This is a genomic window from Pseudomonas sp. BN505, assembly GCF_029873175.1.
Taxonomy (GTDB): domain Bacteria; phylum Pseudomonadota; class Gammaproteobacteria; order Pseudomonadales; family Pseudomonadaceae; genus Aquipseudomonas; species Aquipseudomonas putida.
This window is the reverse complement of record NZ_SSOI01000029.1, coordinates 1-57671: the sequence shown is the minus strand read 5'-3', so window position 1 is coordinate 57671 and position 57671 is coordinate 1. Positions and strand designations below refer to the sequence as shown.

At 61.4% G+C, this 57671-nt stretch carries 50 protein-coding genes and 2 pseudogenes (1 of these 52 running past the window's edge); 33 read left to right on the top strand and 19 right to left on the bottom strand.

The features are described 5' to 3' along the window. Positions 1–817 carry the 5' portion of an RHS repeat-associated core domain-containing protein gene (locus tag E8E78_RS07370; protein ID WP_084738481.1) on the bottom strand. It extends 158 nt beyond the left edge of the window, so 817 of the gene's 975 nt are visible here — the first part of the coding sequence; it begins with the start codon at positions 815–817; its stop codon lies beyond the left edge, outside the window. A 585-nt stretch (positions 818–1402) separates the two neighbouring features. Between E8E78_RS07370 and mexE the strand changes: the two genes are divergently transcribed. From mexE to E8E78_RS07345, 5 genes are all read left to right on the top strand, one after another. After that, positions 1403–2644 carry a multidrug efflux RND transporter periplasmic adaptor subunit MexE gene (gene mexE / locus E8E78_RS07365; RefSeq protein ID WP_280311649.1) on the top strand — a complete coding sequence of 414 codons (1242 nt, stop codon included), beginning with the start codon at positions 1403–1405 and terminating at the stop codon, positions 2642–2644. Positions 2645–2656: 12 nt separating this feature from the next. Then, a complete protein-coding gene (locus E8E78_RS07360; protein WP_049274507.1) occupies positions 2657–5836 on the top strand; it encodes an efflux RND transporter permease subunit in 3180 nt (1059 codons plus the stop codon). Then, positions 5833–7248 (top strand): TolC family protein, encoded by a 1416-nt coding sequence (locus E8E78_RS07355; RefSeq protein ID WP_061203885.1) that lies wholly within the window; start codon positions 5833–5835, stop codon positions 7246–7248. Before E8E78_RS07360 ends, E8E78_RS07355 begins: the two co-directional genes overlap by 4 nt. Before the next feature lie 276 nt (positions 7249–7524). Next, positions 7525–8580, top strand: coding sequence for a HEAT repeat domain-containing protein (locus E8E78_RS07350; RefSeq protein ID WP_049276408.1), 1056 nt, complete (start codon positions 7525–7527; stop codon positions 8578–8580). A 79-nt stretch (positions 8581–8659) separates the two neighbouring features. After that, positions 8660–10273 (top strand): response regulator, encoded by a 1614-nt coding sequence (locus E8E78_RS07345; RefSeq protein WP_049276409.1) that lies wholly within the window; start codon positions 8660–8662, stop codon positions 10271–10273. Between the two features lie 3 nt (positions 10274–10276). On the opposite strand, the gene E8E78_RS07340 is transcribed toward E8E78_RS07345, so the two are convergent. After that, entirely contained in the window at positions 10277–12346 is a 2070-nt protein-coding gene (locus tag E8E78_RS07340) for an ATP-binding protein (protein WP_114942390.1), read from the bottom strand. A 181-nt stretch (positions 12347–12527) separates the two neighbouring features. Here E8E78_RS07340 and E8E78_RS07335 point away from each other — a divergent pair, with 181 nt between their 5' ends. Continuing rightward, positions 12528–13214: a type 1 glutamine amidotransferase domain-containing protein gene (locus E8E78_RS07335; RefSeq protein WP_049276412.1), complete on the top strand. Its 687-nt coding sequence runs from the start codon at positions 12528–12530 to the stop codon at positions 13212–13214. 133 nt (positions 13215–13347) lie between these two features. After that, positions 13348–14154, top strand: coding sequence for a CSS-motif domain-containing protein (locus E8E78_RS07330; protein WP_280311648.1), 807 nt, complete (start codon positions 13348–13350; stop codon positions 14152–14154). 22 nt (positions 14155–14176) lie between these two features. On the opposite strand, the gene hppD is transcribed toward E8E78_RS07330, so the two are convergent. Continuing rightward, the gene (gene hppD / locus E8E78_RS07325; protein WP_059395990.1) at positions 14177–15253 is read right to left on the bottom strand and encodes a 4-hydroxyphenylpyruvate dioxygenase; all 1077 of its coding nucleotides are present in this window, start codon (positions 15251–15253) and stop codon (positions 14177–14179) included. Between the two features lie 299 nt (positions 15254–15552). On the opposite strand from hppD, the gene E8E78_RS07320 reads away from it, so the two are divergent. Then, entirely contained in the window at positions 15553–17139 is a 1587-nt protein-coding gene (locus E8E78_RS07320; protein WP_059395991.1) for an EAL domain-containing protein, read from the top strand. 32 nt (positions 17140–17171) lie between these two features. Beyond that, positions 17172–18059 carry an EamA family transporter RarD gene (gene rarD / locus E8E78_RS07315; RefSeq protein ID WP_024717647.1) on the top strand — a complete coding sequence of 296 codons (888 nt, stop codon included), beginning with the start codon at positions 17172–17174 and terminating at the stop codon, positions 18057–18059. Here the strand turns inward: rarD and E8E78_RS07310 are convergent. After that, the gene (locus E8E78_RS07310; RefSeq protein ID WP_049276416.1) at positions 18022–19593 is read right to left on the bottom strand and encodes a TerC family protein; all 1572 of its coding nucleotides are present in this window, start codon (positions 19591–19593) and stop codon (positions 18022–18024) included. The two genes, rarD and E8E78_RS07310, sit on opposite strands and share 38 nt — an antisense overlap. Positions 19594–19862: 269 nt before the next feature. On the opposite strand from E8E78_RS07310, the gene E8E78_RS07305 reads away from it, so the two are divergent. Next, complete coding sequence (locus E8E78_RS07305; protein ID WP_049276417.1) at positions 19863–20444, top strand: LysE family translocator; 582 nt, start codon at positions 19863–19865, stop codon at positions 20442–20444. On the opposite strand, the gene E8E78_RS07300 is transcribed toward E8E78_RS07305, so the two are convergent. From E8E78_RS07300 to E8E78_RS07290, 3 genes are all read right to left on the bottom strand, one after another. Then, positions 20437–21225 carry an AraC family transcriptional regulator gene (locus E8E78_RS07300; RefSeq protein ID WP_049276419.1) on the bottom strand — a complete coding sequence of 263 codons (789 nt, stop codon included), beginning with the start codon at positions 21223–21225 and terminating at the stop codon, positions 20437–20439. The two genes, E8E78_RS07305 and E8E78_RS07300, sit on opposite strands and share 8 nt — an antisense overlap. Positions 21226–21259: 34 nt before the next feature. After that, on the bottom strand, positions 21260–22387 hold the full coding sequence (locus E8E78_RS07295) for a glycosyltransferase 61 family protein (protein ID WP_280311647.1): 1128 nt from the start codon (positions 22385–22387) through the stop codon (positions 21260–21262). Between the two features lie 73 nt (positions 22388–22460). After that, positions 22461–23615: a hypothetical protein gene (locus E8E78_RS07290; RefSeq protein WP_049276422.1), complete on the bottom strand. Its 1155-nt coding sequence runs from the start codon at positions 23613–23615 to the stop codon at positions 22461–22463. A 479-nt stretch (positions 23616–24094) separates the two neighbouring features. On the opposite strand from E8E78_RS07290, the gene E8E78_RS07285 reads away from it, so the two are divergent. The 3 genes from E8E78_RS07285 to E8E78_RS07275 all read left to right on the top strand — a co-directional run bounded on the left by E8E78_RS07285 (position 24095) and on the right by E8E78_RS07275 (position 27537). After that, positions 24095–25714 carry an NADP-dependent glyceraldehyde-3-phosphate dehydrogenase gene (locus tag E8E78_RS07285; RefSeq protein WP_049276423.1) on the top strand — a complete coding sequence of 540 codons (1620 nt, stop codon included), beginning with the start codon at positions 24095–24097 and terminating at the stop codon, positions 25712–25714. A gap of 110 nt (positions 25715–25824) precedes the next feature. Continuing rightward, a complete protein-coding gene (locus E8E78_RS07280) occupies positions 25825–26304 on the top strand; it encodes a VOC family protein (RefSeq protein ID WP_197864633.1) in 480 nt (159 codons plus the stop codon). Between the two features lie 51 nt (positions 26305–26355). Further along, positions 26356–27537, top strand: coding sequence for a hypothetical protein (locus tag E8E78_RS07275; RefSeq protein WP_059395995.1), 1182 nt, complete (start codon positions 26356–26358; stop codon positions 27535–27537). Positions 27538–27622: 85 nt separating this feature from the next. Here the strand turns inward: E8E78_RS07275 and E8E78_RS07270 are convergent, their stop codons facing one another. Continuing rightward, complete coding sequence (locus E8E78_RS07270) at positions 27623–27982, bottom strand: hypothetical protein (RefSeq protein WP_049276425.1); 360 nt, start codon at positions 27980–27982, stop codon at positions 27623–27625. Between the two features lie 226 nt (positions 27983–28208). On the opposite strand from E8E78_RS07270, the gene E8E78_RS07265 reads away from it, so the two are divergent. The 3 genes from E8E78_RS07265 (at position 28209) to E8E78_RS07255 (ending at position 29198) form a co-directional block, all read left to right on the top strand. Further along, complete coding sequence (locus E8E78_RS07265) at positions 28209–28523, top strand: hypothetical protein (protein WP_049276426.1); 315 nt, start codon at positions 28209–28211, stop codon at positions 28521–28523. A gap of 115 nt (positions 28524–28638) precedes the next feature. Continuing rightward, complete coding sequence (locus tag E8E78_RS07260) at positions 28639–28839, top strand: hypothetical protein (protein ID WP_049276427.1); 201 nt, start codon at positions 28639–28641, stop codon at positions 28837–28839. Positions 28840–28985: 146 nt separating this feature from the next. After that, a complete protein-coding gene (locus E8E78_RS07255; RefSeq protein WP_049276428.1) occupies positions 28986–29198 on the top strand; it encodes a hypothetical protein in 213 nt (70 codons plus the stop codon). A 49-nt stretch (positions 29199–29247) separates the two neighbouring features. On the opposite strand, the gene E8E78_RS07250 is transcribed toward E8E78_RS07255, so the two are convergent. The 5 genes and pseudogenes from E8E78_RS07250 to E8E78_RS07230 all read right to left on the bottom strand — a co-directional run bounded on the left by E8E78_RS07250 (position 29248) and on the right by E8E78_RS07230 (position 32992). Beyond that, positions 29248–29556, bottom strand: a complete 309-nt coding sequence (locus tag E8E78_RS07250; RefSeq protein ID WP_041167748.1) for a hypothetical protein — start codon at positions 29554–29556, stop codon at positions 29248–29250. A gap of 219 nt (positions 29557–29775) precedes the next feature. Beyond that, a complete protein-coding gene (locus E8E78_RS07245; protein ID WP_049276429.1) occupies positions 29776–30144 on the bottom strand; it encodes a hypothetical protein in 369 nt (122 codons plus the stop codon). Positions 30145–30650: 506 nt separating this feature from the next. Then, a complete protein-coding gene (locus E8E78_RS07240) occupies positions 30651–30941 on the bottom strand; it encodes a hypothetical protein (RefSeq protein WP_016499933.1) in 291 nt (96 codons plus the stop codon). A 266-nt stretch (positions 30942–31207) separates the two neighbouring features. Further along, positions 31208–31897 carry a hypothetical protein gene (locus tag E8E78_RS07235; protein WP_280311646.1) on the bottom strand — a complete coding sequence of 230 codons (690 nt, stop codon included), beginning with the start codon at positions 31895–31897 and terminating at the stop codon, positions 31208–31210. 241 nt (positions 31898–32138) lie between these two features. After that, positions 32139–32992 (bottom strand): annotated as a pseudogene (locus tag E8E78_RS07230) (SDR family oxidoreductase). Between the two features lie 73 nt (positions 32993–33065). Between E8E78_RS07230 and E8E78_RS07225 the strand changes: the two are divergent. Beyond that, positions 33066–33470 (top strand): MerR family transcriptional regulator, encoded by a 405-nt coding sequence (locus E8E78_RS07225; protein ID WP_280311645.1) that lies wholly within the window; start codon positions 33066–33068, stop codon positions 33468–33470. Between the two features lie 50 nt (positions 33471–33520). On the opposite strand, the gene E8E78_RS07220 is transcribed toward E8E78_RS07225, so the two are convergent. Both E8E78_RS07220 and umuD read right to left on the bottom strand, forming a co-directional pair. Then, a complete protein-coding gene (locus E8E78_RS07220) occupies positions 33521–34795 on the bottom strand; it encodes a Y-family DNA polymerase (protein WP_016499937.1) in 1275 nt (424 codons plus the stop codon). After that, a complete protein-coding gene (gene umuD / locus E8E78_RS07215; protein ID WP_059396000.1) occupies positions 34785–35213 on the bottom strand; it encodes a translesion error-prone DNA polymerase V autoproteolytic subunit in 429 nt (142 codons plus the stop codon). Before umuD ends, E8E78_RS07220 begins: the two co-directional genes overlap by 11 nt. A 101-nt stretch (positions 35214–35314) precedes the next feature. On the opposite strand from umuD, the pseudogene E8E78_RS07210 reads away from it, so the two are divergent. The 3 genes and pseudogenes from E8E78_RS07210 to E8E78_RS07200 all read left to right on the top strand — a co-directional run. After that, positions 35315–35747: pseudogene (locus E8E78_RS07210) on the top strand (site-specific integrase); the annotation flags it as partial. Between the two features lie 20 nt (positions 35748–35767). Further along, positions 35768–37354, top strand: a complete 1587-nt coding sequence (locus E8E78_RS07205) for an ABC-F family ATPase (RefSeq protein WP_012272468.1) — start codon at positions 35768–35770, stop codon at positions 37352–37354. A 112-nt stretch (positions 37355–37466) separates the two neighbouring features. Further along, positions 37467–38729, top strand: a complete 1263-nt coding sequence (locus tag E8E78_RS07200) for an MFS transporter (protein ID WP_301178433.1) — start codon at positions 37467–37469, stop codon at positions 38727–38729. Here the strand turns inward: E8E78_RS07200 and E8E78_RS07195 are convergent. Next, on the bottom strand, positions 38691–39737 hold the full coding sequence (locus tag E8E78_RS07195; protein ID WP_059396001.1) for a dienelactone hydrolase: 1047 nt from the start codon (positions 39735–39737) through the stop codon (positions 38691–38693). The genes E8E78_RS07200 and E8E78_RS07195 overlap by 39 nt on opposite strands. A gap of 200 nt (positions 39738–39937) precedes the next feature. Between E8E78_RS07195 and yghU the strand changes: the two genes are divergently transcribed. From yghU to E8E78_RS07165, 6 genes are all read left to right on the top strand, one after another. Next, complete coding sequence (yghU, locus tag E8E78_RS07190; protein ID WP_049275128.1) at positions 39938–40777, top strand: glutathione-dependent disulfide-bond oxidoreductase; 840 nt, start codon at positions 39938–39940, stop codon at positions 40775–40777. Positions 40778–40918: 141 nt separating this feature from the next. After that, positions 40919–42622 carry an amidase gene (locus E8E78_RS07185; protein WP_049275129.1) on the top strand — a complete coding sequence of 568 codons (1704 nt, stop codon included), beginning with the start codon at positions 40919–40921 and terminating at the stop codon, positions 42620–42622. A gap of 187 nt (positions 42623–42809) precedes the next feature. Then, complete coding sequence (locus E8E78_RS07180; RefSeq protein ID WP_061203893.1) at positions 42810–43484, top strand: PAS domain-containing protein; 675 nt, start codon at positions 42810–42812, stop codon at positions 43482–43484. Beyond that, positions 43481–44398 carry a pyridoxal-phosphate dependent enzyme gene (locus E8E78_RS07175; RefSeq protein WP_061203894.1) on the top strand — a complete coding sequence of 306 codons (918 nt, stop codon included), beginning with the start codon at positions 43481–43483 and terminating at the stop codon, positions 44396–44398. Before E8E78_RS07180 ends, E8E78_RS07175 begins: the two co-directional genes overlap by 4 nt. A gap of 187 nt (positions 44399–44585) precedes the next feature. Beyond that, positions 44586–45683 carry a carboxynorspermidine decarboxylase gene (nspC, locus tag E8E78_RS07170; RefSeq protein WP_003248125.1) on the top strand — a complete coding sequence of 366 codons (1098 nt, stop codon included), beginning with the start codon at positions 44586–44588 and terminating at the stop codon, positions 45681–45683. 33 nt (positions 45684–45716) lie between these two features. Further along, positions 45717–46961: a saccharopine dehydrogenase family protein gene (locus E8E78_RS07165; protein WP_049275132.1), complete on the top strand. Its 1245-nt coding sequence runs from the start codon at positions 45717–45719 to the stop codon at positions 46959–46961. Between the two features lie 156 nt (positions 46962–47117). On the opposite strand, the gene E8E78_RS07160 is transcribed toward E8E78_RS07165, so the two are convergent. Next, a complete protein-coding gene (locus E8E78_RS07160; protein ID WP_049275133.1) occupies positions 47118–48164 on the bottom strand; it encodes a class I SAM-dependent methyltransferase in 1047 nt (348 codons plus the stop codon). A gap of 244 nt (positions 48165–48408) precedes the next feature. On the opposite strand from E8E78_RS07160, the gene E8E78_RS07155 reads away from it, so the two are divergent. The 5 genes from E8E78_RS07155 to E8E78_RS07135 are packed head-to-tail and all read left to right on the top strand — an operon-like array spanning position 48409 to position 53288. Continuing rightward, positions 48409–49746 (top strand): UDP-glucose/GDP-mannose dehydrogenase family protein, encoded by a 1338-nt coding sequence (locus tag E8E78_RS07155; protein ID WP_049275134.1) that lies wholly within the window; start codon positions 48409–48411, stop codon positions 49744–49746. Continuing rightward, a complete protein-coding gene (locus E8E78_RS07150; RefSeq protein ID WP_114942388.1) occupies positions 49734–50708 on the top strand; it encodes an NAD-dependent epimerase/dehydratase family protein in 975 nt (324 codons plus the stop codon). The genes E8E78_RS07155 and E8E78_RS07150 overlap by 13 nt, the downstream gene beginning before the upstream one ends. A 34-nt stretch (positions 50709–50742) precedes the next feature. Beyond that, positions 50743–51486, top strand: coding sequence for a glycosyltransferase family 2 protein (locus E8E78_RS07145; RefSeq protein ID WP_114942387.1), 744 nt, complete (start codon positions 50743–50745; stop codon positions 51484–51486). Continuing rightward, entirely contained in the window at positions 51483–51755 is a 273-nt protein-coding gene (locus E8E78_RS07140) for a lipid-A-disaccharide synthase N-terminal domain-containing protein (RefSeq protein ID WP_016499952.1), read from the top strand. Before E8E78_RS07145 ends, E8E78_RS07140 begins: the two co-directional genes overlap by 4 nt. A 3-nt stretch (positions 51756–51758) precedes the next feature. Further along, positions 51759–53288, top strand: coding sequence for a glycosyltransferase family 39 protein (locus E8E78_RS07135; protein WP_280311644.1), 1530 nt, complete (start codon positions 51759–51761; stop codon positions 53286–53288). A 19-nt stretch (positions 53289–53307) separates the two neighbouring features. Here the strand turns inward: E8E78_RS07135 and mqo are convergent, their stop codons facing one another. Further along, positions 53308–54885 (bottom strand): malate dehydrogenase (quinone), encoded by a 1578-nt coding sequence (gene mqo / locus E8E78_RS07130; RefSeq protein WP_049276631.1) that lies wholly within the window; start codon positions 54883–54885, stop codon positions 53308–53310. Between the two features lie 145 nt (positions 54886–55030). Here mqo and E8E78_RS07125 point away from each other — a divergent pair, with 145 nt between their 5' ends. Further along, entirely contained in the window at positions 55031–56251 is a 1221-nt protein-coding gene (locus tag E8E78_RS07125) for a putative DNA modification/repair radical SAM protein (RefSeq protein WP_016499955.1), read from the top strand. Further along, positions 56242–57087 carry a TIGR03915 family putative DNA repair protein gene (locus E8E78_RS07120; RefSeq protein ID WP_049276630.1) on the top strand — a complete coding sequence of 282 codons (846 nt, stop codon included), beginning with the start codon at positions 56242–56244 and terminating at the stop codon, positions 57085–57087. Before E8E78_RS07125 ends, E8E78_RS07120 begins: the two co-directional genes overlap by 10 nt. 198 nt (positions 57088–57285) lie before the next feature. On the opposite strand, the gene E8E78_RS07115 is transcribed toward E8E78_RS07120, so the two are convergent. Further along, positions 57286–57540, bottom strand: coding sequence for a PAAR domain-containing protein (locus E8E78_RS07115; protein ID WP_280337099.1), 255 nt, complete (start codon positions 57538–57540; stop codon positions 57286–57288). Positions 57541–57671 lie beyond the last annotated feature (131 nt).

Here is a 57671-nt window from a genome sequence, read left to right as displayed (position 1 = left end):
CGACTAGGTACGGTTGCTCACCTCGGTAAGCGTTGTCAAGTGCTTGCTGCAATGTTTGGTCGGCATAGGCCGGGTCCATCATCCATTTATCCCACTGAATTTCACCGTTTGTTGCTGCCTCAAAGCCTTCTTGGTGCCCCTCTATACGCCCCTCGCTTACCCCTTCAGTCCTACCCGCCGCATATCCGTCGATATAACCCTGTGCATGGCCCTCGGTATGGCCCTCGGTATGCCCCTTGGTATGCCCCTCAGAAAAACCCTTGGCAAGACCATTTGCCTGCCCATCCGCCTTCCCTTTATCGTATGTTTTGACCTTACTGGAAAGACCGGTGAGGCGTGTTAGTTGTTTCTTGAATGATCGCCACAATTTGGCCCTGCCCGATGGATCACTATAATTAACAGGATCGTTCTCACAGTATACGTAAGCGTTAATCCCGCCCTTACCAAACGGACTAAGTCCATCAGCACTGCAAAACCTCATCAGCATCGGACTGTATGTACGGTGCCCGCCCCCCAACAAATAGAGGCCATTGAGTTGACAATGTTGGCCGGTAAAACCTAACAACCTACTGGGCGGGGCTGCCCCGTGTAAAAATCCAAACGCCGTATAACTTATCGAACTCCCTCGTCGCTCTGACTGAATGGTACTGAGGGAATCAACACCATAGAGATTAGCAGCGACAGCGCTACCTTTCAGATCAACCTCTGCCAGCGGCATACACCTACCAGACAGTAACGAAATACTCTCCGCAGCCTTTCTACTCGTGGCAAGTTGCTTGCCACGATAAAAGTACAACTGAGTATTTAATTTATTCATCGTATACCTAGCCTAAGTCGTAACCTAGCTCCAACCCTGACCGATGGAGCGGTAGGCACTAGCGTCGACGAGTACGAAATCGAACACAACTGTTAAAAATGCTAGTTTTCTATTCCAGGGTATCCCGTTTATCCGTGACGCAGTAGGTAGGCGCCAGCTGGAACATGCTTTTGCAGCTGCTTGCATTTACGGGACGGGGTTGCTGCCCCGGTGGGCGATCGGGGTACCAGATTCGGCATTTGCCCACTCGCTGCTGACCGGCACCACCCTGGAGTTGCTCGGCAGCAGCCAGGGAGACTGAGCGCGGGCTCCGGGCTGGCCTCTGTTGGTATTACTTGAACGGCCGCCCCCTTCCAGCACCTGCCGATCCCGGCTTGGTTCGCCGCCTGAATCACTTGCAGTATGACCTGTGGGAGCAGGCTTGCCCCGCGAAAGGGCCGGCAAGGGCACCCTACCATGCCCACCATCGATGAAATATCTCGACATATCATTCAGCGTGATATTAACCTTCGTCCCGTTCGATTCGTGCCTCACGCGCAACACACTCACACTCCGCCCACTACTAATACATTGGCGGAGTTCTCCATGGAACAATCTCTCAAACCCTTGCGCTTCCCTCTCGCTGCCTTGGCAGTGGTGGTGATCAGCGCTTGCGGTCGAACCCCAGACGCCGTGCAGGCTCCCCCCGCGCCGAAGGTCACTGTGGCCAAAGTGATCGAGCAACCGATCAACGAATGGGACGAATTCACCGGCCGCCTTGAAGCCCCGGAAACTGTTGAAGTTCGCCCGCGGGTAGCCGGCCAGATCGACCAGGTCGCCTTCACCGAAGGCGCCCAGGTCAAAAAAGGCGACCTGCTGTTCCAGATCGACCCACGCCCGTTCCAGGCTGAAGTCCGCCGCCTTGAAGCACAACTGCAACAGGCCAAGGCCACCGCCATTCGCAGCGCCAACGAAGCGCGCCGTGGCGAACGCCTGCGCGACAGCAACGCCATCTCCGCCGAACTTGCAGAATCGCGTAGCAGCGCTGCCGCCGAAGCCCGCGCCGGGGTCGACGCGATCCAGGCACAGCTCGACCTGGCGCGCCTGAACCTCAGCTTCACCCGCGTCACCGCGCCCATCAGTGGCCGCGTCAGCCGTGCCCAGTTCACTGCCGGCAACATCGTCACGGCCGATGTCACCCCGCTGACCAGCGTGGTGTCCACCGACAAGGTCTACGCCTACTTCGACGCCGACGAGCGCGTGTACCTCAAGTACACCCAGCTGGCGCGCGAAGGCCAGCGTGGCCAGACCACCCCGGTGTACCTGGGCCTCACCAATGAAACCGGCAACCCGCACCAGGGCCAGATGAACTTCGTCGACAACCAGGTCAACCCGCGCACCGGCACCATCCGCGGCCGTGCGGTGTTCGACAACCGCGACGGCCAGTTCACCCCGGGCCTGTACGCACGCCTGAAGCTGGTCGGCAGCGCCCAGTACGACGCCATGCTGATCAACGACGAAGCCGTGGGCACCGACCTGGGCAAGAAGTTCGTGCTGGTCATGGACAAGGACAACAAGGCCACCTACCGCGCCGTGGAACTGGGGCCGAAGCTGGAAGGCCTGCGCATCGTGCGTAGCGGCCTGGCCAAGGATGACCGCATCGTGGTCAAGGGCCTGCAGCGCGTGCGCCCAGGCTCGCCGGTCACCCCGGAAGAAACCCCGATGGCCAGCGAACAGACCCTCGCCGCCCTCGCCCAGCAGCGCCAGGCACTGGAGGCCAGCAACCCGGCGCCGAAAGTGGCGGGCAACAACGTGAAAGTCGCCAGCGCCCAGGCGCCACGCGGTTAAGGGAACATACCGATGAACTTCTCGAAATTCTTCATTACCCGGCCGATTTTCGCCGCGGTGCTGTCGCTGGTGCTGCTGATTGCGGGTTCGATCTCGCTGTTCCAGCTGCCGATCAGCGAATACCCCGAAGTGGTGCCACCCACCGTGGTGGTACGTGCCAACTTCCCCGGCGCCAACCCCAAGGTCATCGGCGAAACCGTCGCCGCGCCGCTGGAGCAGGCAATTACCGGTGTGGAAAACATGCTGTACATGTCTTCCCAGTCCACCGCTGATGGCAAGCTGACGCTGACCATCACGTTCGCCCTGGGCACCGACCTGGACAACGCCCAGGTGCAGGTGCAGAACCGCGTCACCCGTACCCAGCCCAAGCTGCCCGAGGAAGTGACGCGTATCGGTATCACCGTCGACAAGGCCTCGCCCGACCTGACCATGGTCGTGCACCTGACGTCGCCGGACAACCGCTACGACATGCTCTACCTGTCCAACTACGCCATCCTCAACATCAAGGACGAGCTGGCGCGTCTGGGCGGCGTAGGCGACGTGCAACTGTTCGGCATGGGCGACTACTCGCTGCGCGTGTGGCTCGACCCGAACAAGACCGCTTCGCGCAACCTGACGGCCAGTGATGTGGTCGCGGCAATCCGCGAGCAGAACCGCCAGGTGGCCGCCGGCCAGCTGGGCGCGCCGCCTGCCCCAGGCTCGACCAGCTTCCAACTGTCGATCAATACCCAAGGCCGTCTGGTCAACGAGGAAGAATTCGAGAACATCATCATCCGCGCCGGTGCCGATGGCGAGATCACCCGCCTGAAAGACATCGCCCGGGTTGAACTCGGCTCCAGCCAGTACGCCCTGCGCTCGCTGCTGAACAACCAGCCGGCGGTGGCCATCCCGATTTTCCAGCGCCCAGGCTCCAACGCCATCGAGATCTCGGACGAAGTGCGGGCGAAAATGGCCGAGCTGAAAAAGGACTTCCCGGAAGGGATGGACTACAGCATCGTCTATGACCCGACCATCTTCGTGCGCGGCTCCATCGAAGCAGTGGTGCACACCCTGTTCGAAGCCCTGGTGCTGGTGGTGCTGGTGGTGATCCTGTTCCTGCAGACCTGGCGCGCCTCGATCATCCCGCTGCTGGCGGTGCCGGTCTCGCTGATCGGTACCTTCGCGGTCATGCACCTGTTCGGTTTTTCACTCAACGCGCTGTCGTTATTCGGGCTGGTGCTCGCCATCGGTATCGTGGTGGACGATGCCATCGTCGTGGTGGAGAACGTCGAACGTAACATCGGGCTGGGCCTGAAGCCGCTGGAAGCCACGCAAAAAGCCATGAGCGAAGTGACCGGGCCGATCATCGCCACCGCCCTGGTGCTGTGCGCGGTGTTCGTACCTGCAGCGTTCATTTCCGGCCTGACCGGGCAGTTCTACAAGCAGTTCGCCTTGACCATCGCCATCTCGACCGTCATTTCGGCGTTCAACTCGCTGACCCTGTCGCCAGCCTTGGCCGCGGTGCTGCTCAAGGACCATCACGCACCCAAGGACCGTTTCTCGCGGTTCCTCGACAAGCTGCTGGGCAGCTGGCTGTTCTCCCCTTTCAACCGGTTCTTCGACCGGGCCAGCCACAGCTACGTCGGTGGCGTGCGCCGGGTCATCCGCTCCAGCGGCATCGCCCTGTTCGTGTATGCCGGCCTGATGGGCCTGACCTACCTCGGCTTCTCGTCCACGCCGACCGGTTTCGTGCCGGCCCAGGACAAGCAGTACCTGGTGGCCTTCGCCCAACTGCCGGACGCGGCCAGCCTCGACCGTACCGAAGCGGTGATCAAGCGCATGAGCGAAATCGCCCTCAAGCAGCCTGGCGTGGCCGACTCGGTAGCCTTCCCGGGCCTGTCGATCAACGGTTTCACCAACAGCCCTAACAGCGGCATCGTGTTCACCCCACTCAAGCCATTCGATGAGCGCAAGGACCCGAGCCAGTCGGCGGCAGCCATCGCAGCCGCGCTGAATGCCCAGTTCGCCGACATCCAGGACGCTTACATCGCCATCTTCCCACCGCCGCCGGTACAGGGCCTGGGCACGATTGGCGGCTTCCGCCTGCAAATCGAAGACCGTGGCAACCTGGGTTACGAAGCGCTGTACAAGGAAACCCAGAACATCATCGCCAAGAGCCACAACGTCCCAGAGCTGGCAGGCCTGTTCACCAGCTACCAGGTCAACGTGCCACAAGTCGATGCCGCCATCGACCGGGAAAAGGCCAAGACCCACGGTGTGGCGATTACCGACATCTTCGACACCCTGCAGGTTTACCTGGGCTCGCTGTACACCAACGACTTCAACCGCTTTGGCCGCACTTACCAGGTCAACGTCCAGGCCGAGCAGCAGTTCCGCCTTGATGCCGAGCAGATCGGCCAACTGAAAGTGCGCAACAACCTTGGCGAGATGATCCCGCTGGCGACCTTCCTCAAGGTCAGCGACACCTCCGGGCCGGACCGGGTCATGCACTACAACGGCTTCATCACTGCCGAGATCAACGGCGCTGCTGCCCCGGGCTACAGCTCTGGTCAGGCGGAAGCTGCGATCGAGAAGCTGCTGAAAGAGGAACTGCCCAACGGCATGACCTTCGAGTGGACCGACCTGACCTACCAGCAGATCCTCTCGGGCAATACCGCACTGCTAGTCTTCCCGCTGTGCGTACTGCTGGCGTTCCTGGTGCTGGCTGCCCAGTACGAAAGCTGGAGCCTGCCGCTGGCGGTGATCCTGATTGTACCGATGACCCTGCTGTCGGCCATCACCGGTGTGATCGTGTCGGGTGGCGACAACAACATCTTCACCCAGATCGGCCTGATCGTACTGGTGGGCCTGGCGTGCAAGAACGCGATCCTGATCGTCGAGTTCGCCAAGGATGAACAGGCCAAAGGCCTGGATCCACTGGCTGCGGTGCTGGAAGCCTGCCGCCTGCGCCTGCGGCCGATCCTGATGACTTCGATTGCCTTCATCATGGGTGTGGTTCCGCTGGTGTTCAGCTCGGGTGCAGGTTCGGAAATGCGCCATGCCATGGGTGTGGCGGTGTTCTCGGGGATGATCGGCGTGACCGTGTTCGGCCTGTTCCTGACCCCGGTGTTCTTCTTCCTGATTCGCCGTTTCGTCGAGCGTCGCCAGGCCCGCAAGGCCGAGCGCGTTCAAGTGCTGGAGAACCATGCATGAACCTGCTCAAACCCCTGACCCCAAGCCTGCTGGCACTGGCCCTGGCAGCCTGTGCGGTAGGCCCGGACTACCAAGCCCCGGCAACCGAACCTGCACAAATGAGCAGCGATGTGCAGGCCAAGGCCTACGACCGTAGCCGCTTCGAAAGCCTGTGGTGGAAGCAGTTCGACGACCCGGTGCTGAACCAGCTGGTGCAGGCTTCGCTGGACGGCAACCGTGACTTGCGCGTGGCCTTCGCCCGCCTGAAATCCGCCCGTTCGATCCGCGAAGACGCCGAGAACGACCAGTTCCCGGTGGTCACCAGCCGCGCCAGCAGCGACATCGGCAAGGGCCAGATCCCCGGCCAGACCACGCAGCGGGTGAACAGCGAGCGCTATGACCTGGGCCTGGACATGGCCTGGGAGCTTGACCTGTTCGGGCGCATCCAGCGCCAGATCGAGGCCAGCGAAGCCCAGGAAGCGGTAGCCGCCGCCGACCTGCAACAGTTGCAGGTCAGCCTGATCGCCGAACTGGTCGATGCCTATGGGCAACTGCGCGGTGCGCAATTGCGCGAGAAGATCGCCTTTGCCAACCTCAAGACCCAGCAGGAATCGCGGACCATTACCGAAACCCTGCGCGATGCCGGCGTGGGCAACGACCTCGACGTGGTACGTGCCGATGCACGCCTGGCCGGGGTCGAAGCCACCGTGCCGCAACTGCAGGCCGAACAGGCACGGGCGCGGCACCGCATCGCCACCCTGCTCGGCCAGCGCCCCGACGCGCTCAGCGTAGACCTGTCACCCAAGGACCTGCCGGCCATCGCCAAGGCGTTGCCGGTGGGTGACCCGGGTGAACTGCTGCGCCGTCGCCCGGACATCCGCAGTGCCGAGCGCCAGCTGGCTGCCGCCACCGCCAACGTCGGCGTGGCCACGGCAGACCTGTTCCCCCGTGTCAGCCTCAGCGGCTTCCTTGGCTTTACTGCCGCACGCGGCTCGCAGATCGGCTCCTCGGCAGCCAATGCCTGGGCGCTGGGCCCAACCATTACCTGGGCAGCCTTCGACCTGGGCAGCGTGCGGGCCCGCCTGCGTGGCGCCAAGGCCGATGCCGAAGGGGCGCTGGCTAACTACGAGCAGCAGGTATTGCTGGCCCTGGAAGAATCGGCCAATGCCTTCAGCGATTACGACAAGACCCAGCAGCGGCTGCTGTCGCTGATGCGTCAGAGCGACGCCAGCCGCAAGGCAGCGGAGCTGGCCTCGATTCGATATCGCGAAGGTACGGTGGACTACCTGGTACTGCTCGACGCCGAGCGCGAGCGGCTGAGCGCCGAGGATGCGCAGGCCCAGGGTGAGGTCGATCTGTACCGCGGTATCGTTTCCATCTACAAGGCCCTGGGCGGCGGCTGGCAACCGGAGACCGTAGCCAGCACACGCTGACACACCCGTTTCAACGACTCCTTTGGTTGGCTCCTCCCCCAACCGTTTGCCCCGCTGGCCTTGGTCCGCGGGGCTTTTTTATGTCGTTTAATCTTCAGCGCCTGCGAGAACGAGCGCCGCCCGCGCGGCGCATCGCGAGCTGCGCTCGCTCCTACGCTTGTTTCGGGCCAATCGAACCTGCGAGATACGCGCGCGACCGCCTTGGCGCCTGCACTCGGTTGCATTTACCCCCCGGCTGGCCCAAGCTCTGCCCTTCCCGCCGCCACGGACCGTCCGATGCACAGACGCAACCGCTACCTGATCGCCCTGCTGCTGTTGATCCTGGTATCGGCCCTGTTCGGTTACCTGTGGCGCGATGAGCAGCCAGCCCCGCCGACCTTGCCCGCACACAGCTATGCCAAGGCGCTGCGCCAGGCCCATGACGGCCAACCCGGCGCTGCGCGCGTGCTGTACCAGCAATTGCAACGCGACGACCTGCCCCCTATCCGCCGCGCTGCACTGTATGCCGAGTTACCCAACTACCCCTCCCCCCAGGCTTTGAAACTCGCCCGCCAGGACCTGGAGCATGCCGACCCGCTGGTGCGCCGTGCGGCCATTGCCGGTATCCGCCGCCTGCTGCCGGCGGCCCAGCGCAGCCTGGTGCTCGGCCCATTGCTGGACGACGACGAACAAAGCGTGCGCTTTGCTGCCGTGGATGCCCTACTGGGCCTCGATCCCGATGCCATCGGCCTGTATTTCGGCCCGTTGCAGGCAGCCCTGGAACAATACCAGCAGGCGCTCGAGCAACAGCCCGAGGATGCCGACGCCCAGGTACACCTGGCGCGCCTGTACCTGCACGAAAACGACTACACCCAGGCAGCCACGGCCTTGCAGCGGGCGCTGGAGGTTGCACCCGGCAACCTCGACGCCCTGGCCACCCAGGTGCGCCTGCTGGAGCGTCAGGGCCACCACGATGCCTCGCGCCAGGTCTTGGGCAAAGCCTTGGCGCTAAGCCCCGACTCAGCCTTCCTGCAGTACGAGCTGGGGCTCTGGCTGAACCGCCACGAGCAGCGCGAGTACGCCTTGCTGGCTTTGTCCCGCGCCGTCGAACTGGACCCGGACAACGCCGACTACCGTTATACGCTGGCAGTCACGCTGCACGAGCTGGAACAACTCGACGCCGCGCAAAAGCAGCTGGAAACCGTGCTCAGCCGGCAACCGGCCAACCGCCGAGCGCGGGTGCTGCTGATCCAGTACTCGAAAGAGACCGGGCAACTGCAGAACGTACAAGTGCTGCTGGCCGAGCTGGAGCGTCAGAACCCGGACGACCCCGTATTACAACAGGGCCTGTAGGCAACACCTGAATATTGTTGAACCCTGAGTGTGTGCCCAGGGTCCAGTGGGTATCAGGCCACCCTACAGGAGAGTCGTTTTGGCCCATTCACTGGCGCTGGATGAACGTGCCTTGATTCTGGCACCTCCGCCATTAGCGGCGGATACCTCGCGCCTGCTCGCCTCCGCCGGCATCGATAGCCTGTGCACCGTCGACCTGGCCAACCTGCACAGCTGCCTGGCTGAAGGCGCAGGCCTGGCAATCATTGCCGAGCAAGTGTTCAGCCAGGGCCCAAGCGCGTTGCTGCAAGCATTCCTCGACCAGCAACAAAGCTGGTCGGACCTGCCCATCGTGCTGCTGATCCAGGGTGCTTGGTCGGCCACGGGCGCGAGTAACCACCCGGTAGGCAATCTTCTGCTGATGGTCGCCCCGTTCGACAATGCCCAACTGCTGCACATGACCCGATCCGCCCTGCGCAACCGGCGCCGGCAATACCTGACACGCGACCAGTTGCAGGACCTGCAGCAGCGTCTGAACACCCCGGTCGCATCGTCAGACCAGGAGCAGGAACGCAACGAGTTCGCCCACTACCAGGCACGCAAGATGGAAGCCATTGGCCAATTGGCCGGAGGGGTTGCTCATGACTTCAACAACCTGCTCACCAGTATTGGCGGCAGCTTCGAGCTGATTGAACGGCGACTGCATCAAGGCCGCTGCGATGGCCTGGACAGCGTGCTGCGCATGGGCCGTGAGGCAGTTGCACGCGCTGCCCGCCTGACCCACCGCTTGCTCGCGTTTTCCTCCCGCCAATCGCTGCACAGCCAGCGCGTCGACCTGCACAGCCTGCTTGAGGTGGAACGACTGAAGGCCTGCCTGAACCCTGCCGTAACCCTGCACGTGCACATCGCCAAAGGGCTGTGGCCCGTAGAAGCTGATAACAAGCAGTTGCAGGAAGCCCTGGACAACCTGCTGCTCAATGCCAGCGAAGCCATGCCCAATGGCGGCCAGTTACGAATTGAGGCGAGCAACCAGCACATCGAGAGCACACAATTCACCGGCGCAACCCTGTGCGCCGGTGACTATCTGCGCCTGAGCATCAAAGATGACGGCCAGGGCATGGCGCAAAGTACGATGGAGCACGCTTTCGAGCCGTTTTTCAGCACCAAGGCGATCGGCCAGGGCATTGGCCTGGGCCTGTCGATGGTGTACGGCTTCAGCAAGCAGTCCCGCGGGCATGTCACGCTGCACAGCCAGATCGGCCAAGGCACCCAGGTAGACCTGTACCTGCCGCGCCATATCGGCCAGGCCCGGGAACCGAGCAAGCCGATACCTGTGCAAGTTCCCCGAGGCCGTCATGTGCTGGTCGTCGAGGACGACCCCCATGTACGTCAATTGTTGTGTCAGGCGCTGCGCGAGAGCGGCTTCCCCTGCCACAGCGCGTCCGACGCCACCCAAGGCCTTAAAATCCTGCGCTCGGCACAACCCGTGGATCTACTGGTCAGCGATATCGGCTTGCCCGGCATGAATGGCCGGCAACTGGCCGAAATTGCCCGCAGCCTGCATCCGCATTTGCCGGTGCTGTTCATCACCGGCTACGCGGAAACGGCCATGGCCCGCGAAGGGTTTCTTGACGCGGGCATGCACCTGATCTGCAAACCGTTTGAACTGAAAGAAATAAAGGCGCAGGTGACGCGGATTCTTGCCGAGTCCTGAAACCTATTGTTGGTCGAGCATGGTGAGCGCCTGATCGGCAAGGTCTGCCAGCAAAAACGGCTTGTTCATCAATGCCGTTCCCGGCTGATCGAGCAACTGCGCTTCAACAGCATGGTCAGCATAGCCGGTGATGAACAGAATCTTCTGAGCAGGCACCTGCATGCGCATGGCCTTGGCCACTTGCCGGCCACTGAAGCCGCCCGGTAAACCGATATCGGTAATTACCAGGTCAAAGGGATCATCGAGGCGAAAGCGCTCCAGCGCAGTATTGGCGTCACCCGCATCGGTGACCACAAAACCGCGTTCTGTCAGGTACTCGCGCATCACGGTACGCAAGTTGAGCTCGTCATCCACCAGCAGTAAACGCGCGCCCTGGGCCATACGTTGGGAGCGTTCCCGGGGTTTGGGCTCTTCGGGTGCCGGCTCATGGCATCTTGGGAACAGCATGGAAACCTTGGTGCCTTGGGTCGGGGCCGATTCGATCCACGCATACCCCCCCGATTGACCGACAAAGCCATACACCATCGATAGCCCTAGCCCGGAACCACGTCCGATGGCCTTGGTGGTGAAGAATGGCTCAAAGGCCCTGGAAATTTCCTCTGCCGACATGCCATGGCCGTCATCCTCGACATGCAAGGCCACATAGTCGCCTGGCGGCAAGCCACCCTCATCGGGAAAACTGGCCGTTAACCGCTCGTTGACGCTGCGAACAGTGACATTGCCACGCTCCAGGCAAGCCTCCCGGGCATTGGCGCATAAGTTGACCAAGGCATTTTCAAGTTGAGGAATGTCCAGGCATACCGCCCACGGCGCGACATCCAGTTGCCAGTGCAAGCGCATCTCTGCGCCCAGCGCCTTGAGCAGCAACGGCTCGCTTTGCCGTAACTGCCGATTGAAGTCCAGGGTCTTGGGTGCAAGTGGGTGATGCCGAGAGAATGCCAGCAGGCGATGAGTCAGCTCCATGGCGCGCAGCACGGAGTCGCGAGCGACCTCCACATAGGTTTCAATCCGCTCCATGCGCCCCTCCTGCAAGCGCCGCTGCAACAGTTCGAGGCTACCACCGATACCAGACAGCAGGTTGTTCATTTCGTGGCCCATGCCCCCGGCCAACTGCCCCACAACCTCCATGCGTTCACTGTTGCGCATCAGCGCTTCAGACTGACGCGCGGCCTCTTCGCGGTCTTCGGTGATATCCCGACCGACTGCCGTCAGCAGGCTGCCGTCGAACCGGGCACTCCAGCTAAACCAGTGATAATGGCCATCGCGGTGGCGCAAGCGAGTCTGCACCTGCTCGGCATCGTGGTACTGCAGGAGCCCGGAGACCGCCACCTGGACCTCGGTGCGATCCGCCGGATGCACCAGCTCCAGTAACGGCAGATCATGAACCTGCTCTTGGGTCCAGCCCAGAATGCGGTACCAGGCCGGGTTGGCGGCATGCACCTTCAGCTCAGGGGTTATCGTCATCATTGCATCACGCGACAACTGCCAGATCTGCTCGCGCTCGGCCACATGCCGCTCTATCTGCCGTTCAAAGCCTTGCGCCTGCTCACGCCAATGATGATGCGCCTCAACGCTGGCCGTGGTCTCGATCACCGTGTGCAGAAAACCCGCCACGTTGCCAAGTTCATCGTGCAGTGGTGCATAACCGAACGCGCACCACAGCGGCTCGCTGCCTTTGCCGCAGACGATACGCTGGGGCGGGTCCTCGACAAAGTTCGAACGCCCTTCAAGCGCCTTGAACACCCAGGGCCCCATTGCCGGCCAGAGATCACGCCACAGCGCATCGAACCCATTGCCCAATGCATCTGGTCGGGCGGCCCGCAGCGCCCGATAGCCATCGTTGTGCACCACGCAGAGGTCTGTCCCCCAGACCACTGCGCAGGGAAACGGTGACAAAAGCATCATGTCAACGGCAATGCGCAAAGATGCCGGCCATCGCGGCAACGGCCCAAGAGTTGTACGCCCCCAGTCAAATTGCGCAATTCTATCGCTCATCAGGTCGACCGACGGCGATACGGGCGTTTTCAAGGTGAGCTGCCGCGCAGGTTTGCGCGGCGTACCGTGTACGGCCAATAGCGTTACTCCAGCAATGCAAGGATTCACCCGAGTGCCGAGGCTACCCCGAGGGTTTCGTTCAAATTAGCACAGCATAAGCTGCGCACTATGGCGTACGTGCACCTGGGAGCTATGCTGATTAGGTTTTCTCCGGGCCAGGGAGCAACGGCCCATCCAGGTTGCCGACAGGAGCGTGGTCATGAGCAAGAAAATGCTGGTAGTGCTGACCAACACAGCCAAGTATCCGACCTTGAAGCGTGCCACGGGCCTGTGGCTGGGTGAAGCGGTGCACTTTGTCGAGAAAGTCGAAAAGGCCGGCTACATGGTCGATTATGTCAGCCCAGAGGGGGGCTACGTCCCTGTCGACCCACACAGCCTGCAGATGGCCCCCGACCTGGACTGGCAATGGTATGACGACAAGCGCTTCATGACCCGCCTGGGCACCAGCTTGAGCCCTGGCCAGGTAAAGGCCGACGAATATAGCGTCATCTATTACACCGGTGGGCATGGGGTGATGTATGACTTTGCCGATAACAAGCCGCTGCAGGTGCTGGCGCGCAAGGTCTACGAAAAAGGCGGCATTGTTGCAGCGGTCTGCCATGGCGTGGCCGGCCTGCTTAACATCAAGCTCAGCGACAACAGCCTTTTACTGAAGGGGCGCAAAGTGACCGGCTTTTCCGACATTGAGGAACAACTGGTGGAGCTGGACAAGGTGGTGCCTTTCTCGACGGAAAAAGAGCTAGGTGGCCGGGGCGGCGAGTACAGCAAACATGATGACCCGTGGAAGCCATACGTCGTCGAGGATGGTCTGCTGATCACCGGTCAGAACCCTGATTCCACTGCCCTGCTCGCAGAGAAAGTACTGGAGAAACTCAACGCTAAGTAAAGCCTTACATCAGCCTTCTGGTTTTCCTGTCGCGCAGACTGCACGCGGACTACAGCCGGCATGTCATCGAATGCATAGGCTCTGGGCTCAGCTGTACACCACGAACAGCTTCTGCCCGGAGAACTAATGCACCATGTTGAAAATCATGCACGCCGGGCGCCGCCTGCGGGAGCTCCTGCTGCTCACCACCGTAGGCTTGGTGCCTGTGATTTCCGGTTTGTTGGTGATGATTGTTCAACTGGAAATGAAGCTTGAGGAAAACGCGGCCATTTCCGTTCAGGAAGCGGTTTTCAGCATTGACCAGGCACTGAATCGACTGCAAGAGGCTGCCCAGCGCACCCTGCCACTGGCAGGCAAGCCCTGCCAAAGCGTTAACAGCGCTTTACAGGAGCAGGTCGTGAGCCGTTCCGTGCTCAGGTCGTTGACCCTGGTAAAGGGCAATGAAGCCTACTGCAGCAGCGCTTCAGACTCACTTGACCACTTATCTGCCTTCGCCTCATCTGGCCAACAGGTCGAACTGTCCTATGGCCAACCTGACAGGCGCCGCAAACTGCTGGTCAACTTTTACCTGCAAGGCAACGAAAGCGGCGTAATCGTGACCGCTTATGCCTCACAGCTGCGCAATGAACTGGATGCCTTTCAGGACGGACTGACACTGCTGGTGGAGTTTGGCAACCGCTGGATCTGGAGCGAAGGCGATAGCCGTGACGCACAGCGCCCTTCGCAGTCCGAGTTTTTCGCCACCGCGTTGTCGGCCAAATATGGGTACAGGGTAAAAGGCGGCTACGCACAGGGTTACACCGCCCAGGAAATCCGCCAGTCCATGCTGCAGATCCTGCCCTCGTTGGTGCTGGTGGGGACCGTGACCGGCCTGATCGTCTATCTGGGCCTGTTCAGGGCACGCTCCAGCAGGCGAGATAGGGCCGCCAAAGCTACATGAAGGCGGCGCTACCCAGAGGGTATCAGTCGGTGCTCAGCACACCGCGGCGTACCTGGTCACGTTCGATGGATTCGAACAACGCCTTGAAGTTGCCTTCACCAAAGCCATCGTCACCTTTGCGCTGGATGAACTCGAAGAACACCGGGCCGAGCAGGGTTTCCGAGAAAATCTGCAACAACAGGCGTTTGTCTTCGGGCTGCGAGGCACCATCGAGGAGGATGCCGCGTGCTTGCAACTGGTCGACCGGCTCGCCGTGACCAGGCAGCCGCTCCTCGAGCATTTCGTAGTAGGTTTGCGGCGGCGCAGTCATGAAGCGCATGCCATAGCCCTTCAGGGCATCCCAGGTCTTGAGCAGGTCGTCGGTCAGGAAGGCCACGTGCTGGATACCTTCGCCGTTGAACTGCATCAGGAACTCTTCAATCTGGCCTGCACCCTTGGACGACTCTTCGTTGAGCGGAATGCGGATCATGCCATCGGGAGCGGTCATGGCCTTGGACGTCAGGCCGGTGTACTCACCCTTGATATCGAAGTAGCGGATTTCGCGGAAGTTGAACAGCTTCTCGTAGAAGCCAGCCCAGTAGGCCATGCGCCCGCGATAAACGTTGTGGGTGAGGTGGTCGATGATTTTCAGGCCGGCACCCACCGGGTTGCGATCAACACCTTCGATGAAGTTGAAGTCGATGTCGTAGATCGAGCTGCCTTCGTCGAAGCGGTCGATCAGGTACAGCGGCGCACCACCGATGCCTTTGATTGCCGGCAGGCGCAGCTCCATCGGCCCGGTTTCGATTTCAACCGGCTGGGCGCCCAGTTCCAGGGCACGGGCATATGCCTCATGGGCATTGCGCACACGGAACGCCATGCCGCACACCGACGGGCCGTGTTCGGCCGCGAAGTACGAGGCGATGCTCTTGGGTTCGTTGTTCAGGATCAGGTTGATGCCACCCTGGCGGTACAGGTGCACATCCTTGGAACGGTGGCTGGCCACCTTGGTGAAGCCCAGAATCTGGAAGACTGGCTCAAGTATGCCTGGGGTCGGCGAAGCCAGTTCGATGAATTCGAAGCCCATCAGGCCCATTGGATTGTCGAAGATATCAGCCATGTTCGTGTCCTCATCTGCAGCGAAATATTATTGATTGCGTACGATGTGGGACAGAAACGGCGGTGCGCAGGGGATGCCTCGCACGCTGCGGGCGAGGAAGTCACCTATGATCAGCTTGAACCCATGGTATGTCATATGGACCCATTCTCGGCGGGCTTGATCCTTCGGTATTGAAGGACCTTATTGTTGTATTCGTAAATGGATTCTACATTGCGTAAAAACGTTTGTCGCGTTTTAGTTGGCCGCGTGTCCCGACAAGCGGCTATCCTCTCGTTACCCTTCCCATAGATCATTCCCGCATGCCTCTTACCGCCAAACGCCGCGCCAGCCTGAGCTGGCGCAACCTGCTGCCCTGGGTCGTCGGCGTGCTGCCGGTATTGTGCGGCCTTGCCGTGATGAACTGGCAGGTAGAGCGCGAGATGCAGGCCAGCAGCCAGGCCACCACCCGCCAGGCGGTGGAGCACGTCGAACGCATCCTCGACAACCTGTCCCGTGCTGCCAATGCACTACTCCCCCTGACTGCCAGCCCTTGCGACCAGGTTCAGCTTACGCTGCGTGCCCAGGTGACCCGCAATGCCTTCGTGCGCTCGACCAACTTGTTCAGGCACAACAACCTTTATTGCACCTCGCTGTTCGGCGAATTCGACGAGCCGGTCAACGCCAGCGACTACACCGATGGCAAGCTTTGGCTGATGGACGGCAACTCTGTCACCCCGGGGCATCCACTGTTGGTGTACCGCGCCAGCGACGGCGACAACGGCGCAATCACCACGGTGGATGGCGACCATTTGTTGACCGCATTGCGCCTGATCGGCCCGGATGAAGAGCTGCAAATACGCGTGGGCAACGCCTGGATGGGCAAGGACGGCGTTGTACACATAGGCGCACCACCTGCCGCAGCCAGTGCCAACGTGTTGCTGGGCTCGACGCGTTACCCGTTCAGCGTGCAGGGCGGCTACAGCGCCGACAAGCAAGGCCAGTTGCTGCGCAGCCACTACCCTGCCCTGCTCAGCCTGCTGCTGGTACTGGGGGCCGTGGCCGCGCTGGTCTGCCGCTGGCAGATTCGCCGCGCCACATCGCCCCGCGCCGAGCTGGATCGGGCCCTGCAGGCTGACGAATTCCTGCCGTACTTCCAGCCGGTGGTGCGCAAGGGCGATTACCGCTGGGCTGGTGCTGAAGTGCTGATGCGCTGGAACCACCCGCGAGAAGGCCTGGTTCGCCCTGACCTGTTCATCCCCTATGCCGAGCACAGCGGGCAGATCGTCGCCATGACCCGGGCGCTGATGATGCACACTGCCCAGAGCCTCGCGCCCTACATTGGGCTGCTGGAGGATGGCTTTCACATCGGGGTCAACATCACCGCTGACCACTGCCGCGACTTGCGCCTGCTGGACGACTGCCGCACCTTCCTGCAGCACTTCCCGCCTGGCCGGGTGGTACTGACCCTGGAGCTGACCGAGCGCAAGCTCATCGAGCCCACCCCGGTGACCCTGGAACTGTTCGAGAAACTGCATGCCATGGGGGTAATGATTGCACTCGACGACTTCGGCACCGGGCAATCCAGCCTTAATTACCTGCGCCAGTTCAAGGTCGACTACCTGAAAATCGACCAGAGCTTCGTTGCCATGATCGGCGGCGATGCGCTGTCCGTGCACATCCTCGAAACCATCATCGAGCTATCTGCCAAGTTGGGCCTTGGCATCGTTGCCGAGGGTGTCGAGACCGACACCCAGCGCGACTACCTGGCCCGCCATGGCGTGGACTTTCAGCAAGGCTACCTGTTCGCCAGGCCCATGCCTGCGGCGCAGTTCCTTGAGGCACTGGCCTCACATCCGGGCGCGTCACGGTTGCCGCAAGGCGCGCCCCCTGAGATCATGCGCGGCTGATCCAACCGCTCAACTCCCCATTCGAGGCATTTGTGTCAAAAGGCATTGTTTCATCGGTCATGGCGTCCTGTCTGTTCGCTGTGATGTACTTCTATACCTCGCTGCTCACGCCACTCGATGGCGAAGAGATCTTTGGCTGGCGCACCCTGCTGACGCTGCCCTGCCTCACCTTGTTCATGCTTGTCTCGAAGGACTGGAAACGGGTAGGCGAGCTGCTGGCCCGGGTAAAACGCACGCCCGTACTGTTGCTGGGCATGGTCGGTACGTCGTGGCTGATGGGCGTGCAGTTGTGGCTGTTCCTCTGGGCGCCCCTGCACGGTCGCAGCCTGGAAGTGTCGATGGGCTACTTTCTGCTGCCGCTGGCCATGGTGCTGACCGGGCGGCTGGTGTATGGCGAGCGCCTGTCGCGCCTGCAGAAGGTAGCCGTGGCCTGCGCCGCGCTGGGCGTAGGCCACGAGCTGTACCAGAATGGCAGTTTTGCTTGGGAAACCCTGCTGGTGACGATCGGCTACCCGATCTACTTCGTACTGCGCCGGCGTTGCCGCACCGACCACCTGGGTGGCCTGTGGTGCGACATGTGCCTGCTGCTGCCGTGGGCGCTGTACTTCGTGATCCAGGGCCCGCTTTCGTCCGGCGACCTGCAGGCTCACCCGGGCCTGTATGCCCTGATCCCGGTCCTTGGGGCGATCAGCGCCTCGGCCCTGATCGCCTACGTGCTGGCCAGTCGCTTATTACCATTCAGCCTGTTCGGCCTGCTCAGCTACGTCGAGCCCGTGCTGCTGGTGGGGGTGGCGCTGCTGCTGGGCGAAACCATCGGCCCGGATCAGTGGCTGACTTACCTGCCGATCTGGGCCGCGGTACTGGTGCTGGTGCTCGAAGGCTTCAAGCACCTGCTGCGTCAGCGTCGCCGTTCGGTATGAGCCGAACCTGGCGCACCCGCCGCTCTTCAACCGCCTCCACGGTCAGCGTCCAGCCATTCCAGGCCAGGCGATCCCCCACCATCGGCAGGCGGTCGAGCAGGCTCATCACCAGGCCTGCCAGGGTCTGGTAATCATCGGTGGCACGGGCACTGAAGCCGGTACGTGCCTGTACCTGGCTCAGGTTCAGTGCACCGCTCACCACAAAGCCTTCACCCTCCTGGACGATACCGGGGCCTTCAACCTCGCTCGCGTCCGGTAGTTCACCGGCAATCGACTCAAGGATGTCGGTCATGGTCAGCAGGCCGGTGAAGTCACCGAACTCGTTGACCACAAAGGCGATGTGGGTCGACTGCCCACGCATCTGCTCCAGGGCATTGAGGATGCTGAAGCTCTCCAGCAGGTTCAACGGCGCCCGTACCATGCCTTCCAGCTCCGGCTGGTGGCCCGACAACAACTCCTTGAGCAGCTCCTTCTTGTGCACGAAGCCCAGTGGTTCGTCGACACGGCCATTACGTATCAACGGCAGGCGCGAGTACGGCGAGTTGGCAAGGGCCTGGGCAATGGCTTCGGCCGGTTGCGCAAGGTCGATCACATCAACCTCGGCACGTGCGGTCATCACCGTACGGATCGGCCGCTCGGCCAGGTTCAGTACGCCACTGATCATTACCCGCTCCCGGCGATCGAACAGCACCTGTTCCTGGCCACCTTCGACCAGGTCGGCGATTTCCTCGCCCACCTCGTCAGCCTCGACCCGGCGGCCGCCCAGCAGGCGCAGCACGGCATGTGCGGTGCGCTCACGCAGCGGCCGGTGCTGCTGCAAGCTGCGCTTGCGGCGGGCACGAGCCAGCTGGTTGAACAGCTCGATCAGGATCGAGAAGCCAATCGCTGCGTACAGGTAGCCTTTCGGGATATGGAAGCCCAGGCCCTCGGCGGTGAGGCTGAAGCCAATCATCATCAGGAAGCCCAGGCACAGCATGATCACCGTGGGGTGGGCGTTGACGAAGCGGGTCAGCGGCTTGCTGGCAACGATCATGATACCGATCGAGAAGATCACCGCGATCATCATCACCGACAGCTCATCGACCATGCCCACTGCCGTGATCACCGCATCCAGCGAGAACACCGCGTCCAGCACCACGATCTGGGCGACGATAGGCCAGAATGCGGCATGGCGCAGCGTGCCACTGGCCTGGGTCACATGGCCTTCCAGACGTTCGTGCAACTCCATGGTGGCCTTGAACAGCAAGAACACACCACCGAACAGCATGATCAGGTCACGGCCAGAGAAGCTCTTGCCGAACACGTCGATCAACGGTGCGGTGAGGGTGACCATCCACGAAATACTGGCCAACAGGCCCAGGCGCATGATCAATGCCAGGCTCAGGCCAATCACCCGCGCGCGGTCGCGCTGATGCGGTGGCAGCTTGTCTGCCAGGATGGCAATGAACACCAGGTTGTCGATACCCAGCACCAGCTCAAGGACGATAAGCGTCAACAGGCCTAGCCAGGCCGTGGGATCGGCTAGCCATTCCATTAGCGGGTACTCACGAAGGAAGCGTCACGAGGACAGAGGGAGAACGGCCTGAGAGGCCAGAGACTGGGGGGCTCCGCGAAGGTGCTCATATATACCTTGATAGAAAATTGGGAAAATAATCCTACAGGCACAGCAGTTTTCTCTGATAGCGCAAAACTATTACAAAACCTTTAACGCGTGTGAGTCCGCATTGGGGGTACTTTTATTCAATACTCTAGACAACCAACAGCTGAAAATCAGGGTTCCCTGCAACCACCCGGATCTCTCACATGAGCCTGTCCCTGTCCATGGCCGCCTTCGCACTGGCGGCGTCAATCTCCCCCGGCCCGGTCAACATCGTAGCCCTGAGCAGCGGCGCCAGCCATGGCTTACGTGCCAGCCTGGCGCATGTCGCCGGCGCCACCCTGGGCTTCTGTCTGTTGCTGGTGCTGGTCGGGCTGGGCCTGCACCAGCTGCTGCTGCGCTGGCCTGTGTTGAGCGTGCTGCTGCACTGGGGTGGGGTGATGTTTCTGCTGTACATGGCATGGAAACTGGCCCGCGACGATGGCCAGCTGACTGGCGCGCACTCAACACCCGCCCCCTCGGCCTGGCACGGCGCGGCCATGCAATGGCTGAACCCCAAGGCCTGGCTGGCGGCAGTGGCCGGGGTCGGCGCTTATACCGGCGGTGAGCAGCACTTGCTGTGGTTGTTCGCCTGGATCTACGGGCCGATCTGTTTCATTTCGGTAGCCAGCTGGGCATGGGCCGGCAGCGTGATTCGCCAGTACCTGAGCAACCCACGGCACATGCGCCTGCTCAGTCGCGGGTTGGCGGTTTTGCTGGCGGGCAGTGCTGTGTACCTGGTTATCTGACCCCGGTGGCATTGCGATAATGACCCGGCGTCGCAGCCAAATGCTTTTTGAACGCCCGCTGCAAGTGCGCCTGGTCGGCAAACCCGGCCTCCTGCGCGACCTCGGCAATGGCCCGCCCCTGACGCAACTGCGCCCTGGCCAGCTGAACGCGCTGATCGAGCAGATAGCCATGCGGTGTCAGCCCGTAATGTTGGCGAAAGGCACGAATCAGGTAGGCGCGCGACAGACCGCACGCTGCGCAGACATCTGCCAGGCTCAGCGGATCGCTGCGATGAGCGCGTATGAACGCTGCTGCCGCGTCCAGCCGTGGGTGGCCTTCGTCACTGACACGGGCATTGGCGCCGAGAAAGTCCGGCAATGAGCCTAACAGGGCGGCCAGGCGGCCTTCCCGGTCAGGCACACCCGCATCGAACAGGTCTGCAAACGCCTGCAATAACCGGTGGTACAACGCAGGCGAGTCACTCCAGGTTTGCGTCGGCAATTCAAAGCCTTGCGCCTGTAACCAGGGGAGGTCGACGAACAGCATCAGGTAAGACCAGGGCTCACCGTCGATGGGATTGCAGGTATGCACAACGCCCGGGTTCATCAGCACGGTGGTACCGGCCCCTACCTGGATGCGCAGGTCACCGTTGAGGTAGGTGCTTCGCCCGCCGGTGATCACACCGATCGAAAAGCTCTCATGCGAGTGCGCGGCGTAGCACACCTGCCGCCCGTCCCCTACCCGCCGCGCTTCGACAAAGGGTAATGCAGGGTCACGCCAGAACCGCGAAACCTCGATCATCCCCTTGCCCACTCGCTGCTGACATGCACCGATACTACACGTTTACCTGTGGAAACAGGTCCAGCGTCCGCTCCACCTCACCGATATCAATCACGAAGCCATCACCCTCCGGTATGCCGACCACAAAGCCAAAATGCTGGTAGTCACGATCCGTCAGGTACTTGTAGTAGCTGACAAAACGGTTCGGCGGCTGCAAGGTCAGCAGGCAGCCGCCAGGCTGGAGCACATTTACCCCGTGCACCAACTGGCTGCCCTCCACGCCGATGACCACCCTGGCCCCGGCACAGGCCGCAACAATACTCGGTACGTCGGACTTCAGCGGATTGACGATGCGAAAATCACGGGTCACACGCAGGTGCTCGGCAAGCTCCAGCTCGTTGCGCAACAGGCGCAGGTCACCGTCACCGCCGCGCAGCAGGAATACGCCAGGATGCGAAGCATGCGGCACGTGCGACAGCAGTTTTTCACCCATGGCCCGGTAGCGGGCATGCCGGCTGCGATTGTTGCTCTGGTCATCGAACAGCACCAGCTCACGGAAAAAAGCACTGCGCAGGCGCACCGGCTTCATGCCCAGCCAGTCTTCGTAGGCCGGCGCCTGGGTGAACAGCGGGTACCGGGCCGACGGCGCAGTGGTCACCGGTATGCCCTCGTTACAGGCCAGCGCATAGGTCGGGCAATCTTCCATCAGCCAGGTGCCGAACCACGAGTTGCCGTTTTGCGTGCAATAAATGGCCCCGCGGTCTATTTCGTTGTCAACGATGATGGTCGGAAAGGTGCTCGGTTTCAGCGACAGCCAGTGGCTGGCCTTGCCCTTGTACAACGCGCCATCGACCAGCCACACATTCTTGATCAGGTAGCCGCGGGTTGGCCCTTGTAGCGTGCTGATACCGCCCTCCATGGTGCGAGCGGGGTGCACGTAGGGGTAAAAACGCTTGCCCTCCCAGCCCGTGACCCGCTCCATCTGGCCAGACAGGAAAATGGCCGGCGGCGACACCGTGGTTTCGCCCGGGGCAATGTCCCAACTTTTGCTAGCGATGCTCTTGAGGTCGAGGGCCGTGTTCTTGCCCAGCCGCTTGCGCGCCATGTAGCGGTAGGCGGCCAACGTCCACGTGTGCTGCTTGGTTTCGGGCGATGCACTGAACTGCGAGATGTCGCTTCCCATGAAGCGTCCTCCCCTGATGACGAAGTCTAAACCCTGGCGTAAAGCGCCAGATCAATGCATCCCTGGCAACCACTCAGTTGCATGTGACTCTTTCCATGGTGGGCGGCGACTGCAGGCTGGCGTAACGGCTGCGCAGGGTTTCCACGAACGGTTCACCCGCACTTCTGCCACCATAGAGATAAATCTTGTGGAGGCCGCCAAACACCATTTCGTGGTAACGGCTGGCAACCTCCTCATCGCTCGGGCCATCCGGCAACCCCAGGTGCAGCGTGAGTTTGTCGCCCTCCACTGCAAACATCGGGGTATCCCACAAGAACTTCGCCGTACCGGTCTTGGGCAGGCGAACAAACAGGTAGGCATGGTTGCCCAAAGAGTCGATGTCCCCCCCGCGACGGCGCTTCCATTTCAGCAGACCGTCGTCCGGGCGCGCCAGGCACAGGCCGATGTCGTAATAATCGAAGCCCTGCTCCAAGGCCCATTCAAGCGCCATGAAAGTGGTAATCGAATTGACCTCGCGCAACCTCTTGGCATCACTGAACACCGCCTCGCAATAGCCGAAACGCAACGTGCTCCAGTAGCGCTTGCCACCGCGTACCACTTCGCAACCCAAATGGCAGCCGATCACTTCGTCACCCAACGTGATCAGGTCGAGCCTGCCGACGCTTTTGGCAATGCGGAACACTTCTTCCGTGGGGAACTGCGCAGCATGGATACCCTGCCTGGCGGTGGCATAGGGGCGCAGCAGCTCACGATCTGCCATGGCGATCTCGTCGTCCGAGAGGGCCTGACGCATCTGGTACAGCGGGCGATTCTTGCGAATACTGCGCCGCAGTTCGCTGTCGTAGCGCGCCGTGATGTCCTCCAGCGAGCGGCCCAGCGGCACTACGGCGCTCAGGTAATGGGGCACTGACAGCGCCCCCGACGAGGGCATTTCGCTGATCACCACGACATGGTTGGCAGCCGCCGTTGCACTTGCACTGTCCACGATAGAAGCGCTGCCCTGGCCCTTGCCACCGATCAGCAGCTTGGCCATTTCCCGCTGTTGCTTGCGGCCGATGTAAAGAATTTCGTAAGGGCTTTCCTGCTGTAGCCGAAACCTGGCTACTTCCCAACGCCAGAAACAGGCACGCGCCGCCGTTTCCCGAATTTTGCTGGCCAGCAGCCTCATTTCGTAGCGCATGGAGGGTGACAGGAGCTTTCGCGCCACAGCCGTCAAGGTCTCTTTCATTTCTTCTTCGACGTCCTTTGAAGTGCTCTATGGTCTATCTGAAAAAGAGAAAAAATTAGCAAAAACACTTAACGCTTTGATTTTTATAGTTTGCCCTGAAACTTGCCTATCACATTCAGTAACAATTTAAGATGCCTGCAAACGCTTTGGCAAGCGGCTTCTGGCTGACTTTAGATCAAGTTTGATGGCGTCAAATTTCCTGCGTGAAAACCCACGCCAATCGCCAGTTTGCTATAAGCGTGCCGACAGTCGTGGCATTTCATTACCACTTGGCAATTGATAATTAGCATTTGATATCTTCTTTGCATAAAAGAAGTGTCGACATGCCTGGACGCTTTACGCGGTGCCTGCTGCCCATCTGGCAAGCAGGCACGGCCCGCTTGAGCCAGACTGGTGTTTTTCCGGCGGCCGGTGCATGCTCGAAGCTGAAGCGATTCACCCGGCTTGAAACCAGCCCCGTAATGTGAGGTGCAGTACCTATGGACCGTCTGCTCGATTCACTCTTCCCCAGCGCCGAGAACATCCCTGAAACCTGGCGCCTGGGAGCCCCTCTGGAACAACGAGATTACCTGGTGAACGGCGAGCTCAGGCGCTGGGACGGCCCCTTGGCCACGGTACGCAGTCCGGTATGGCTCAAGGAGGGTGCTGATGAACGCCAGGTGGTGCTGGGCAGCGCACCGCTGCTCGATGCCGACACCGCCCTCACCGCCCTCGACGCCGCCGTACAGGCCTACGACAAGGGCCGCGGTGCCTGGCCGAACATGCGAGTGGCCGAACGTATCCAGCATGTCGAAACCTTCCTGGCACGCATGCGCGAGCAGCGCCAGGCGGTGGTCAAGCTGCTGATGTGGGAGATCGGCAAGAACCTCAAGGATTCGGAAAAGGAATTCGACCGCACCTGCGACTACATCGTCGACACCATCAACGCCCTCAAGGACCTCGACCGCCGCTCCAGCCGCTTCGAGCTGGAACAGGGCACCCTCGGCCAGATCCGCCGCGCGCCCCTGGGCGTGGCATTGTGCATGGGGCCCTACAATTACCCACTGAACGAAACCTTCACCACGCTGATCCCGGCGCTGATCATGGGCAACACCGTAGTGTTCAAGCCGGCCAAGTTCGGTGTGCTGCTGATCCGACCGTTGCTCGAAGCCTTCCGTGACAGCTTCCCGCCGGGTGTGATCAACGTGATCTATGGCCGCGGCCGGGAAACGGTGAGCGCGCTGATGGCCAGCGGCAACGTCGATGTGTTCGCCTTCATCGGTACACACAAGGCTGCCAGCGACCTTAAAAAGCTGCACCCACGCCCCCACCGCCTGCGCGCCGCACTGGGCCTGGATGCCAAGAACCCGGGCATCGTGCTGCCGCAGGTCGACCTCGACAACGCCGTCGAAGAAGCGGTTACCGGCGCGCTGTCGTTCAACGGCCAGCGCTGCACGGCACTGAAGATCCTGTTTGTCCACGAGGACGTGGTCGACGCCTTCCTCGACAAGTTCCAGCGCAAACTGGCCGCGCTCAAGCCCGGCATGCCCTGGGAACCGGGCGTGGCGCTGACGCCATTGCCGGAGCCCGGCAAAGTCGACTACCTCGACGGCCTGGTCGCCGATGCCACAGCCAAGGGCGCGCGCGTGCTGAACGAAGGTGGCGGGCAAAGCCGCGGGTCGTTCTTCTACCCGGCCCTGTTGTACCCGGTGAACCACGAAATGCGCGTGTACCACGAGGAGCAGTTCGGCCCCCTGGTACCCGTAGTGCCATATCGCGACCTGCAAACCGTCATCGACTACGTGCTGGACTCCGACTACGGCCAGCAGCTGAGCCTGTTCGGCAACGACCCGGCGACCATCGGCAGCCTGGTCGACATCTTCGCCAACCAGGTGGGGCGCATCAACATCAATGCACAATGTCAGCGCGGCCCGGACACCTACCCGTTCAACGGCCGCAAGAACAGCGCCGAAGGCACCCTGTCGGTACATGACGCCTTGCGTGTCTTCTCTATCCGCACCCTGGTCGCCACCCGCTTCCAGGAGGCCAACAAGGCACTGATCAGCGAAATCATCCGTAACCGCCAATCGAGCTTCCTGACCACCGATTACATCTTCTGACGGCCGCACTTATAGAAAATCGATCTAGCGCCATTGTCGATTTTCCATCGGCGCAAACGACTCCAAGCAACAGGGCGCCCTCCGGCGCCCACCGCAAAGGAGAGTCGAACATGGCAGTCAAACCCATCCCGGAAGGCCAGCACAGCATCACCCCCTACCTGGCTATCAACGACGCCGCCAAGGCCATCGAGTTCTACAAGGAGGCCTTTGGTGCGGTCGAGATGTTCCGCCTCGATGCCCCTGGTGGGCGCGTGGGCCATGCCGAATTGAGGATCGGTGACTCGTCGCTGATGCTGGGCGACCCCTGCGACATGGAGGGCGGCCTTACCGCCAGCCAGAAGCTCAGTGGCGCAGGCGTGGGCCTGCACCTGTATGTCGAGGACTGCGACAAGGTTTACGCCCAGGCCTTGGCGGCTGGCGGCACCCAGTTGCACCCCTTGACCGACCAGTTCTACGGCGACCGTAGCGGCACCCTGAAGGACCCGTTCGGCAATATCTGGTTCGTCTCCACCCATAAGGAGGACCTGAGCCCTCATGAAATTCGTGCCCGCGCCGCGAAGATGTTCGGTGGTAACCCAGCGGCAAGTTGAAAGCGGCGCGACTTTGCTTGAAGCTTGAGGCTCGTAGCCTGGAGCTGCTTCATGCGAATCATCGACAAAACCGCTGCGCAGGTGCGCAGCCTGACCTCCGCCGAAGAGGAGCTGCTGGTCGGCTTTGCTACCGGCAGCCTCGTCGGCCCACGCCTGTTGCAGGCCAACCAGCTACTGATGAAGGTGCGCAACGCCAACCAGTGGCTGGCCTGTGACTGCCGCAACGACGCCTTGCCGGTGCTCAATGTCACCCTGAACGGCAACACCGGCACGTTGTTCCTCAAGAACAACCCAGGCACCGCCGAGCACGCGCCTGGCTGCCCGTTCACCAAGGACGAGCGGGAGGCCTCCGAGCGCGAAGACGACCCTGCGCCACCCGCCGCCTGGCTACCGCCCGACACGCCATTGCGCTTGATTGGAGACTTCCGCGCCGGTAACGCCAGTGCCACCAGTGATGGTCACGAGCGGCGCGAACAGCAGCGCTTGCTGTCGCTGTTGCTGACCTGGATCGAAACCAGTGGCCTCAATCTCTACGCCACCCACTTGAAAAAAGACCTGACCACGCAGTTTGCCGAATTGCGCAGCGTGGCCAGCCGTTACCCGCTGCTGGAGCGGGTACCTGCCAGCAACTACCTGGAAACCCGGCTGGACATGAAGCACATGATGATGCTCAAGTCCCGCCTGCGCGAAGCCACCGTGTTCGGCAATCATCGCCGCCATGGGCTGATGCTGGACTGCGTCGACCAGATCAAAGGGCGCAAGCTGTTCAACAACCGCAGTGAAGACGGCTTCGACTTCCAAGGGCACCACCTGTACTGGGGCGGTAGCCGTACCACCGGGCCGTTGCTGGCGCTGATGATCTACTCGCCGACCAGCGCCGGTAGCCATTTCTATGAGCTGATCCACGTGGCCAGCGTGCCGGTGCTATCCCGTTCGCATCTGTTCCCGGTGTATCGCGATGAAGAGCGCGAACCGCTCAAGGCCCTGGTGTCGTTGATCGACTGGATGGCCAGCAAAGGCGTCAAGGTGCAGATGCGCCGGCCAGTGATCGGCGGCCAGGTGATGGATGAGCTGGTGCTGACCTCGGACCAGGACAGGGTGTTGTCAGTGTCGCTACTGGAACAGCCCATCGGGCCAGAGCCGGACACCGAAAACTTCAAGCGCTACGCCGACTTCAAGAGCCTGGAAACCTTCCGCAAGTTCGTCGCCGGTTTCTTCATGCGGGAGCGCTGAACGCCGGACAGTACATGCCCCGCTGCGGCAACGGTCCTGTGGCGCGACCGGGGCGCAAAGGGGCCCCAGGATCGCGGGTACCGTTTCAGTCCAGGCACTCCTTGGCAGCCTGGCGCAACTTGTCGCCAGACAGGAAGCTGCCCTTGTAGAAGGTCGCGCGGCTGCCCTCGCGAGCGTCGACCACGTCCAGCACATCGTCACTTGCCACCGCGCTGGATGCCGTCAGCCGGTAACCGTGGGCAATCGACTTCTGTGTGGCCTGGGGTGCCAAGGCCTGCCACTTGGGCAGGACACAGGCAGCATACTGCTGGGGTGATTTTTTGGTCAGCTTGCTGGCAGTGGGTTTGCCGGGCGTTGCGCAGCCGACAAGAGTGGCAACTAACGCAGAGGCGATGAAGATACGAAAAGTAGGCATTTGCAATTGGCCGTCAGGGATACGCTGCATTCTAGCGAGGGTTGCGCCGAGTTCCTAATCAACCAAGGTCTTGCAGCTGAATTTTCGCGTAATTGACATAGTACCAACGCGCCAGCAACAAAAAACACACATAGCAGCTTGTTTACTAGCGCCCGGTAGCAGCAATTAATTGTTGTGACCCAAGGAACGAATTCATTCTGCCCGGCTTCTGATTAACATCACGGCATCACCGGCCGGCTTTGCTCAGGAGAACCCCATGCTCTGGTGGCTGGACCTACTCGCCCAATATGCAACCTCCACCGGCCTCGCCGTGCTCTGTATTTTCGTGTTCTGGGCTTATGGCCTGGCATTCGGCAGGGCCTACATGAAGTTGCTTTCTGGCCTGCTGGCCGCCATGCTGCTCATGATCTCCGCATGCCCGCACGGTGTGGACTTCGCGCTAGGCAAACACCTGACACCGGGTGATACCAGTGCTTTGCTGCTGTTTCTTGCAGATGCTACAGGCGTGATCACGGCGGTGGTGGTGGCCTCGTTTTTCTTCAGCCCAGGGCGGTTGCCGGACGAAGCCTGAACGGGTGACATACAGAGCACCTGATATTTCTGCCAGTAGCATGGCCGGCTGAACGCTGAGAAAGTGAACCTGCCAATGGGGCATCACACCGCGACTCGGCCAGGGACTACACACCATGCAAAAGAACGCCAACACCACGCAATTCTTCTATCAGAATGGCAAGCTGGTCACACTTAAAACCGGTGAACAGGGCCGCAGCATCTTTCGCTCCTCGGACGTGCCACTTGCCGAGCAGCAATCAGACGGCACTCACACCAGCGGATTGCTGGTGACCGACGACAAGGGTTCGGTACTGCAGGTGCAGGAAAAAAGCTGAAACCTCCAACGCCACTGCAGAGATCGCACAAGCTTTTCTGAGCTCGGTCAAGGACGGGCCTTCCACAAATCTGTTGCGTTTCACCCGGCCCTGAGGCGATGCTCACGGGACCGATGAAGCGATAGACAAGGAAGGCCTTTAGCACCATGGAGACGCTTAACAGCATCAAGTCGGATCTGGTCCGAACAGCCGATCATCTGGAAAAACTCAGTCAGGCCATGAGCGGCCACGCCCGGTTCATGGAGGCGCGAGGTTCACAGCGCGAGATCGATGTCACGGCGCACATCCGGTCCATCGATGTGGTTGCGGACGAGTTGCGCTCTGTAGCTGCGAAAATCGACGATATCAAAGGCGCTTGATGATAAGCGAAGCAGGTGACTGCTTTGCATCAGGTGCCCGGGCAACCAGTCAGCTGAACTTGAGCTTCGCCACTTTGCTCAGCGCCCAACCACTGAACACGTAGAACGCATCCAGGTAAAAGCGCCCCGCATAGTTGGGCAATGGCGCGTGATTCAACAGCACATCCGGGTCGGGCGCCGGTGGAAACAGGGCATAAAAGCCGTTGGGTAACACCGCCAGGGCCAGCAACAACAGGTAAGTCGAGGCTTGCAGCAGGGTGCTACGGCTGCTGAATCTGGCGGACCATTTCAGGCCGAAGTATGCAACCAGGCCGGCAACGGGCAACACCCAGAAATGCGTCGGGATCCCAATGAACATTTCGGCGACAACGCTTCTAGCTTCCACCCACTGTTCTCCATCCAAATGCGTGAATTATCGCGGTCAAGCCAGGCAAATGCAAAACAGGCGCGGCTCCAGCCAGTTTTTGAAATTTGCCGGTGAACCTGCATACAGCGCGTTGGGCGGAAATCATGCTGACGTCCCTACACTAAAAACCCGCTTTCGATGGCGGGCTTTTAGTGTAGAGGGGTCATTGCATCATGCTTTTGAACACATCAACGCGGCATCCAACAACCGGCCATGGTCGTACCAGGCATCACGTTGATAGGCCGTGAACTGGTGCTGGCCTCCTGTACTGCGCAGCTCCACAAGGCCACCTGCCTTGCTGGGATCGGTGCTTTCGATGAACAGCCTGACCGAATTATCGCTGTCGACCTCGAAGGTTTTCACATTCCCTGGAAGTTCGCCCTTCACGCACCCCAGATACGCCGGTGGGTTTTTCGCGGTGGTGCCAGAGGTATAATCATGCCCGTCACGCACGTCAGGGTTTTGTGCGCAACCTGCCATGAACACTGCGGCGAAGGTGGACACAAGCAATGCACCTGCTACCGATCTTGAACGCTTCACGCGACACACTCCTGCTCCCCCATCGAGAACCTGGAAAGTGTTGCCAAGTAGCACGCCCATTTTTTAGTTTTCTTGAGCCCATGTTACTGCTCAATAGCAACCGTGCCATAGGGTTGTTTGCTATATGGGTTCAGGATGCATTTGAGGTATAGCCAGGTTTTTCCCCAGCGGCTTTTCTCGCAGGCATCAGGCCGGCCAGCCTGGCCGCAAGAATTCCGGCGGGGCTCGGGCATGTCACAGTCGGATGGGCATAAGCGACGGCAAATGCCCCCAACTCCGAGTATTACCCAGCCCATTTTCGGGGTCAGGCAATGGCCTTGAGAAACACCAGGGTTGCCACCAGATCCAGTACCAGCACAGCAGCCACAACGAAAACCATGTAATAGCGGTCATCCTGAGTCATTTCGGCGCTCTCCGCGAGGTCAATGTCTCAGGGTCACAGCAATTACCGTTCCAGCATCGAACCGCATCCAACCGCTACCACTGCGCTCATGCGTGGCGGCCTTCTACGACGCCTTGACCTGGCATACCCCGTTGGCTTTGTTCTTGCCGGTATACGAGACATCGGGCGAACCGTCGGGGTTGATCGACAGTGAAACCGTCACCCCGCTGCCTTTGGCTTCGAAGTAGTTATCGTTGAACTTCTTCAGCTTGCCTTCCTTGCCATTGATATAGATCGGCCCGCCCTTGTCGGCATGGACCTCGATGTTGCCAGGGCACGTTGCGTTCAACAATGGAATCCCGGCCTGGGCAGCGCCCGACGCCACCAGCAAAGCACCCAGCAATAAGCGTTTCATCTCACACATCTCCAATGGATTGACCGAGATCCAAGCAATAGCCCAGATCAGCGCTGGCCGCCATCGCCTTGGCGCTTTTCGCTCGATGCAGGCATAAAACCACCTGCGAAAAAAACACCCGCCGGCCCTATAAGCCAACTGACGCTCGTGCCTGGGCTAACAGCCGGTACAACAATAGTTAGTGCGAACAGACCTATTCCTGTCCACAGGCGCTTACGTGGTGTGAACCACGCTCGGAAGTTTTCCAGTGTTTCCCCCATCATCACCTATCGCCCCGAACCATAGTAGAAACCCTCTGCAGTAAGCGCCACAGATGCGTGGTAGATCACCTCATTGCTTTTTCTCGTTGCATAGAGATTGCAGAGAAGCCGCCCGGGGCCTTCAGGAGGAATCGGAGAGATTGAATTTTTGTTGCTTTGATCCAGATTCAAGGGCGCGCGACTGAGCTGGCCAGACCGAACGCCGGCGACTATGACATGATCCAGATCGCCCTTTTGAGGTTTTACCTCCCGCATCCGCACAGTATTCCTTATCCACCCCTTCAACCTTGCCAATGCCCCGGACACTTCAAGCACACACAGCCTATCAAGCTCAGCCTCCAGGCTCCTGCCACTGCCTGCAGCCTTCCACTTTAAAAAATCTCCCTCTCGAATCGACTTGGGCTTGGCGTAATAGTTGTAAGCTTCCATACCAGGCGGGGGCCCGTCAGCGGCAAAGTTATAGGACATTTGCTTGCTAAAAATATCTCTGAATATCGAGGGATGATTTTTTTCGATGTACTCCCTGACGTAGGACTCCGTGTACCATCGTTTGGCGACGAACACCCTGTTTTTGTCATCGCCCGCAAGGGCTGGCTGGAATATGGCCGAACAGAGACCGACAACCGCAAACGCTCTAAATGCCATCTGAACTCCCTTCAACACACTCACCCTTTCCCGATAGAGGACCTTACGCATACTACTGCGGCAGGCCGCCTGCTGTGGCGCTTGCGCAGCGTCTCAATAGAGCTGAATCTCTAACCTGACCCATCATCCAGCGTGGATAAAATACCATCATCGCGCCAGTATTCCGCTATTTAATACATTCCTTGTCATGTGGTCTTTAGAGTATGGCGAGGTCTTGCTGATACAGGGCCACGCGCGTCGAACGCGAGCTCGCTGTCACACGTATTGCTTAAGCCATTACCACTGGCCTGCCTCAGTGAAGAAAGTGATCCTTGACGTATTGCACCGTCTTGTCCAACGTGCGCGCCATATCGGGATGTATTAACTGATACTTGCGCTCCAGTTGCTCGCTATCACTCATGTCGAAGCGCTGCGTCTGGATAAAGTCCAATGACTCGGCACTGATCGCAAACCGTGCTTCCAGCCCGGGAATCGCCAAAAGCCACCTGAGCAACCTTATCGATACATGCCGGCGTGGCGCCGTGACCTCCAGCGTTTTTGCGATCTGCTCAAGCATCCCCTGCAGGCTCGATGTGTGTTCATGGAGCGCCAGCGCCTGGCGGTTGGCCATCGAGGGGTCGAAGGCCACACAGGTCATCATCGCCACCAGGTAATCAACGCTGACTAATGGCAGCCAGTGACTGGGGGAGCCGGGGACCGCTTTGAACCGACCTTGTGCCAGATTTCGAATGAGTGAAACCAGAGGCTGCCCTTCCAGGATGTGCCCACTCTCGCTGTGGCCGCACACCGTAGCAGGATGAACGATCGTGTAGTCCGCGCCCGCATCCTGAGCACATTGACTGCCTGGGCGCGCTCCATTGACAGCCCCCAGGAAAACTCCGCGGCGAGGTGGAAGATCACAGAGGCCGAAGACACACCCTGCTTGTCCGCTTCGCTGATCCCGAGCCCCTCTCTACTGATATCGCCCTCAACGGCATTGATATACGCAGGATTACCGCCCAGTTGACCTACCTGTTTTCTGAGACGCTCAATGTTGCCAGGGGTGCGCATAAGCACCCAGGCCTTGTACCCGGCAGCAGTAAGACGGGCCAGTAGATGTTGCCCCACAAATCCACTGCCGCCTGTGACGAAGCATTCCACACTCATGCCTGATTCCTTGTCTGGATAATAGGTGCAGGCTAAGGTGTAGAGCACGCTCTACAGTCAAGGGGTTTTTAGTGTGAACGTTGGAGAGTTAGAGCGCCGCAGTGGCGTCGGTCGGCATACATTGCGCTATTACGAACAGCTCGGGCTTATCGTGGCACAACGACAAGCCAACAATTACCGCAGTTACAGCGATCAGACGGTAGTTGACCTGGCCTTTATTCAGAGCGCCCAGAGTGGCGGTTTTTCCCTCGCTGAGATTGGAGAAATTCTTGCAGCCAAGCGAGGTAACAAGATCGATTGCGCACAAGGCGCAGCCTTGGTCGCCAGCAAGATGACCGAAATTCAAGCGAAGATCGCCACGCTTCAAGCCGCGTATGTCTTTCTGAACGCAGAGCATGCGAAGCTTGAAGCCAGTGCCATTGCCGACGGTCTGATTACTCCCGGCTTAGCTGTCCATCTGCATGCCTCTACGCCATAGCCTCTGGCAAGGCCATTCGCTCAGCTCGTCAAGCCACGCCGATGGCAGGCTTAACATTTGACCGTCCAGAGCTGATCGATCCGCGTCGTATAGGATTGGCTCATCATCTCCCTCCTCATCCCCCAGTCCGGGGATGCCGGCACGCTGGCGGCTCGCATCGTCCCCCTCCCCCAGCGCCCGTTGATGTCATCCATCACCTGCATCAGTCGATCACATGCCACTGACTGTTTGAGCGCAAACAAGTCCTCTGAAAAATCACCTGGTTGCCGCAGGTCCATCAGCAGCACTTCTGCCTTGCTGTAGCGAAATCCTGGCCTGAAGATTCGCCCGACCGCATCGGTGGCCAGTCGGGTCATCAGCAGCGTGTCGCAGGTGGGGTATGGCAGCTCCACCAACGCGCCCTGTGCGTGGTGCGCCTCATCCGGGTTGAACATGCCGGTGCGAATGCTCACACGCATGCGCTTGCACACTGAGCCTTGGGCGCGGAGTTTTTCCGTTGCTCGGCCGACGTAAGTGGCCACTGCCTGCTTGATGGGCGCCAGCTCTGTCAGCCGCTTGCCGAACATCCGGCTGCAGCAAATTTCCTGCTTCGGGGGGTCGGGGTCGTCCAGTTCCAGGCACGGCGTGCCTGCGAGCTCGCGGGCAGTCTTCTCCACCACCACACTGAATTTCTGCCGCAGCGTCCAGGCATCAGCCTTGGCCAGATCCATTGCCGTGTGAATGCCCATCGCCTCGAGGTGGGCGGTCATCCGCCGCCCGATGCCCCATACCTCTTTAACTTCGGTGTTGCGCAGCACCCAATCGCGCTTGAACGGATCGGTAATGTCGACCACACCCCCGGTCTGCGCCTGCAGGCACTTCGCCGTATGATTGGCCAGCTTGGCGAGCGTCTTTGTGCCGGCGATACCGACACCCACGGGGATACCGGTGCACTGGAAGATCCTGGACCGCATCTTGCGTCCGAACTGGGTCAGGTTTTCCTGTACTCCAGACAGATCAGCGAAGCACTCGTCGATGCTGTAGATCTCAGTGGCCGGCACCATCGAATCGATCAGGGTCATGACCCGCTCGCTCATGTCGCCGTACAACGCATAGTTGCTGCTGAAAGCCTTGATGCCGTGCCGGCGCAGCTTGTCCTTCACTTGAAAGTACGGCTCGCCCATCTTCACGAAGGGCTTCGCGTCGTATGACCTGGCGATCACGCAGCCGTCGTTGTTGCTCAACACGACGATCGGGGTTTTGGCCAGGTCGGGCCGAAACACGCGCTCGCAGCTCGCGTAGAACGAGTTGCAGTCGATCAGCGCGAATACCTGGTCACTGCGCATGGTCGCGAACGCTGTAACGCACAACGCCCCAGACAACGAGCTCGTCGCCTTCCATGATGTACCGTGCCGGGTAGGCGGGATTTTCAGATTTCAGGATTACCACGCCATCGCGACGATGCAGACGCTTGCAAACGGGCTCGCTGTTGACTGCAGCGATGACAATGTCCCCATGCTCCGCCTCACGACCGCGGTCGACGATGACGATGTCACCCGAGTAGATCCCTGCCCCTTGCATGCTGTCGCCCTCCACTTTCACCAGATACACATGGGGTGCGCGAAGGTCGAATAGCTCATCAAGGGAAATATGGCCTTCCAGATGGTCCGCGGCAGGCGAAGGGAAACCAGCCGGAACGTGAAACGAATACAGCGGAAGCAGTTCGGTTCCGCCGGTTGGCGTACCCAAAAATGTGATGGTCATGGTGGAAGGTCCGATGATAGCTGTATGTATATACAGTAAATCTGGCATCGGCTGCCCGGTCAATCCTGACCGGTAAAAATTCTGACGGACGAGGTTGAGGAAAGGATAAAACCGGCCGGGACCGTTTCGTTCTGCTGAACGATCGGGCCTTGCGGGCTATCCAGTTTGCCAGGCATTACGCGGATCGTCGTAGGGATGGCATCGGGCGGTGACCGAAACGCCGTTCCTGTTCCCGCCGTCGAAGTATGCCGAGTACGTGAAACAGACCTCCGATCTGCTCAAACAGTGGGTGCCGGTGCTGAATGAATTGGGAATCAGGCGTCGCCCCCCCATACAACTGCCGTCACACCTATGCGACAATACGTTCAATGTCCGGCCTCAACCCCCGCATTTATCGCCCAACAGCTGGGTCACAGCATGCAGATGCTGCTGTCGACGTCTGTCCGTTGGCTTAACTCAAGCTCCGACTGGAGCGAGCTGGAAAAACTCAGGATTGGTATCAAATCGGTATCAGCTGAAAGCCCGGCGTCGTAAGTTACTGATAGGTAAGCCCTTTGATCTCCACCGCTAACATCACCATGCAGTTCGGCTCCAAGCCGCTGTTCGAAAACGTTTCCGTAAAATTCAACAACGGCAACCGTTACGGCCTGATCGGCGCTAACGGTTGCGGCAAGTCGACCTTCATGAAGATCCTCGGCGGCGACCTGGAGCCGTCCGGTGGCCAGGTCATGCTCGAGCCAAACACCCGCCTGGGCAAGCTGCGCCAGGACCAGTTCGCCTATGAAGAATTCACCGTGATCGACACCGTGATCATGGGCCACGGCCAGCTGTGGAAGGTCAAGGCCGAGCGCGACCGTATCTACTCGCTGCCGGAAATGACCGAGGAAGACGGCATGGCCGTCGCCGAGCTGGAAACCGAATTCGCCGAAATGGACGGCTACACCGCCGAATCCCGCGCCGGTGAACTGCTGCTCGGCCTGGGTATCCCCCTGGAGCAACACTTCGGCCCGATGAGCGAAGTGGCGCCAGGCTGGAAGCTGCGTGTGCTGCTGGCCCAGGCATTGTTCTCGGACCCGGACGTGCTGCTGCTCGACGAACCGACCAACCACCTGGATATCAACACCATCCGCTGGCTGGAAACGATCCTCACGGCGCGTAACAGCACCATGATCATCATTTCCCACGACCGCCACTTCCTCAACAGCGTCTGCACCCACATGGCCGACCTGGACTACGGCGAGCTACGCCTGTTCCCGGGCAACTATGACGAGTACATGACTGCGGCTACCCAGTCGCGCGAGCAATTGCTGTCGGACAACGCCAAGAAAAAGGCACAGATCGCAGAGCTGCAGACCTTCGTCAGCCGCTTCTCGGCCAACGCCTCCAAGGCCAAGCAGGCGACTTCGCGCGCCAAGCAGATCGACAAGATCCAGCTGGCCGAGGTCAAGCCTTCCAGCCGTGTCAGCCCGTTCATCCGCTTCGAGCAAACCAAAAAGCTGCACCGTCAGGCGGTAGTGGTCGAGAAGATGGCGAAAGCCTTCGACGACAAGGTGCTATTCAAGAACTTCGACATTACCGTCGAAGCGGGCGAGCGCGTTGCGATCATCGGCCCCAACGGTATTGGCAAGACTACCCTGCTGCGTACCTTGGTCGGCGAAATGACCCCGGATGCCGGATCGGTGAAATGGACCGACAGCGCCGAAGTGGGCTACTACGCCCAGGACCACGCTCACGACTTTGAAGACGACCTGAGCCTGTTCGACTGGATGGGCCAGTGGACCTCCGGCGAGCAGGTGATTCGCGGCACCCTGGGGCGCATGCTGTTCTCCAACGACGAGATCCTCAAGTCGGTGAAGGTGATTTCCGGTGGTGAGCAAGGCCGCATGCTGTTCGGCAAGCTGATCCTGCAAAAGCCTAACGTGCTGGTGATGGACGAGCCTACCAACCACCTGGACATGGAATCGATCGAGGCGCTGAACCTGGCGCTGGAAAACTACCCGGGCACCCTGCTGTTCGTCAGCCACGACCGCGAGTTCGTGTCGTCGCTGGCCACCCGCATCATCGAGCTGTCGCCCGATGGCGTGGTGGACTTCAGCGGCACCTACGACGATTACCTGCGCAGCCAGGGCGTACTGGTCTGATTGATGGGTAAGGCCTGGCCATTGTGTATGGCTGGGCCTCTTCGCGGGCTTGCCCGCGAAGATCCCACCGCCAGCCCTACAGCTGACACAACCCGACGAATAATTCGTTAGCCTGCTTTCATTTCCTTCATGTAACAGCCATCATGGAACCACGCCCAACCGCCCGCCCGCGAAAGAGCCCATGACCGCGCAACAACCTGCCCCCGCCAGCAACACGCTGCACATCACTCAGCAGATCCTGTCGATCGTTTTCTACACCTTCATTGCCTTCCTCTGCATCGGCCTGCCGATTGCGGTGCTACCCAGCTACGTGCACGACCAACTGGGCTTTGGTGCAGTGATCGCCGGGATAACCATTGGCCTGCAATACCTGGCCACCCTGCTCAGCCGCCCGTTTGCCGGGCGCGTTGCAGATACCCTCGGGGGCAAGCAAGCCATCCGTTTCGGCCTGATGGGAATTGCCGGCTGCGGGGTATTGACCCTGTTATCGGCCTGGACCCTGACGCTGCCCCTGCTGAGCCTGGCGCTGCTGCTTGTGGGCCGTTTGCTGCTCGGCATCGCCCAGGGGCTGATCGGTGTGGCCACCTTGAGCTGGGGCATCAGCCAGGTCGGCCCCGAACACACCGCCCGGGTGATCTCATGGAACGGCATCGCCTCCTACGGCGCGATTGCGATCGGCGCGCCCCTGGGAGTGTTGGCCGTGGATGGGCTGGATTTCAGCGTGCTGGGGCCAGCTTTGCTGGTGCTGGCAACCCTTGCCATGCTGGTGTTGCGCAAGCGTCCCGACGTGGTGGTGGTACGCGGCGAACGCCTGCCGTTCTGGTCGGCGTTTGCCCGGGTCGCGCCATGCGGCCTTGGCCTGACCCTGGCCTCGATCGGCTATGGCACCCTGACCACCTTCGTCACCTTGTACTATCTGGAGCGCGGCTGGGGTGGCGCAGCCTGGTGTTTGAGTGCGTTTGGTGTGTGTTTCATCATTTCGCGGCTGCTGTTCGTCAACGCGGTCAACCGGTTTGGTGGTTACAACGTGGCGGTCGCCTGCATGGCCACTGAAGTGCTGGGCCTGAGCCTGCTGTGGCTCGCGCCTTCGCCGGCCTGGGCTCTGGTTGGCGCAGGGCTTACCGGTTTCGGGCTGTCGCTGGTGTACCCGGCGCTGGGCGTCGAGGCAATCCGGCAGGTCCCCAGCAGCAGCCGCGGCGCGGGGCTGGGGGCCTATGCGGTATTCTTCGATATGGCCTTGGCTATCGCCGGCCCGGTGATGGGCGCAGTAGCCGTGCACCTGGGCTATGCCTCGATCTTCTGCGTGGCTGCCCTGCTCGCCCTGGCCGGGGTGGGCCTAACGCTGTTGCTGTCGCGGCACGCTCGCCGCAGCTGACCGCTCGGCCAGTTGCGGCGTGCCCAGCGCCTGGCTGAAAAACGCCGCCGTTTCACGCTCTAGCGAATGATGGATATGGCGGCGGTCCACGCCCTCGGCATCTTTGCACAGCGCCGGCATCCGCGCGTACTGCTCGGCGTCGCAGTGGGCCATGAACACAAAGTGGCCGGCGCCGGCCAACAGGCGGTAATCGGGGGTGACCGGCAGCTTGCGGGCCAGAGCCTCGGCGTTGCGGTCCACCGCCACCAGTTGGTCGCTATCGCCGCTATAGATCAGGGCTGGCACCTGAACCCCGGCCAAGGCATGGCGCCCGAACAGCAGGCTCAGCGGCGCCATCAGCATCACCGCCCCTACCCGCGGGTCGGCCTGCGGCGCCAGTTCGCTGCGGTCGGCAATCAATATGCCGTGGGTCTTGCAGGCGTCGGCGTCGTTCGGGCGCTCCAGGCAGTACTGGCGCAGGCGGTCCAGGTCCGGGCGCGCACCGGAAAGGATCAACGCGGTTTCGCCACCAGCCGAATAACCGATCACGCCCACCTTGCCTTCGTCCAGATAAGGCCCGACCAATGCATCATCGCGGACGGCGGTGATTGCGGCGCTGACTTGCAGCGGCCGACCATACAGGTTGCTCAGGGTGCCCAGACGACTGTGGTCGCGGGCGTTGTCCCCCGGGTGCACTACCGCCACCACTACGAAGCCTCGCCGTGCCAACGCGGTTGCCAGGTAGTGCAGCGCCAATGGGCTGCCGGTATTGCCGTGGGATAGGACCAGTAACGGGAATCGGCCCGTGGCGACGGTTGCCTCCTCAGCCACCTCGACTGGATAGCCGTCTATACGGCTACTACGGGGTTTACCAATAGCGGGGTAGAACGCCAGTGCTTGCATCGGCCGGCGATCGACCGGGTCGGCCAAGGTCATGTGGTGCAGGCCGACAACCTGCGGCGCAGCCTCGGCATGGGCCAGCAGGCCGCCGAGCAGGGCCAGCGCCACCAGGCAGCGAGGGATAGTCATCGGCCAGCGGTTCCTTGCAGGGCGAAGGGATAGCCCAGCATAGAGCCGGCCTGGCTGGCGCCGGATGAAAACTGGATGAAACCATCGTCATGCAAGTTGCGCGCGCACCCTATGCATTTGCGCATGGCGTCGAACCCGTGGCATAGATACAGGTCCACGTCTTTACGTGACCGTTTCGCGCCAATGAAGGAGATTCATGCATGAGCAAGCCCGCCTATGTACCCCCCAAGGTCTGGCGCAACGAGGCAGCCTCCGGCGGCCAGTTCGCCAGCATCAACCGCCCGGTTGCCGGCCCGACGCACGACAAGGACCTGCCGCTGGGCAAGCACCCGCTGCAGCTGTATTCCCTGGCAACACCCAATGGCGTCAAGGTCACCATTGCCCTTGAAGAGCTGCTTGCCTTGGGCCATACCGCAGCCGAGTACGATGCCTGGTTGATCCGCATTGGTGAGGGCGACCAGTTTTCCAGCGGCTTCGTCCAGGTCAACCCCAATTCCAAGATCCCTGCCCTGCTCGACCGCAGCGTCGAACCAGCTGTGCGCGTATTTGAATCGGGTTCGATCCTGCTGTACCTGGCAGACAAGTTCGGCGCACTGCTGCCAAAATCGCCCGCTACACGCACAGAGAGCCTGAATTGGCTGTTCTGGCAGATGGGCGCAGCGCCTTACCTGGGCGGTGGCTTCGGTCACTTCTACGTGTATGCCCCGGAAAAATTCGAATACGCGATCAACCGCTTCACCATGGAGGCCAAGCGTCAACTGGACGTGCTTGACCGCCGGCTGGCCGAGAGCCGCTACCTGGGCGGTGATGAGTACAGCATTGCCGATATTGCCGTGTGGCCGTGGTATGGCCAGCTGGTGCGCGGCAACCTGTATGACGCGGCAGAATTCCTGGCGGTGGATGAGTATCCCAACGTACAGCGCTGGGCCGAGGAAATTGCCCAGCGCCCGGCGGTGCAGCGCGGAACTCGGGTAAACCGGACTTGGGGGGATGAGGCCAGCCAGGTGCCCGAGCGGCATACGGCGCAGGACCTGGATTGAGGGTTGGCCGGGGTCGCTGGGCGACCCCGACAATGCCCGCTTGCATAAAACCATTTGCCCCCGCGCAAACCTGCGTCCGCCAAGCCCTTCTTGTACACTCCTCGCACTAGCCCCCACCTGCACAAATTTTTTGGTGAACGCATGATCGAGGTAACCGAGGTTTCCATTGCCGAGCTGCGCGACGCGCTCGAGTCGGGCCGCACGACGGCGGTCGAGCTGGTCAAGGCTTACCTGGCGCGTATCGACGCCTATGATGGCGCCGACACCGCCACCGCCCTGAACGCTGTCGTGGTACGCAACCCCGAGGCGCTCAAAGAAGCCGAGGCCTCCGACGCCCGCCGCGCCCAAGGCCAGGTTCTGAGCCCGCTGGATGGCATCCCCTACACCGCCAAGGACAGCTACCTGGTCAAAGGCCTGACCGCCGCGTCCGGCAGCCCTGCGTTCAAGGACCTGGTAGCCCAACGCGACGCCTTCACCATCGAGCGTCTGCGCGCCGCCGGTGCCGTGTGCCTGGGCAAGACCAACATGCCGCCCATGGCCAACGGTGGCATGCAGCGCGGCGTGTATGGCCGCGCCGAAAGCCCGTATAACGCCAACTTCCTGACTGCGCCCTTCGCCTCGGGGTCGTCCAACGGTGCCGGCACCGCCACCGCCGCCAGTTTCAGCGCCTTCGGCCTGGCCGAGGAAACCTGGTCCAGCGGCCGTGGCCCGGCGTCCAACAATGGCTTGTGCGCCTACACCCCATCGCGCGGCGTGATTTCGGTGCGCGGCAACTGGCCGCTGACCCCGACCATGGACGTGGTGGTGCCTTACGCCCGCACCATGGCCGACCTGCTGGAAATCCTCGACGTGGTGGTCGCCGATGACGCTGACAAGCGCGGCGACCTGTGGCGCCTGCAGCCCTGGGTGCCGATCCCGGCGGCATCGACTGTGCGCCCTGCCTCTTACCTGGACCTGGCAGTGGATGCCAGCGCACTCAAGGGCAAACGCTTTGGCGTACCACGCATGTACATCAATGCCGATGCCGAAGCAGGCACCTCCGAAAAACCAGGCATCGGTGGCCCGACCGGCCAACGCATCAACACCCGCGCTACTGTAATCGACTTGTGGCAACAGGCACGCCAGGCCCTGGAAGCGGCTGGTGCCGAAGTGCTGGAAGTGGACTTTCCGCTGGTGTCCAACTGCGAGGGCGACCGCCCGGGCGCGCCGACCGTTTACAACCGCGGCATCGTCAGCAAGGAGTTCCTGCATGACGAGCTGTGGGAGCTGTCGGGCTGGGCGTTTGACGACTTCCTGCAAGCCAACGGCGACCCCAAGCTCAACCGCTTGGCCGATGTCGATGGCCCACAGATATTCCCGCACGACCCGGGCACCCTGCCCAACCGCGAGGACGACCTGGCTGCGGGCATGGACGAGTACGTCAACATGGCCAAGCGCGGGCTGAAGACCTGGGACCAGATCGAGACCGTGCCCGATGGCCTGCGCGGCCTGGAGCACACCCGCAAACTGGACCTGGAAGACTGGATGGACAACCTGGGCCTGGATGCGGTGCTGTTCCCGACCGTGGCCGATGTAGGCCCGGCCGATGCCGACGTGAACCCGGCATCGGCGGACATCGCCTGGAGCAACGGTATCTGGGTGGCCAACGGCAACCTGGCGATCCGTCACCTGGGTGTACCGACCGTCACCGTGCCAATGGGCGTGATGGCCGACATCGGCATGCCGGTGGGGCTGACCTTTGCCGGGCGGGCTTACAGTGACAACGCATTGTTGAGCTTTGGTGCAGCCTTCGAGGCGACTGGCTCGCGCCGGATGATTCCGCCGCGCACCCCGGCTCTGGGCTGACTTTTACAAGGGCCGCTTTGCGGCCCATCGCCGGCAAGCCAGCTCCCACAGGTACTGCACAACCCTTGAGGTTTGCCGTTTCCTGTGGGAGCTGGCTTGCCGGCGATAAGGGCAGTAGAACCAAGGCGGATCGCTTAATTCAACTCAATGTGTAAAACTACACAAAATGTTGATTTTGCGATCTGCCATGCCTATCACTCCCAGCGAAGAACGCCACCTCACACTCACGGTGCTCAAGGCCGCCATCCAGGCCTTGGGCAGCGTTGCCGCACGCAACATGGAAATCCTCCTGCACGACCTGGATCACCCGGAGCATTCCGTGGTGGCGATCGTCAACGGTCACCTCTCCGGCCGCAGCGTCGGCAGCCCGATCCTCGCCGCCCCAGAGCAGGACCAAGGCTTCAGGGCACTTATGCAGGCCTCAGCGGAACAGCACGGCAGCGAGCCGGTGGTACTGCCCGACTACCCCACCACGCTCAAGGGCCGCACCCTGCGCAGCGCCACCGCGATCTTTCGCGACAGCACCGGCCACCCCTTCGCCAGCCTCTGCGTCAACACCGACGTCACCGGCCTGGACGCCGCCATGAACTTTCTCCAGCAGTTCCAACCACTGGGGGCCACGCCTGCCGTCAACGAACCCGCCGACATGGAACTGCTGATGAGCGAGATCATCCAGGCTTCCCTGCAACGCAGCGGCCAAGGGCGGATGAACAAGCAGGCCAAGGTTGAAGCCGTGCGGGTCATGCAGGAACGCGGCCTGTTCATCGTCAAGGGCGGCGTGGAAAAGGCCGCCAGTGCCCTCGGCGTAACCCGCTACACCATTTACAACTACCTTGAACAATTACGCGGAACCAGCCAATGACCTTGCATATCCACACCCCCCTGATCGAATCCCGCTCGCTGTCGTTGGTTGCGGGCCGAAACGTCTGGCTCAAGCTCGATGCCCTGCAACCTTGCGGCTCGTTCAAACTGCGCGGGGTGGGCCACGCCTGCGAAGTGCATCGGGCCCGTGGCGCCCGGCAGTTCGTCTCATCGTCGGGCGGCAACGCCGGCCTGGCGGTGGCCTATGCAGGGCGCAAACTGGGTGTGCCGGTGACCGTGGTAGTCCCCGAGACCACCACCGAGCGGGCCAAGGAGCTGCTGCGCCTGGAAGACGCCAACGTGGTGGTGCATGGCAGCTCCTGGCAAGAGGCCAACGCCCTGGCGCAGACCTTGGTGGGGCCGGATGATGCGTTCATCCACCCGTTTGACGATCCGCTGCTGTGGGCCGGGCATGCCAGCCTGATCGATGAAGTCGCCGAAGCAGGCGTCAAACCGGACGCCGTGGTGCTGTCGGTGGGCGGTGGCGGCTTGCTCAGCGGCGTGGTCCAGGGGCTGCAGCGCAATGGCTGGGGTGATGTCCCGGTGCTGGCGGTGGAAACCCACGGCGCCGCGTCGCTGCATGCGGCCATGCAGGCGGGGCATTCGGTCGAGCTGGAGCGCATCGCCTCGGTGGCGACCTCGCTGGGGGCAAAGCGGGTAGCTGATCAGGCGCTGGCCTGCGCGCAGCAACACCCGGTGCACAGCCACCTGGTAAGTGATCGTGCAGCGCTGGAGGCCTGTGAGCGGTTCCTGCTGGACCATCGCGTTCTGGTCGAGCCAGCGTGTGGAGCGGCGCTGGCATTGGCGTATGCGCCGGGCGCCTTGGCGCAATACCAGAATGTGCTGGTGGTGGTTTGTGGTGGTGCTACGGCAACGCTTGAGCAAATTCGGGCGTGGCTGCAGCAAGCCGATTGAGGCTGCCACCTGTCGGTGGTGATTACGTTAGTCACATGCGCCTGTTCTACTGAGCCCGCCGCAACCGGAAAAATGCCCTCGCAACGGCGTCAACCCTGACGAAATGCGTATCGCACCCTTTCGGTCTGCGGCAAGTGAAGGCACAATGCGTGTCCTTTTTTTGGCCGGCCTGGCCGGGGGCCTTTAAATGATCAAGACGCCGTATTACCTCATCGATAAAACCAAGCTGCTCAGCAACATGGAGAAGATCGCCTACGTGCGTGAACACTCCGGTGCCAAGGCGCTGCTTGCCCTCAAGTGCTTCGCCACCTGGTCGGTCTTCGACTTGATGCAGCAGTACATGGACGGCACCACCTCGTCCTCCCTCTTCGAGCTCAAGCTCGGCCGCCAGAAGTTCGCCGGCGAGACCCACGCCTACAGCGTGGCCTGGGCCGACGACGAGGTCGAGGAAATGCTCGAGAACTGCGACAAGATCATCTTCAACTCGATCGGCCAGCTGCAGCGCTTTGCCGAACAGTCCGAAGGCAAGGTGCGCGGCCTGCGCGTCAACCCGCAGGTCAGCAGCTCTGACTACCTGCTGGCCGACCCGGCACGTCCGTTCAGCCGCCTGGGCGAATGGGACCCTGCCAAGATCGAGCAGGTGATCGAACAGATCTCCGGCTTCATGTTCCACAACAACTGCGAGAACGGCGACTTCGGCCTGTTCGACAAGATGCTCACGCACATCGAAGAGCGCTTCGGTCACCTGCTGCACAAGGTCGAGTGGGTCAGCCTCGGTGGCGGCATCCACTTCACCGGTGAAGACTATGCGGTAGACGCCTTCTGCGCACGCCTCAAAGCCTTCTCGGAGAAGTACGGCGTGCAGGTGTACCTGGAGCCGGGCGAAGCGGCCATCACCAACAGCGCCTCGCTGGAAGTGACCGTGCTCGACACCCTGTACAACGGCAAGCACCTGGCCGTGGTCGACAGCTCGATTGAAGCGCACCTGCTCGACCTGCTGATCTACCGCCTCAACGCCAAGATGGCCCCCAACGACGGCGAGCACACCTACATGGTCTGCGGCAAGTCGTGCCTAGCCGGTGACATCTTCGGCGAGTACCAATTCGATCGCCCGTTGGCCATTGGCGATCGCCTGTCGTTCATCGACACGGCGGGTTACACCATGGTCAAGAAAAACTGGTTCAACGGTCTGAAAATGCCATCCATCGTGGTCAAGCAACTCGACGGCAGCGTCGAAGTCGTCCGCGAGTTCGGTTTTGAAGACTACGTTTCCAGCCTGTCGTAAGGCCGGCTTTCCAAGTAAGGAGCAAAAGGTAAATTGAAGAAGAACGTTCTTATCATTGGTGCAGGAGGTGTCGCCAAGGTGGTGGCCCACAAGTGCGCACAGCATAACGACGAACTGGGTCGTATCGCTATCGCGTCACGGAACATCTCCAAATGCCAGGCCATCATCGACAGCGTCAAGGCCAAGGGTAGCCTCAAGGTACCCGCCGACATCCTGGCCTTCTCGCTCAATGCCCTCGATGTCGAGGCAACCAAGGCGCTGATCCGCGAGACCGAATCGCAGATCGTGATCAACGTAGGTTCCGCCTTCCTCAACATGTCGGTGCTGCGTGCCTGCATCGATACGGGTGTCGCCTATCTGGACACCGCCATCCACGAAGAGCCGGGCAAGATTTGCGAGACCCCGCCGTGGTACGGCAACTACGAGTGGAAACACCTCGAAGAGTGCCAGGCAAAGAACATTACAGCCATTCTCGGCGTCGGTTTCGACCCGGGTGTGGTAAACAGCTACGCCAAACTGGCGCAGCAGCAGTATTTCGACAGCATTGATTCGATCGACATTCTCGACGTCAATGCCGGTTCGCATGGCAAGTACTTTGCCACCAACTTCGACCCGGAAATCAACTTCCGCGAGTTCACCGGGCAAGTGTGGAGCTGGCAGAACAGCCAGTGGACCAGCAACACCATGTTCGAGGTCAAGCGTACCGACGACCTGCCCGTGGTAGGATCGCAAAACCTGTACCTGACCGGCCACGACGAAGTTCACTCGATTTCGAAGAACCTCAACGTACCGAACGTGCGTTTCTGGATGAGCTTCGGCGAGCACTACATCAATGTGTTCACCGTGCTGAAAAACCTGGGCCTGCTCAGCGAGCAACCGGTGAAAACCGCCGAAGGCCTGGAAGTGGTACCGCTGAAAGTGGTCAAGGCCGTACTGCCAGACCCGGCCTCCCTGGCCCCTGGCTACACCGGCAAGACCTGCATCGGTGACCTGGTCAAGGGCACCAAGGATGGCCAGCCGCGCGAAGTGTTCATCTACAACGTGGCTGACCACGAAGAAGCCTACGCCGAGACCGACAGCCAGGGCATTTCCTACACCGCCGGTGTACCGCCAGTGGCTGCTGCCCTGCTGGTTGCCCGTGGCGAATGGGATGCCAAGCGCATGGTCAACGTCGAGGAGCTGCCAGCCGAGCCGTTCCTCAAGGCGCTGGACGTGATGGGCCTGCCAACCCGCGTCAAGGATGAAAAAGGCGATCGTCCTTGGGACGCTGAAGCCTAAGTAACAAACAGAAGGGGCGCCACATGGCGCCCCTTCTGCGTTTCCAGGCCTGGCCTCTTCGCGGGCTCGCCCGCTCCCACAGATAACGTGCTTCTCAGGCCTCAAGTTATCCTGTGGGGGGGCAAGCCCGCGAAGAGGCCCGTACAGGACTTCACCCTACTTCCGCGCCTCAAGAATGAGGTTGAACGGCGTCTGCGTCGCACGCCGGAACCGGCTGAACCCCGCCTCCTCGAACACCGCCCGCAACCGCGCCTCCCCGGCTTGCGCGCCCAGCCCCAAGCCCACCTCTTGCGACAGCGAATTCGGCGTGCAGATGAAGGTAGACGCTGCGTAGAACAAGCGCCCTACCGGCGTCAGGTTACCGTCCAGCGAATCCTCGGCAAAAGGTTCTACCAGCATGACCGTGCCGTCAGCCTTCAACGCCCGATAGGCATGCTTGGCCGCCCCCACCGGGTCGCCCATGTCGTGCAGGCAATCGAAGAAGCACACCAGGTCATGGTCATGCCCCGGGTAATCCTTCGCACTGGCCTGCTGAAAACTCACCCGCTCGGCTAGCCCCGCCTCACGCGCACGATCGTTGGCGGTGGTGATGGAAGGCCCGTGGTAGTCGTAGCCGACGAAGGTAGACGCTGGAAACGCCTGGGCCATGACCAGCGTCGAGGCGCCATGCCCGCAGCCTACATCCGCGACCTTGGCGCCCGCCTGTAGCTTGGCCACTACACCCTCGAGCGCTGGCAACCACTCAGCGACCAGAAACGTACGGTAGCCCGGCCGGAAAAACCGCTCGGTACCGCTGAACATGCACGGGTGGTGGTCCCCCCAGGCCAGCCCGCCATCGCCGCGCATGGCCGCGACCAGCTTGTCCTTGTCATGGAACAGCGCAGCGATCACTGCGGCCCCACCGGCCATGTAAGCCGGGGAGTCCTCCAGCGCCAGGGCCATGGCCTGCTCTGCGGGCAGCACAAAAGAGCCCTTGTCGTGTGCCATGTAACCCGAAGCGGCCTGGGCGTTCAGCCATTCGCGCACCAGCCGCGGATGGCAGCCGGTTTTTTCCGCCAGCGCTTCGGGGGTAGTTGGCTGGCTATCGGCCATCGCTCGATACAACCCCAGTTCGTCGCCCAGGATGACATTGGCCAGGGTCGCCGCTGCACCCATGTCGCCCACCAGCTTGCCCATGAAATCGTGAAGCCGTGCCTCGTCCATGACCTGCCCTCCTCTGCAAGAAGGCCATCGCCAGCGAGGGAACTCCGATCCGGGGAGGCGGTGGTCGGTTCAAGGGTTTGTGCTCGCCCTACAGCGCGTTATCGCGAGCACTCGGTAAGTTTAGATCTTCTGCACATACGCGACGAGATCCCGTCTAAATAGCGGCGGAATTCCTCCTTCAGGTAACAATTCCTAAACAAGACTGTGACATTTTTTTTCAGCTTTCTTATCAAGGAGCGGAAAGATGAAAGTCACGGTTTTCGGTACCGGCTATGTCGGCCTCACCCAGGCAGTGTGCCTGGCCCAGGTGGGGCACTCGGTGTTGTGCATGGATGTCGACGCCGAGCGGGTTGCCACTCTCAATGAAGGCCATTGCCCGATCTTCGAGCCCGGCCTTGCGCCGATGCTGGAGAAAAACCTGGCCTGTGGCCGCCTGCGCTTCACCACTGATGCCATGGCAGCAGCCAACTACGCAAGGCTGCAGTTCATTGCAGTCGGCACACCGCCGCAAGCCGATGGCAGCGCTGACCTGAAGCAGGTTTTTGCCGTGGTCGACAGCATTCTCGAACATGCTGACGGCGCCAAGGTGATCGTCAACAAGTCCACCGCCCCGGTCGGCACGGTGCACCGTATCAAGTCGCGCATAGCCCAGGCCGTCACCGACCCCGCTCGCTTCCAGGTAATCAGCAACCCGGAGTTTCTCAAAGAAGGCTCGGCCGTGGACGACTGCATGCGGCCGGACCGCATTATCATCGGCGGCGCCGAACCGGCCGAAGTGGAGTTGCTGCGCGAGCTGTACCTGCCGTTCAGCCGCAACCGCGAAAAACTCATGGTCATGGATGCACGCAGCGCCGAGCTGACCAAGTACGCGGCCAACTGCATGCTGGCGACCAAGATTTCCTTCATCAACGAAATCGCCAACCTGGCCGAGCACCTGGGGGCCGATATCGAAATGGTGCGCCGCGGCATCGGCTCCGACCCGCGCATCGGTTACGACTTCATCTACGCCGGCTGCGGCTTTGGCGGCTCATGCTTCCCCAAGGACCTGCAAGCCCTGCGCCGCAGCGCCGAAGCTGAAGGCTTCGAGCCGCAGTTGCTGCGTGCGGTGGAGTCGGTCAACGAACATCAGAAGGGTCGGCTGTTCAGCAAGATCCAGCGGCATTATCCCGATGGCCTGCGCGGCAAGGTATTCGCCCTGTGGGGGTTGTCGTTCAAGCCCAACACCAATGACATCCGCGAAGCCTCCAGCCGAATTTTGCTGGAAGCGCTGTGGGCTGCTGGCGCGCGAGTGCAGGCTCACGACCCGCAGGCGATGGACGAAATCCTGCGGCATTACGGCCCGCGCACCGATTTGCAGCTGGTGCCGTGCAAGGACGATGCGCTGGAGGGCGCCGATGCCCTGGTCATCGTCACAGAGTGGCAGGACTACCGTGTGCTGAATCTGGACAAAGTGCCGGATCTGTTGGCCGATCGAGTGGTGTTCGACGGCCGCAACCTGTTCGAACCCGAGCACATGGCCGCTGCCGGCCTGACTTACTACGGTATCGGCCGCGGCCAGGTGCAGCCAGCATGCCCGTACTGATTACCGGTGTGGCCGGCTTTATCGGCTTCCACGTCGCGCGCCGCCTGTGCGAGGCAGGCATCGAGGTACTCGGCATCGACAACCTCAATGCCTACTACAGCGTCGAGCTGAAACGGGCGCGCCTGCAACAGCTGTCCGGCTTCGCCAATTTCCGCTTTCAGCCCCTGGACATCGCCAACAGCGTCGACCTGCAACAGCTGTTCACCGGGCAGGCATTCAGTGAAGTGATCCACCTGGCGGCCCAGGCCGGGGTGCGCTATTCGCTGGACAACCCCGGGGCCTATGGCCAAGCCAACCTGGTCGGTTTCCTCAATATGCTCGAAGCCTGCCGCCAGCATCCGCCGCGCCACTTGATCTACTCCTCCAGCAGCTCGGTGTACGGCGCCAACGCCAAGCTGCCGTTCAGCGTCGACGACCCGGTCGAGCAGCCGGTGTCGCTCTATGCCGCCAGCAAGCGCGCCAATGAACTGATGGCGCACAGCTATGCGCACCTGTATCGCCTACCGACCACGGGTTTGCGCTTTTTCACCGTCTACGGTCCGTGGGGCCGCCCCGACATGGCGCTGTTCAAGTTCACCCGCGCCATGCTCGAAAGCCGCCCGATCGAGATTTACAACAACGGCCTGATGGGGCGCGACTTCACCTACATCGACGACATCGTCGAAAGCATCCTGCGCCTGCGCCTGAAGCCACCACAGCCTGCCCACGGGCAACCGCCCTGCCAGCTGTTCAACATCGGCCGTGGCCAGCCGGTGCGGCTGCTGCATTTCGTCGAGTGCCTGGAGGACGCCTTGGGCATCAAGGCCCAGCGCGACTACCTGCCACTGCAAGCGGGAGACGTGCTCGAGACCTGGGCCGATGTGGGCTCGCTGGCGCGCTGGATCGACTTTACCCCGGGCACATCGCTGGAACACGGCGTTAACGCTTTCGTTGGCTGGTACCGGGATTTTTACCGGGTTTGAGCCGCGCCCTCACAACAAGACCACAGGTAGCCTCATGACAGATCCACTTGACCTCTCGGTACTGATCCCCGCCAGGAACGAGGTCGAAAACCTGCCATCACTGTTAATGGAAATCCGCGCCGCACTGGCGGCCGAAGCCTATGAAGTAGTGGTGGTCGATGACGGCAGCAGCGATGGTACCCTGAGCGTGCTGCAGCAACTGAAAAGCCAGGGTTACACCCAACTGCGCATACTGCGTCACGAGCGCTCGCTGGGCCAGAGCACCTCACTGTGGCATGCCGCGCAGGCGGCCCGCGGCCAGTGGCTGGCCACTCTCGACGGCGACGGCCAGAACGACCCCGCAGACATCCCGGGCATGCTGGCCCTGGTGCGCGCCAACCAGCCCCTGGCCGGCGGCGTGAAACTGGTCGCCGGGCACCGCGTCAACCGCCGTGACAGCGCCAGCAAGCGCTGGGCTTCGCGTTTTGCCAACAACCTGCGCAGGCGCCTGCTCAAGGACGCCACGCCAGACACCGGCTGCGGGCTGAAGCTGATAGAACGCGCAGCCTTCCTGCGCCTGCCCTACTTCGACCACATGCACCGCTTTATCCCGGCCCTGATCCTGCGCCACAACGGCCGCATGCTGGTGCACCCGGTCAACCACCGGCCACGCCATGCCGGGGTTTCCAAGTACGGCAACCTGGACCGCGCCCTGGTTGGCATCCTCGACTTGTTCGGGGTGTGGTGGCTGATTCGCCGCACCCGCCTGGACAGCCGCCCGCAGGAACTTGAAGGATGACCCGCGAAACCCTGTGGCTGATCATCGGCTTCGCCGGCCAGGCGGTGTTCACCGGGCGCTTCGTGCTGCAGTGGCTGTACAGCGAGTTCAAGCGCCGCAGCGTGATCCCGGTAGGTTTCTGGTACCTCAGCATGCTCGGCAGTGCCCTGCTGCTGACCTACGCCATCTACCGCCAGGACCCGGTGTTCATCATCGGCCAGAGCTTCGGCTTTCTGGTCTACCTGCGCAACCTGCAACTGATCGCCCGCAACCAGGAACAGAAGGACTAGCCCTTGCCCAGGTTCAAGACGCTTGGGGCCGAACGCCTGGCCCTTATTGCCCTCGCCGTAATGTTGGTGGGCGCAGGTATCGGCTGGCGACAGCCGATGAATGTGGATGAGGAGCGCTTTCTGGGCGTAGCCCTGGAAATGCTGCAAAGCGGCAACTGGTTCATCCCCCACCGGGCAGCGGAAATCTACGGCGACAAGCCGCCGCTGTTCATGTGGACCGTGGCCCTGTTCAGCCAACTGACCGGCTCGCCCAAGGTTGCCCTCTACCTGCCCGGGTTGATGTCGGCGGCAACCATCACCTGGGTGCTGCACGACCTGGGGCGGCGCCTGTGGAGCCGGCGCATCGGCGTGATCGCCGCCTTGCTGTTCCTGGCCACCTACCAGAGCTACAGCATCCTGCGCACCGGGCAGATCGACAGCTTCCTGTGCCTATGGGTGGCGCTGGGTTTCTATGGCATGGTGCGCCACCTGCTATTGGGGCCGGCGTGGGGTTGGTTCTACCTGGCCTGTGCGGCCATGGGGCTGGGCATCATCAGCAAGGGCGTGGGCTTTGTCCCGGCGCTGATGCTGCTGCCCTATGCCTGGGCGGTGCGCCAAGGCTGGCACGCCGTTGTGGCCATGCCTGGCCAAGGTTGGCGCTGGAGCCTTGGGCTGTTTTGCCTGCTGGCCGGTTGCGCGGTGTGGCGTGTGCCCCTGCTGGTGTCGATCGCCCAGGGCGGTGGCGCAGCGGAGCTGGCCTACCTCAACGAAATCTTGCTGCGCCAGACCGCCAGCCGCTATACCAATGCCTGGGACCATCGCGAGCCATTCTGGTACTTCTTCGTCAAGGTCATTCCCAAGTACTGGCTGCCGCTGGTGCTGGCCCTGCCCTGGCTGGTACCGGCCTGGCGCCGCCAGCTGCAAAAGCGCGACGGGCGCTTCTTGCTGCTACTCGGCTGGGTGGCGTTGGTGCTGCTGTTTTTCAGCCTCAGCAGTGGCAAGCGCAAGTTGTACATCTTCCCGGCGCTGCCGGGCCTGGTGCTGGCCATCGCCCCGCTGATACCGTGGCTGCTCAAACGCTGGTTGCTGGGCCGGCCGGCCTGGCGCAAAGCCTTTGTCGCCGTGGCCCTGACATGGTTCGCGCTGTGGTTCGCCCGCGGCTTCGTCGAGCCGCTGAAGGAGGGCCGCAACCCGCATGAGGCGCTGATGAGCGAAGCGGCACGCGCCACCGGCGGAGCCGAGCTGGTGCTGGTCAACTGGCGCGAAGGGCATTGGCTGTTTGCCCGGCAGCCCATCGTGCATTTCGGCTTTACCGGCCAATCCAGGGCGGATGCGGCGGCCTATTGGCTGCGCCACAACCCCACCGCCTTCGCCCTGATCCCGGCCTCCGAACTGGGCCGCTGCTTCAGTGCCGACAAGGCCCGCAAGCTTGGCGAAACGTCGCGGGCCGAGTGGTATGTGGTGGGTGCCGATGCCGACAACGGCCATTGCCAAACCGCTGCCCCGGGTCACGTCTACCGCTTTGCCTGGGCAGACGCGCCCGTCGCCCGTTAAAACCTGCGCCCCCGCCGTGCTACGGCGCAGCGGTGCCGGCTGGCGGATCGAGTTGCAGCACCTCGTTGGTGTACGCCCACTCCTTCAATACCTGGTCGGGGTGGTCGTTGAGGCGCGTTCCGTAGGACGGGATGATCTGTTTGATCTTACCCTGCCATTCCGGCGTTGCTACCTTGTCCTTGAACACCTTGTTGAGCACATCGAGCATGATCGGTGGCGCGGTCGAGGCACCCGGCGAGGCGCCCAGCAACCCGGCGATGCTACCGTCCCTGGACATCACCACCTCAGTACCGAGCTTGAGCACGCCACCCAATGCCTCGTCCTTTTTGATGATCTGTACCCGCTGCCCCGCCTGCCACAGCCGCCAGTCTTCCTTCTTCGCCTCGGGGAAGTAAGTGCGCAGCGCTTCGAAGCGGTCATTGTCGGATTGCAGCACCTGACCGATCAGGTACTGGACCAGGTCAAACTCGCGTACCCCGACCCGCACCATCGGCCAGGCGTTGTGCACGCTGGTACTGGCAAGCAGGTCGAGCAGCGAGCCTTGCTTGAGGAACTTGGTCGAGAAGGTGGCGAACGGCCCGAAGAGGATCATGCGCTTGCCATCGAGCACCCGGGTGTCCAGGTGCGGCACCGACATGGGTGGCGCACCGGTGGCGGCAATGCCATAGGCCTTGGCCATATGACGCTGCGCGATAGCCGGGTTGTCGGTGACCAGGAACGAACCGCCGACCGGGAAACCGGCATAGTCCTTAGCCTCGTCAATCCCCGACTTCTGCAGCAGGGGTAACGCCGCACCACCAGCACCAATGAACAGGAACTTGGCGTCGGTGGCCGCCTTGCTGCCATCTTTGAGGTTCTTGTACTCGACATGCCACGAGCCGTCGTCGTTACGGGTGATGTCTTGTACTTCGGTGGACAACTTGAGGTCGAAGTTAGGCCGGGTCTGCAGATAGCCCACGTACTGCCGGGTAATCTCGCCAAAGTTGACGTCGGTGCCAATCGGCGTCCAGGTTACCGCCAGTTTCTGGTTGGGGTCGCGCCCCTCCATCATCAACGGTACCCACTTGCGGATCTGCTCATGGTCCTCGGAGTACTGCATGGGCTTGAACAACGGACTGGCCTGCAGCGCCTCATAACGCTTTTTCAGGAAGCGGATGTTGTCGTCACCCCAGACGAAACTCATATGGGGCGTGGTGTTGATAAACGAATGCGGGTTCTTCAACACCCCCTGCTTCACCTGCCAGGCCAGGAACTGGCGGGTGACCTGGAACGACTCGTTGATCTCCACCGCCTTGCTGATGTCGATCTTGCCGTCTTTTTCCGGGGTGTAGTTGAGTTCGGCGAGGGCCGAGTGGCCGGTGCCGGCGTTGTTCCAGCCGTTGGAGCTTTCTTCGGCGACCTTGTCCAGACGCTCGACCATTTCCATCGACCAGCCCGGCTCCAGTTCGTTGAGCCAGACCGCCAGCGTAGAACTCATGATGCCGCCGCCTACCAGCATCACATCGACCTTCCTGGTTTCTGCGGCCTGGGCATTGAACATGCCAAAGGCCAAGGCCAGCCCGGCCAGCGCCAGCTCCGGCTTCAGGGTAATTTTCATAACCTTTTCCGCGCCTCGTTGCTATCCGTAAGTCCAGCCACAAGCTTAGCTGACGGATTTAGTCGGGCATGGCTGGCGCACAACCACTTGCAATCAGACACATCTCAAAATACTGTATGAATATTCAGTACAGTGAGACAGCCTCATGCAACTCATCGCCAAACTCGGCATCCTTGCCGACGCTGCCAAATACGATGCATCTTGCGCCAGCAGCGGTGCACCCAAGCGCAATTCGCGCGGCGGCGACGGCCTGGGCGCTACCAACGGCATGGGCATCTGTCACAGCTACACCCCCGACGGCCGTTGCGTGTCGCTGCTCAAGGTACTGTTGACCAACTTCTGCCTGTATGACTGCCAGTATTGCGTGAACCGCCGGTCCAGCAACGTCCCCCGCGCGCGCTTCAGCCCTGAGGAAGTGGTGCGCCTGACCCTGGATTTCTATCGACGCAATTGCATCAGTGGCCTGTTCCTCAGCTCCGGCATCATCCGTTCGGCGGATTACACCATGGAGCAACTGATCCGCGTAGCCCGCTTGTTGCGCGAAGAGCACAACTTCCGCGGCTACATTCACCTCAAGACCATCCCCGATGCCGACCCGCTACTGATCGAAGAGGCCGGCCGCCTGGCCGACCGCCTCAGCGTCAATATCGAACTGCCCACCGACGCCAGCCTCAAGCGCCTGGCGCCGGAAAAACACGCGCATACCATCCGCCAGGCGATGGGCGTGATTCACCAGGGCCAGCAAGCCGTGGCCAACGAACCCAAGGCCCCGCGCTTCACCCCTGCCGGGCAAAGCACCCAGGTCATCGTCGGCGCCGACAGCACCGACGACAGCACCCTGCTGCGCAATGCCGAGTCGCTGTACCAAGGTTACGGCCTAAAGCGCGTGTACTATTCTGCCTTCAGCCCGATCCCCGACAGCCCGGGCAGCGTGCCCCTGGCTGCACCGCCGCTGCTGCGCGAGCACCGCCTGTACCAGGCCGACTTCCTGCTGCGTGGCTACGGCTACAAGGCAGGTGAACTACTGGGCCAGAGCGGCAACCTGGCGCTGGACATCGACCCCAAACTGGCCTGGGCGCTGGCCAACCGCGACATTTTTCCGCTGGATGTAAACCGCGCCGAGCCTGCGCTGCTCGCGCGTATTCCCGGTATCGGCCTGCGCAGCGTGCAGCGCCTGGTCGCGCTGCGCCGGGAACGGCGCATCCGCTATGACGACCTGATCCAGCTGCGCTGCGTGCTGGACAAGGCACGGCCGTTCATCGTCACCAGCGATTACCGCCCAGCCCAGTCCGAGCTGCGCAGCGGCTTGCTGCGGGCGCGTTTGCGTGAGCCGCAAGCACCAGTGCAGATGGGGCTTTGGGGATGATTGCGCTCGACTGCGATGACCGGTTCGCCACCTGGCGGGATCAGGCCCGCGTGTTGCTGGGGCATGGCATCGACCCGTCGCAAGTCACCTGGTCACAGGGCCCGATGGCAGACCTGTTGGCAGTGCCTGCGTCGCCCCCCGAAGGCCCTGGCCCTTTTCGCGCCAAAGTGCCTGCCGCGCTGCTGGACCAGCTGGAGCAGGCTGCCCGTTACTGCGGCGAGCAACGCTGGAACCTGTTGTACGAGGTGCTCTGGCGGGTGGCCCATGGTGACCGCACGGCCATGCTGGCGGGCGACCGATTGGGCAGTGAATTGCAACGGCGCATCAAGCAAGTCAGCCGAGAGGCGCATCACCTGCATGCGTTTGTGCGCTTCGTACCGTTGCCAGAGGCGTTGGCAGAACGCCTGCAACTTGATCTGGTCGCTTACCACGAACCGGCACATGACATTCTGGAAAGTGCCAGCCCCCATTTTGCTGACCGCCTGGGGCGTTTGCGCTGGTTGATCGCCACACCACAGGATGGCATTCGGTTCGACGGCCAGGTGTTCGATTACCAACGCCGATGCCCCGAGCGCTGGCAACAATGGGCGCGCAACGCTGAAGACCCAGGCGCCGAACTATGGCGCACCTACTACCGCCACACCTTCAACCCCGCCCGCCTCAACCCCGATGCCCTGCGCCTGCACATGCCCGGGCGGTTCTGGCGGCATTTGCCGGAAGGCATGCTGATACCGCAACTCGAAGGCCTGGCCCGCCAAGGCAAACAGCGGGACGGCCAAGCCGTTGAAGTTGCCGCCAAACCCGGCAAACAGATCAACGCGCCAGCAGATAGCTGAAAAAATAACTGTCTCTCGTTGTCTTGCATGGCGTCTTAAGGCTTGCACGATCACTGTGGGAGCGGGCGAAGCTCGGGCCATCCACCGCGTTGCCTGCTGGTACGGCGCAAGTCCAGGCCACACGCCATCTTTGTGGGAGCGGCTTTAGCCGCGAACACCGGCGTAGCCGGTGCCATCCACTTCAATGTCTGTTTAAAGTTACAGCAGCCACCCAGCATCCCCTTCCTCAAGCACACCACCGTGATCCGTCCGGTCGCCTTTGCGGGCCACCGCCGCACCTTCGATCAGGAAATGCCCGGCCCCACTCTCTATCACCGCGCCACAGATTGTCCGGTCACCTACCCTGGCGACCGGCCTGCCGTTAAACGTATACGTAGCGCTGCCGCTCTCGACCTGGTTTACCCCATGCAGCGGACAGTTGTGTTGGTGGCCTACAAGTACAACCGGATTCATAGGGCTTCTCCTTCAGACGGTGCAGTACGGGATTCGCGATCTATGTCCTCCGGCCAATGAACCTTCGGCGCCAGGCAATGCATGTGGCTCAAGCCATCGTCATCGTTCCAGTCGCGGGGTGGGTGCACGAA

Coding starts and splice junctions, on each gene's coding strand:
- mexE (WP_280311649.1), top strand. CDS start 1,403: ATGGAACAATCTCTCAAACCCTTGCGCTTCCCTCTCGCTGCCTTGGCA.
- E8E78_RS07360 (WP_049274507.1), top strand. CDS start 2,657: ATGAACTTCTCGAAATTCTTCATTACCCGGCCGATTTTCGCCGCGGTG.
- E8E78_RS07355 (WP_061203885.1), top strand. CDS start 5,833: ATGAACCTGCTCAAACCCCTGACCCCAAGCCTGCTGGCACTGGCCCTG.
- E8E78_RS07350 (WP_049276408.1), top strand. CDS start 7,525: ATGCACAGACGCAACCGCTACCTGATCGCCCTGCTGCTGTTGATCCTG.
- E8E78_RS07335 (WP_049276412.1), top strand. CDS start 12,528: ATGAGCAAGAAAATGCTGGTAGTGCTGACCAACACAGCCAAGTATCCG.
- E8E78_RS07330 (WP_280311648.1), top strand. CDS start 13,348: ATGTTGAAAATCATGCACGCCGGGCGCCGCCTGCGGGAGCTCCTGCTG.
- hppD (WP_059395990.1), bottom strand. CDS start 15,253: ATGGCTGATATCTTCGACAATCCAATGGGCCTGATGGGCTTCGAATTC.
- E8E78_RS07320 (WP_059395991.1), top strand. CDS start 15,553: ATGCCTCTTACCGCCAAACGCCGCGCCAGCCTGAGCTGGCGCAACCTG.
- E8E78_RS07310 (WP_049276416.1), bottom strand. CDS start 19,593: ATGGAATGGCTAGCCGATCCCACGGCCTGGCTAGGCCTGTTGACGCTT.
- E8E78_RS07305 (WP_049276417.1), top strand. CDS start 19,863: ATGAGCCTGTCCCTGTCCATGGCCGCCTTCGCACTGGCGGCGTCAATC.
- E8E78_RS07300 (WP_049276419.1), bottom strand. CDS start 21,225: ATGATCGAGGTTTCGCGGTTCTGGCGTGACCCTGCATTACCCTTTGTC.
- E8E78_RS07295 (WP_280311647.1), bottom strand. CDS start 22,387: ATGGGAAGCGACATCTCGCAGTTCAGTGCATCGCCCGAAACCAAGCAG.
- E8E78_RS07290 (WP_049276422.1), bottom strand. CDS start 23,615: ATGAAAGAGACCTTGACGGCTGTGGCGCGAAAGCTCCTGTCACCCTCC.
- E8E78_RS07285 (WP_049276423.1), top strand. CDS start 24,095: ATGGACCGTCTGCTCGATTCACTCTTCCCCAGCGCCGAGAACATCCCT.
- E8E78_RS07280 (WP_197864633.1), top strand. CDS start 25,825: ATGGCAGTCAAACCCATCCCGGAAGGCCAGCACAGCATCACCCCCTAC.
- E8E78_RS07275 (WP_059395995.1), top strand. CDS start 26,356: ATGCGAATCATCGACAAAACCGCTGCGCAGGTGCGCAGCCTGACCTCC.
- E8E78_RS07270 (WP_049276425.1), bottom strand. CDS start 27,982: ATGCAGCGTATCCCTGACGGCCAATTGCAAATGCCTACTTTTCGTATC.
- E8E78_RS07265 (WP_049276426.1), top strand. CDS start 28,209: ATGCTCTGGTGGCTGGACCTACTCGCCCAATATGCAACCTCCACCGGC.
- E8E78_RS07260 (WP_049276427.1), top strand. CDS start 28,639: ATGCAAAAGAACGCCAACACCACGCAATTCTTCTATCAGAATGGCAAG.
- E8E78_RS07255 (WP_049276428.1), top strand. CDS start 28,986: ATGGAGACGCTTAACAGCATCAAGTCGGATCTGGTCCGAACAGCCGAT.
- E8E78_RS07250 (WP_041167748.1), bottom strand. CDS start 29,556: ATGTTCATTGGGATCCCGACGCATTTCTGGGTGTTGCCCGTTGCCGGC.
- E8E78_RS07240 (WP_016499933.1), bottom strand. CDS start 30,941: ATGAAACGCTTATTGCTGGGTGCTTTGCTGGTGGCGTCGGGCGCTGCC.
- E8E78_RS07235 (WP_280311646.1), bottom strand. CDS start 31,897: ATGCGTAAGGTCCTCTATCGGGAAAGGGTGAGTGTGTTGAAGGGAGTT.
- E8E78_RS07220 (WP_016499937.1), bottom strand. CDS start 34,795: ATGCGCAGTGACCAGGTATTCGCGCTGATCGACTGCAACTCGTTCTAC.
- umuD (WP_059396000.1), bottom strand. CDS start 35,213: ATGACCATCACATTTTTGGGTACGCCAACCGGCGGAACCGAACTGCTT.
- E8E78_RS07195 (WP_059396001.1), bottom strand. CDS start 39,737: ATGACTATCCCTCGCTGCCTGGTGGCGCTGGCCCTGCTCGGCGGCCTG.
- yghU (WP_049275128.1), top strand. CDS start 39,938: ATGAGCAAGCCCGCCTATGTACCCCCCAAGGTCTGGCGCAACGAGGCA.
- E8E78_RS07185 (WP_049275129.1), top strand. CDS start 40,919: ATGATCGAGGTAACCGAGGTTTCCATTGCCGAGCTGCGCGACGCGCTC.
- E8E78_RS07180 (WP_061203893.1), top strand. CDS start 42,810: ATGCCTATCACTCCCAGCGAAGAACGCCACCTCACACTCACGGTGCTC.
- E8E78_RS07175 (WP_061203894.1), top strand. CDS start 43,481: ATGACCTTGCATATCCACACCCCCCTGATCGAATCCCGCTCGCTGTCG.
- nspC (WP_003248125.1), top strand. CDS start 44,586: ATGATCAAGACGCCGTATTACCTCATCGATAAAACCAAGCTGCTCAGC.
- E8E78_RS07160 (WP_049275133.1), bottom strand. CDS start 48,164: ATGGACGAGGCACGGCTTCACGATTTCATGGGCAAGCTGGTGGGCGAC.
- E8E78_RS07155 (WP_049275134.1), top strand. CDS start 48,409: ATGAAAGTCACGGTTTTCGGTACCGGCTATGTCGGCCTCACCCAGGCA.
- E8E78_RS07150 (WP_114942388.1), top strand. CDS start 49,734: ATGCCCGTACTGATTACCGGTGTGGCCGGCTTTATCGGCTTCCACGTC.
- E8E78_RS07145 (WP_114942387.1), top strand. CDS start 50,743: ATGACAGATCCACTTGACCTCTCGGTACTGATCCCCGCCAGGAACGAG.
- E8E78_RS07140 (WP_016499952.1), top strand. CDS start 51,483: ATGACCCGCGAAACCCTGTGGCTGATCATCGGCTTCGCCGGCCAGGCG.
- mqo (WP_049276631.1), bottom strand. CDS start 54,885: ATGAAAATTACCCTGAAGCCGGAGCTGGCGCTGGCCGGGCTGGCCTTG.
- E8E78_RS07125 (WP_016499955.1), top strand. CDS start 55,031: ATGCAACTCATCGCCAAACTCGGCATCCTTGCCGACGCTGCCAAATAC.
- E8E78_RS07115 (WP_280337099.1), bottom strand. CDS start 57,540: ATGAATCCGGTTGTACTTGTAGGCCACCAACACAACTGTCCGCTGCAT.